The sequence below is a fragment of the Synechococcus sp. JA-3-3Ab genome, assembly GCF_000013205.1.
GTDB lineage: Bacteria > Cyanobacteriota > Cyanobacteriia > Thermostichales > Thermostichaceae > Thermostichus.
In genome coordinates, this window is sequence record NC_007775.1 from 1,389,840 (window position 1) to 1,446,384 (window position 56,545).

A 56,545-nucleotide genomic window follows, 5' to 3' on the forward strand; every position below is an offset into this window, starting at 1 on the left:
AGAACAGAGGGCAGCGCTCCAAGGGGATCCCGCAGCGTCGCCATGGGAGGTGAGTGAAGAAGGGAAAAGTTCCAAGGCGGAGGTTGAGTTGTTAAGTTCTGTATCGCTCCTTAGTCTAGCCCACCCCATGTCTCTGCTCTAGGGATGTTCCTAGCTGGTGCCCGGCTGGATCAGCAGCCGTACCAGCCAGGGGACGACCACGATGACGCTGATCAGGCGGGCCAGGTGCATGACCACCACCGTGCTGGCTTGCGCCCCCATGTCCAGGGCTATCAGGCTCATGTCCGAAATGCCTCCCGGAGCGGTGCCCAAGATGGCGGTCAGGCGCTCGATCCCCAGCCAACGGGAGATCAAGTACCCCGACAAAACTCCCGTGCCCACCGCAATCACCGTACAGAGCAGGGCCGGTCGCCACAGATCTTTCAAGGCCAACAGCGTATCGGCGGTGAGCTTGCTGCCCAAAAGAATGCCCAGCACCACCTGCATGACAAAGCGGATCCCGGCTGGGGGAGTGGGGATCGGGATCGCTCCCCAAACATTGACCAAACCCACTGCTACCATCGAACCCACCAAAGCTCCTGCCGGCAGCCTCAGCTTGACTGCAATCAGGGCGCCCGCCAATCCGATCAACAGCGTCCAGAGATAGTTCATCATTGCGGTTTGGCCTCAAGGCAAGAGGATCGCTGTGAGCCAGGGTTGGAGCTGCTCTCCCCACGGCATTCGGCGCAGATGCCGTAGAAGTCAAGCACATGGTACTCGATGACAAATTGGTAGCGGCTGGCAAGCTGCTCCTCCAGGTCTCCCACTGGGCAATCCGGCAGAGGCACCACCCGCCGACATTCGGTGCAAATGAGGTGATGGCGGTTGTGGCCGTTGCTGGGCAAAACCTGATAGTAGGTCTGCTGATCTCCCAAGTTGACCGCTTGCAGCTTGCCCTCGTTGCGCAGAGCCTCCAAAGCCCGGTAGACCGTGGCCAAGCCAACGCTATGGTTGGCATTGCGCAACTCCAGGAAGATCTCTTGGGCCGAGAGGGGCCGCAAGCTCTGCTTCAAGACTTCCAGGATCAGTTTTTGGCTGCGGGTCTGGCGGGAGGAGGACATGATCCCTTTTCGTTCTGAGGGGTCACCAGCAAGGTTAGCGCTCGGCGTCGGCCTCGGCTTTCATGCGCTCTAGGGTTTGGTGCATTTGGTCGAACATTTGGCTGAGGGTGAGCCCAAACCCCCCAAGCTGGGTTTGCAGTTGTTTGATGGTCATCTGAGCCATAAAGTCGTCGGAGAGCTCCAGCCGCTTCATGAAAATGCGCTGCCGCTCCAGCAATTCTTCCATTCGCTCGATGAAGATTTTTTTGCCTTCCCGGTCGAATTGGCCGTAGCGCTCGCCAAGTCGCATCAGGTTTTGGAAGTCCTGAAACAGCTGCTTGGCTTCTTCTTGAACGATCTCCGAGTCGAAGAAGCTCATGGCCTTTCGTCTGCCCTAAATAAACTGCATTGGGTATACCCATCCTATCCGATCGGGTTGGGGGGTCGCAGTCCCTGCCGTTTTCCGGCCAGTACGGGATCCCGTCCTTCGCTTGGGTGGAGAATGGAGTTTTGACCTGTCTGCCCCGCTTATGTTCCCCTTTCCTGGTGTGAAGGCTTATACGCAGCCGTCTTTGGCCCAGCAGTGGTGCCAACGGGTGCAGGGATCCCGACCGCTGTTTTTGGCCTGCCTGGGGTTTACGGAAACGGCCCTTATTCCCGGCATCTCGGCTGCCGGCGCCACGCCCTCCTTGCGGCGCTACACGGCCCTTGCCGATGGAGAGGTGTTGCTGGGGGACTATTCTCACCGCCTGCCCACCTCTCCCGATGGCTATCCTTCACCGGTGGTGATCAGCCGCGCCGTCCTGAGGGAGTTGGGGATCCCCTGTCGCGTGTTCGACTGTGGTTTGCCGGAGCCTCTGCCGGGGGCAGAAACGGTCAGCGCCAGGGGAATAGCCCGCTGCTTGAGCACAGGGCAGGCTCTGTCTTTGGAGCAGGTGGGATCCCTGTGGCAGGAGGGGTATGAGCGGGGATCCCGGCTGGAGTCGAGCTACTGCGTCATCGGAGAATGTGTGGCGGGAGGCACCACCACGGCGCTGGCAGTGTTGTTGGGGCTGGGCTGGCAAGCAGAGGGCATGGTCAACAGCAGCCACCCGGTCTGTAACCACGCCCAAAAGCTGGCCTTGGCCCGGCAGGGATTGGCCAGACTTCCCGCCAGGGCTACCGCCCCAGAGGTGGTGGCCGCTGTGGGGGATCCGATGCAGCCTTTTGTAGCCGGGCTGGCGATGGCGGCAGCCCAGCGGGGGCCGGTGCTGCTGGCGGGCGGCACCCAAATGCTGGCGGTGCTGGCCCTGATGCGGCGCTGGGGGGAAGAGCAAGGGATCCCCTGGCCCCCGGAGAATGTAGCCATAGGTACCACCCGCTGGGTGGCCGAGGATCCCTCGGGCAATACGGTGGGTTTGGCGGAGCTGCTGGGCGAGGTTCCCCTTTTGGCCACCCAACTCAGCTTTGCCCAAAGCCGCTATGCCCCCCTCCGGGCCTACGAGCGGGGCTATGTCAAGGAAGGGGTGGGGGCGGGTGGGCTGGCCATTGTCAGCAGCCTCTATGCCGGCTGGGGCCAGGCAGAGCTACTGGCCGCCGTTGAGCGCAGCTACGAGCAGCTCGTGCTTCAGGCCGGCTCCAGGGGGGCCATCGTCAGGCCCTCCCGCAGCAACTGTTGATGGTAGAGCTCTGCTTGCTCTTGCGGGCCGACCCAAACCACCGCCTGCCCTTCGGCATCCACCTGCACGGTCAGTTGCCGTGCCAGGGGCAGGGTCATGCCGGGGATGTACTTGAGCAAGCATTCGGTAACATGCTGAAAGGTGTTGAAATCGTCATCCAAGACGATCACCTTGAAGTGGGGGTAGGGCTGGCGAACCCGGGTTCTCGACGGAGACGACTGCTGAGCAGGTCGAGTGGGAGCTTCCGTGGTCATAGCAGCAGAACTCAGGACAACATCTGGATACCTAGGTCACATTCAACTTTCTCAACAGCCAAAAATCGGTCGCTGTTGATTCTGAGTCCATTCTAGTTCCTAGTCTCCAGTGGACGCATGGGGTCTGCCGGCAGCCCGTATTTGCCTTTGGATCCCTTGCCGGTGCAAGAGATGGGAAAGAGGTGCGGATCCCCGATCCGCTCTCACAACATCAGCTCTTGCCGCAGGGAGCGACGGGGCTTTTTGCCACCGAAGTGGCGCTCAAAATAGAGGGCGGTGGCTTGCGACAGGATCCCGGCTTCGACAAGCGCCTGGCAGAGGGATCCCCCAGGGGGTAGGTGCTCTTGGATCTGCTGGATTTGCGCGGCGCTGACCAGCCCCGAAGCCTTAAGGTAGTCGGCCACGTGCCGTCCGCCTGCCAGGTAGACAGAGTAGCCGTCTTCGCTGAAAAACTTGACTGTCTCCGGCTTGAGGCCGCTGTGGTGGGTCAGCACGTCTGTGAAAGTGCCGCCCTCTGTTTCCCAGGCGTGGAGGACGGTTTCGATGCCGGCGTTGTCGAGGAGACCGGCTGCGCGCAACTGGGTCAAGATCCGCCGCACCCAAGGGTTGGCCCGCTGCAGCGCTTCCAGATCTTCTTCTCCCAAATACTCCTGAGGCGGCAGCTCGGCATCTGCGGTCGATTCGGCCACGCTCGCAGTTTGGGTAGCCGGGGCAGGCGACGGCGTCCGGTTGGCCTGCACTTGGGCCTGGAGCTGGCGCACCTGCTCTCGGGCCTGTTGAAGCTGGGCTTCGGTGGACTGCAGATGGCTTTGGGTGGCTTGCAGTTGGGCTTGGACTTCCTGCAGGCGTTCTTGAGTTACCTGGAGTTGGGTCTGGGCTTCCTGAAGTTCCCCCCGCAGCCGGTGGATGGTCTGGCTGGCTTCTTGGCGGGCGTGGGCCAGGTCGGCAATGAGGCGGGCCTTCGTCGATTGGGCCACTTGAAGCTGGTGCTGCTGCTCCTGCAGCGATTGGCTGAGAGCGGCCAATTCGGCTTCCTTGTGCTCAAGAGCCTGGCGCAGTTGAGCCTCAGCTTGCTGATGCTGCTGCAGCCGGGATCCCAACTCTTGCAGCTTGAGCTTGGCCTGAGATTGCCATTCCGTCAGCTCGTGGCAGTGGCGCCGCAGGGTCTCCAGCTCGGCCTGGGCAGCTTGCAACTGCTCGGCCAGTGCCTGGACTTGCGCGGATCCCCGATCTTGCTGCGCTCGGAGCTGCTCCTCCAACTCCTGAATGCGCTGCTGGGCAGCCCTGTGTTGCTCGGATCCCTGCTGGATTTGAGCCGCCAGTTGGGCTTCCAACTCGGCAATGCGCTGTTGCTGCTGCTGCTGGCGGGATTGAGACTCAACGAGCTGCTGTCGCTCCCGCTCCAGTTGCGCTTCTAGGGCGGCAACCTGCTCTTGGTAGTGCTCCAGTCGGGCTTGGTATTGCGCGGTAGCTTTGTGAACTTGCTGCGCCACCTGCAGCGGCGAAGCGTAGAGGGGGGGCTGATCCGGAATGGTGGACCACTGCTCCAGCATCACTTCCCAACTGTTGGCAGCTCCTCGCCGTCGCCGGAGCTGCTGCTGCTTGTCGAGGGCCCACTCCAACCAGTGGGGCTGCACCCAGCCCTGCTGCACCAAGATCTCCCCCAGCTTGCGCTCCGGGTGCTGCCGCTGCTGAATCAGGGCCTGATGGATGTGCTCCAGCTCCAGATACCCATGCAGCACCAAGATCTCGCCGATGCGCACCAATTCGACCGGAATCAATGGGTAGAGATCTCGGGGGGCAACCCAGCCGTGCTGCATACACAGCTCCCCCAACATCAAGGGGTTGTCGGCCTTTTCCCACATGGCCTGAGCCAGTTGGGCGGGGGTGAGCAGTCCTGCTCGGTTGAGGGCTTCTCCCAAGCGGATCTCAAACTTTTCCTGCTCGATGGCGGTTGGGGTGGGGCTGGTCGGCGGATTCATTGGGCCTCTCGGACGGGAAGAGTAAGCTCTGCTACAACTATCGTAGTGGAAAATCCTTAGAGAAGTAGCATTCTGCAACCGAAACGCATTTTGTCAAGCCGAGGATCCACGGATTTTGCCGGAAGGTCGCTTTTTAAGTCCTAAGAGGGGCGCTGTTCTTGGCTTTGGGCAAACTGTTGCAACTGCCTCAGGAGCAGCAACTGCCCCAGTCCAAGGGGCAGGAGGGAGACGGCCTCAACCCGGAGCTGTACCCAGCCGTTGCCCCACATCCAGTCGCAGTAGCCATCGGCTCCGCCCCACATTAGTAGGCGTAGCCGTTTCGGCAGCAGGGTTTCCACCTGGTGCGTGATCGAGACGGGGCCCCACTGGACGGCAAAGGTGCTGCCCAGCTCCAGCCTAGCGGGCAGGGATCCCTGCAACTGCTGCGGCCAGAGCCACTGCTGCAACAGCCCCACCTCGGTCAAGCAGCGCTGCAAGGTCGAGGAACTGGCCTCGACCTCGATGCGGATGGTGGAAGATTGGAATGTCCCGAGCATACTTATCCGGCTGAGGCGACCCCAGAACCGAAGCGGCAGCCGGGGCGACAACTTCTAACTCCATTCTGGCCAATTGTTCGAGAGTTGCCTTTGAAAACAGCTCGTCCTCACGTGGTTGCCATCCTGGCCCAGAGTCTGGACGGCAGGATCGCCACCCACCGCGGGCAAAGGCCCCACTTCGCCAGCGCCGAAGACCACCAGCACCTGGAAACCCAAGCTGCCCGGCAACAGGCTTTGATCATGGGGGCGGCCACGCTGCGGGCCTACGGCACCAGCCTGCGCATCCGGGATCCCGAGCTCATCCAACGCCGACTCCAGCAGGGCCTCTCCCCTCAGCCCCTGACGATCATCTGCTCCGGCAGCGGGGAGATTCCTGAGGATTTGCCGTTTTTTCGCCAGCCCCTCACCCGCTGGCTGTGGACAACTCCCCAGGGATCCCGGCTTTGGCAGAACCGAACCGGCTTTGAAGAGATCTGGGTGGCTGCCGATTGGGATCTGCCGGCACGGCTGGCGCGCCTGCGCAGTTTGGGCATCGAACGGGTGGGGTTGCTGGGCGGGGGCCGGCTTTTGGGGGCGTTTTTGCAGGCAGGGGCCTTGGATGAGCTGTGGGTGACCCTGGCGCCGGTGCTGCTGAGTGGGTATGCCGATGCGCCCGCCAGCATCGAGGGCTGGCAGCTGCAGGGATCCCCGCCCCAACTGGAGCTGCTGGAGTGCCACCGTGGCTCTAAGGAGCTGTTTTTGCGCTACCGGGTCGAGTGGCCCTGAGGGGGCTCGCGAGAAAAATTTTTGGACAAATTTAGATTTCTCAGAAATCCACAGGTTTTCCCCAGACTTTCCACAGAGAGGAGGCCTGTTTTCCACAGGCCTGTGACCTCAGGAAACGGCAGCGAGGGTTTTTGTGGAAAAGTCCAAACTGGAAAGTTCAGACGGATACACCTTGAGAAACGCAACGGGATCGCGCCGTTTTTGCCGATGGCATCAAAGCCGGCGGCGGGCTTGAACAAACTTGGAGCCGCTGCCCAGGATTGACACCCCCCATGGGGCAGAGGGCAGAATAGCCGCACCTGAGGTGAGGGGGAGATTTTCCTGGCAGCTCTCCTCAGAGGCAAAGAACCCTTTGCCCAAAAACTCTATCCCTTCTCCTGCCTGAGACAAGGCCAAGGGGCAGTTTGGTATCCTCTGGCCGCTGCCGGACGGGCTAGGGGCAAACTTCTACACACTGTCTTGCTTTTGGCGGGACCGATGCGGCCCCCGGCGTACCCAAGTTAGAGAGCTGGGTTGGCTTGTTTTTTCCCTTCTGGGCAGGCCCGGTTTTGGCCGGCTCCTTAGGTTTTCTTGGTTTCCCTGTTAACCCCGAGTAGGTGGTTGGGCTATGGATTCTCCCACCGTCAGCATTTTGAGCGAAATTCCCGAGGAGCTACACGACACCCTCAAAAACTACCTCTCTCGTCACCCCGATTGGGATCAAGATCGGGTCGTAACGGCAGCGCTCTCGTTATTCCTGCTCCAGAGCGGAGACACGGATCGGCGCGCTGCCCGTATTTACTTAGACAGCCTGTTTCGCCGCAACTGAGCCCTCGCAAGGCAAGCGCCGAGGATGGCCCGATTCAGGAGCGGGGGGGTAGGAACGCTCTGTCAAGAACGTCCTATTCACCTGAACTGTTAACCTGAGTAGGGAGATGTCCCGCTGTTGCTGAATACCGGCGGGAAGGGCAAAAAAGGGATCCACCAAGGGAAAAACCGTGCCACAGGGCTTTGGGCGAGGAAAGGGCGACCGGCAGACGGCTGGGCCAAAAGGCCTAGGAAGAGGCTCCGGTCTATCCCCCTTCCCTTCCCCAGAGGCGACCCTGGCGCTGGCCGAGCGCCACCGACAAGCAGGGGATCTGGAGACAGCACTGCACCTCTGCCGGCAGCTTACCCGGGCCCATCCCCACCTGTTCGCCGCCCAGGCGTTGCTGGGATCCCTCTATCTGCAGATGGGGGATCCCCGCCAAGCTTTGACCCCTTTGCAACTGGCGCTGCACCTACGGAGAGATTGGGTGCCGGCCTGGCAGGAGCTGGGCGATGCCTGGATGCTGCTGGGCAACCCGGAGGAGGCGGCGCGCGCCTACAAGCAGGGGCTGGCCTTTGCCCCTAACGACGGGCAACTGCTCTTCCGGTTGGGCAGTTGTTGGCTGGCTTTGGGGAAACGGGAGCAGGCGATTGCAGTGCTGCGACAGGCGGCAGCGGCCCAACCTCCTCAGGCTTATGCGCTGGCAGCTCTGGGCAATGCCCTCCTATTCGACAACCAGCTTGCAGAAGCCGAAGCCTGGTTTCGCCGCGCTCTTGTCCTGGCGCCGCAGGAGGGGCGGATCCTCGTCAACCTCGGCCACTGCCTACACCTGCAAGATCGCCTGGAGGAGGCCGCCGACTGTCTGCTACGGGCCATCCCGCTGCTGCCAGGGGAGGCGCAGCCCCACAACAACCTGGGCACCGTCCTGCAAGAGCAAAACCGACTCGAGGCCGCTATCGAGGCCTATCGGCGCGGCCTGCAGTTGGCCCCCGACTGGCCGGAGATCCACTACAACCTGGGCACGGCCCTGCTCACCCTGGGCCGCTACGAGGAGGGGTGGCAGGAGTACGAGTGGCGGCTGCAGCGCCAGGGAGCGGCCTACCCCTGCTTCCCTTTGCCCCTGTGGACGGGATCCCCCTTGGGCCGGCAGACGCTGCTTGTCTACGCCGAACAAGGGCTGGGAGACACAATTCAGTTCGCGCGCTACCTGCCCCTTTTGGCCGCCGCCCATCCGCAGGCCTCCCTCTATTTCCGCTGCCCTCACTCCCTAGTCGAGTTGCTGCGAGCCTCCTTTCCTCAAGTCCAGGTCATTTCCGATACGGATCCCCTGCCCCCCTTCGACTGGCACCTGCCCTTGCTTAGCCTGCCCCATCGCCTGGGCACCACGCTGGAGACAATTCCCGACCGCATCCCCTATCTGGTTTGTCCCGATGGGAGCTCCGCCTGGCCGGAAGATTGGCCAGAGCTTCCCCAGAGGGGGATAAAGGTGGGGCTGGTGTGGGCCAGTGGCCGCCGCGACGACCTCGCCCTCAGCCGGGTGCAGAGGTTAAAAAGCTGTTCTCTTAACCTCTTCCTCGAGTACCTTAATCTGCCCCAGGTGCAGTGGGTTAGCCTGCAGGTGGGTGAAGATCTAAGCCAGGTAGAACCCCTTCTCAAGCAGCACCAGGTGGTGGAGCTGGGATCCCGTTTCCGGAATTTTGTTGATACTGCTAGGGCAGTTGCCCAGTTGGATCTGGTAATTAGCGTCGATACTGCCGTTGCCCACCTGGCTGGGGCGCTGGGCAAGCCGGTGTGGGTGCTGCTGCCCTTTGCCGCTGATTGGCGCTGGCTACTGCAGCGGCAAGACAGCCCCTGGTACCCCAGGGTGATGCGCCTATTCCGCCAAGAAGCCCGCGGCAACTGGGTTGGTGTGCTGCAACAGGTGCGGGCAGCCCTGGAAGAGCTACTAAGGGGGATCCCGTCCTACTCCTCGCCTTTTGGAACGATGCGCTGAAACAGATAGCCGGTACCGCGGGCTGTCAGGATAAGCTCAGGGTTGCTCGGGTCATCCTCCAACTTGGCCCGCAGCCGCGAGATGTGGACATCCACCACCCGCGTATCCACGTGGCGCTCCGGCGTGTAGCCCCACACCTCTTGCAAAATCTCGGCGCGGGAAAACGGCTCCCCCGACCGGCTGACCAGCAGCTCCAGCAAACTAAACTCCATCCCCGTCAGGCGGATGCGCTCGTCCCGCTTGTAAACCTGCCGCTTGTTGGTATCGATGCGAAGATCCCCCACCTGAATTACCCCTGAGCTGGGGATCCCTTCATGGGACGACCGCGCCACCCGCCTCAGCACCGAACGAATGCGGGCCTCCAGTTCTTTGGGCGAAAACGGCTTAACCACGTAGTCGTCTGCCCCCAGTTCCAAGCCAGTAATGCGGTCGGCCACGTCCCCCAACGCCGTGAGCATGATGATCGGGATGTCGGATTCTTTGCGCAACTCCTGGCAGACCCCGTAGCCATCCAGCTTCGGCATCATCACATCCAGCACCACCAGGTCAGGATCCTGCTTGCGAAAAACCTCCAGCGCCTCCTCTCCGTCGGCAGCAGTAACCACGTCGTACCCGATCATCGAGAGGCGGGTCTCCAAAATGCGGCGGATGCTGGCCTCATCATCGACCACGAGAATCCGTTCTTTGCGCTGGGCTTCCACGGTGCTGCAACTCCTAAACTTCTAAATGAAAAGGATTGGAAAAAATTGAGGTGAGCGCGAACTCGAGGTGGTCAGATGCAGCCTCCTCAGGGGCTCCTCCTGGAGGGGTGGACTCACCCCGGGAGCTGCAACGCTGCCAAACCCTTGTTTGTCGGCAACGGAAACCGCAACCCAAGGATGGAGCTTCAGAAAACAAACACCGAAGGCTCGCCCGGCAGTCGATTCAATCTTGTTAAAAGCGCCAACTTCAACTTCACTTGCCCCTGCTCGGTAGCACAGGTGTGGCACTCCTCCCCAAACGCTACCCCGGTCGACCGCCGCCAAACCTGAGAGGCCTTCGTAAGAAGTTACTAAGAGGTTACTTTCTACCACCCAATTTATCATCCAGAAGCGGCTGCTAACCCGCCTTAACCCTTTATTGTGCAGCTATTTTGCTCGACTTGATACATACCTTCACAACTTCTTCAGGTTGCTGCCAAGCGTTTCGGAATCCTCCTCAGAAAAAGCTGCTGCCGCCACTGGGGATCCCTGGCCACTGGGGGTAGGAGGGAGGGTTTCGGCAACAGGGACAGAGTAGCAACTGGCCAGCAGGCCAGCGGAACGGATTGCGCGGTCGGCATGCAGCTCCAAAACCCGCCGCAACAGACGTTCTGCCGCCAGCCAACTCGCCAGAGGCAGCGCACGCTCGGCCAGCGAGGGCAAGGTCGGGTTGGGCAGGGATCCTAAGGCCTGCAGGACAGAACTGGAGACCCAGGCAACTGGGCTGAGCCGCTGCGCCAGCCGACAAGGATCGCAGACCAGGCCACCCGCGTGGGGAGAGAAGAAAGCCTCACCTGCTAACTCCTCCCCACAGGAGTAGCAGGCTTGTACTGAGGGGGCAACCCCCCCCACCACTAAAAGGTGGTAGAGCCCATGGACAAGGAGCGGCAAAACGGCCTCTGTCGCAGGGGCCTGCTCGATGCGCTCCAGATGCTCCACCAGCAGCACAAACAGCTCTTCCTGGGGCTGGTTGGGCAGGGCCAAAAGCAGGGCCACCTCTGCCAAGTACTGCGCCGCCGTCAGATGGGCCAGGCTGCGGCCAAGACGGGGAAAACTCTGCAGGGTTTCTGCCTGGGCGATGCGCTGGAGACACTGCGAGGGATCCGTTTGGGCCGACCAACGCCCCCGCGCCACCAGCAGATCGTTGACAACAAAGGGCTCCATCCGCCCTCCCCACTTGGAAAGCTGCTTACGGGATCCCTTGGCCACCGCCCGAATCAAGCCCTGCTCGCGGGTCAAAATAGTAATGATCCGATCCGCCTCCCCCAGCGGCATCGCTTTGAGGTTAATACCCGTCACCCGGTAGGTGACCCCGCTCATGGGCCGCCGGCTCCTCTAGCCTCCAGCTCTCGCATCAGCTCCAGCCCCCAGGAGGTGCCGATGCGGCTCGCCCCCGCGGCGATCATCGCCTCCGCCTGCGCCACGGTGCGGATGCCGCCGGAAGCTTTGACTCCCACCCTGCCGCGGCTAAGCTGCCACAGCAGTTGCACATCGGCCGGTGTCGCCCCTCCCATCCAGCCGGTGGAGGTCATCAAGAAGGCAACTCCCGCGTCCATGCAGATCTCGGCGGCCAGCTTTTTTTCCTCGTCAGTGAGCTGGGCAGTTTCCAAAATGGCCTTGACGCAAACCCCCGTTTCTTCCACCAGTTGGGCAATCTCGGCATGGAGGCGATCCAGCTCCCCCGCCTTGAGCCAGGCCAAGTTGATGCGGACATCCAGCTCCCGGCACCCCTGCTCCACCGCCAGTTGAGCTTCGTAGAGCTTGACCTCCGCCGTGTTGGTGCCCAGGGGAAACCCCACCACTGTGCTCACCCGTACTGGCGACCCGTGCAGCCGCTCAACCACCCGCGGCACGTAGCACGGAGGCACACAAAAGGTGGGGAAGCCATAGCGCAGAGCAATTTCACACCCCTGGTCAATCTCCTCTGGGGTCACCATCGGCAGCAGCAGGGTATGGTCGATGTACTCCGCCAAGTTGATCGGGCCGTCTGCCAGGCCCTTGGGCTCCAGAGAGAGCATCAGTTGCCAGATCCCACAGCACTACCTCTACTTTAGCCCCAAGGATCCCGGAGAGCAGCCGCAGCAGCCAATCCCCCCTACCCCTGAGATTTCAGCCAATTCGACGCCTCCACGGCAAAGCACAGCATCATTTGATAGTCTGGTTTGGGGGCCACCTGTATCCCCCCTCAACCCTGGCAAGGCATGGCGGAAAACCGGACTGGCGCGTTTGTCGGCGGGCTGCTGTTGGGAACGGCGGTGGGCACGGTCATCGGTCTGCTTTTGGCTCCCCGCAGCGGACGGGAGACGCGGCGACTGCTGAAAAAATCGGCAGAGGCCCTGCCGGAAGTGGCAGAAGACGTGACCACCAGCCTGCAATACCAATCGGAAAAGCTGCTCGACTCCGCCCAAAAAAGTCTGGATGAGGCCCTGCTGCGGCTGCAGCAGGCAGTGGCGGTGGGCAGGGAAGCCATGTTGCAGAAACGGCAAGAGCTGATGCAAGCCCAAAACCTGCGTCCCCTCGCCCGGGAGGAAGCCGACTCAGAAGCCCAAGGTCGGGAGGAGGCGGCGCGATGACCGAGCCGGTATTTTGGTTGGGCCTCTCGGTAGGTCTGGTGGCAGTGGCCATTTTGGCGGTGATCCTGACCCTGTTGCCCGCCGTCATTCAATTGGGTCGAGCCGCCCAGAGCGTGGAACGCTTTTTCGACACGCTGCTGCGGGAGTTACCGCCCACGCTGGAGGCTCTGCGTCTGACCAGCTTGGAAGTGAGCGAGATCGCCGACAGCCTCGACGAAGGGGTCAAGGGGGCCGGACAGGTGGTGAAGCAGGTGAACCGCTCCCTGGAAGGGGCCCGCAAGCAAGCCCGCGGCGCTCAGGTCAATGTCCGCAGCTTTTGGGCAGGGGTACGGGCGGCCTGGCAGGCGCTGTCCAGCGAGACTCCCCCCACCGCCATGGGTAACTCTCAGCTGCGCTCGGGCCAGGCTGGCCGTTCTTTCTCTGCTGCTGTGCCAAGCATTTCCTTGGGAGATATGGGTCTTTCCGCCGGCAAGGCAACACCAGAGGGATCCCAGCCTTCCCAACCCGATGCCGCCAATTCTTAGGAGCTACTTGAGTATTCTCTGGAAGACGGGCACAGGAGGTTGGGGCTCTTGCCCAGGCGGAAGCCGGCCCCAACGGGCATCGGGATCCCAGCGCAGTTGTGCGACATCCTGCAAAGGAAACCCCATCTGCTGCAGGATCTTGAGGCTGAGGTTGGGAATGATGGGCGAAAGGGCCACGGCCACCCAGCGCACGCTTTCCAAAACGGCGTAGAGGATCTGGGCCACCTGCTCGCTTTGCCCTTGTTTGTGCAACGTCCAGGGGGCCTGCTCGTCGAGGTATTTGTTGCTGGCCTGGGCCAAGCTGAGAGCTTTGCGGGCGGCAGAGCTGGGATCCAGCCGCTCGTAGGCGTCGGCCACTGTCGGGGCCAGGCGCTCGGCCAGGGTTTTGAGGGGGTGATCCGCAGGGATCTCGACGGCGGGGATGCGGTAGTCGGGCTGGTATTTTTTGAGCATATTGAGGGTGCGGTTGAGCAGGTTCCCCAGGTCGTTGGCTAGGTCAGCGTTGAGAACCTCGATGAAGCGGCCCTCACTAAAGTCTCCATCCTTGCCCAGCTCAATTTCAGTCAAGAAATAGTAGCGCACGGCATCGGCACCGTAGCGCTGCACCAGCTCAAAGGGATCCAGCGTGTTGCCCAGGCTTTTGCCCATCTTGAGGCCATCTTTGGTGAGAAAGCCGTGGCCAAAGATCTGTCTGGGCAGCGGCAGCCCTGCCGACATGAGCATGGCCGGCCAGTAGATGGCGTGGAAGCGGACAATGTCTTTGCCCACTAGGTGCACATCGGCGGGCCAGTAGCGGCGCAAGGCGTTTTCCAGCGTCGGCTCGTCCTCGGGATCCACGGCGGCGCTGAGGTAGTTGATGAGGGCATCAAACCAGACGTAAAGGGTTTGGCTGGGATCCGCCGGGAAGGGGATCCCCCAGGAGACGCTGGGGCGAGAGATGGAGAAGTCCCGCAGGCCCTGCTTGACAAAGTTGATCACCTCATTGCGGCGGCTTTCTGGTTGAATGAACTCCGGGTGCTCCGCATAGAGGGCTTCCAGTTTTTCCTGGTAGCGAGAGAGGCGAAAAAAGTAGTTTTCTTCGTCTTTCCACTCCACTTTTTTGTTGGGGTGAAGCGGGCAAAATCCGCCTTCTAAGAGCTCTGACTCGTCCTTGAACTCCTCGCAGGCAACACAGTACCAGCCCTGCTGCCGGCCAACGAAAATATCCCCCCGATCCCACACTCGCTGGAAAAACTCCCGCACAATGGCTTTGTGGCGAGGGTCGGTGGTGCGGATAAAGCGGTCGTAGCGGATGTCCAGCAACTGCCAAAGCTGGGCAAACTGGGCCGCGATCTCGTCGCAGTGCTGCTGCGGGGGAAGGCCGCGCTCTTCGGCGGTGCGCTGGATCTTCTGGCCGTGCTCGTCGGTTCCCGTTACCATCAGCACATCCTTGCCCCGCAGGCGATGGTAACGGGCGATGGCATCCGCCGCCAGGGTGGTGTAGGCGCTGCCGATGTGGGGGGCAGCGTTGACGTAGTAGATCGGCGTGGTGATGACGAAGGTGGAATTCGGCATGAGCACTCGCAGCGCTTTCCCCCATGATAAAAGTTGCCGGAAAGTCCGACAGGCCCAGTTACGGGGCGGAGGTGGGATGAAACTTCTGTTCAACCTCAAGGGATGGGGCGGCGGCCTTGTGGGGGCCGGGATCCTGGGCGCCGGGGCGGCTCTGGCCCAGCCCTTGTCGGAAACCCGCATCCCCTGTGAGATCTTCATCGCCGGGGGCGGGCTGGGGGGGGTGGCAGCGGCCTACGAGGCTCTGCAACTGGGCCGACAGGTGTGCATGACCGAGATCACCGACTGGATTGGCGGCCAGGTGAGCGCCCAGGGGGTCTCGGCTTTGGATGAGCGGCCCTTGCAGCGGGAAAACGAGATCTTTCCCCAGGGCTATAGAGAGTTTCGCCGCCGGGTGCGGGAAAAGTACGGCGGTGATCCCAATCCCGGCAAGTGCTGGGTGAGTGTGCTCTGCTTCTCGCCCCAGGTGGGCCACCAGGTCCTGCGGGAGATGGTGGATCCCTATCTGCAGTCGGGGCAGTTGCGGCTGTTTACCGAGACGGTGGTCAAGGACTTGCAGATCGAGGATTACCAAATCCGCAGCGTGCAGGCCATCCGCAACATCCCCAAACACGCCGGCGTCCAGCCGGAGAATCGGGGGGATCTCTCCAGCTACTTTCTGGATTTTTACCGCCTAGAGCCCACCGAGGATTGGGACAAAGAGATCCTGCGCTTTGAGCCGCCGCCAGAACGCCAAGGCAAAACCCTGCCCTGGGTGGTTATCGATGCTACCGAAACCGGCGAGCTGCTGCCGCTGGCGCGGGTGCCCTACCGCCTCGGCACGGATGGGGAAAGCCGCTGGGAGCCCAGCTCCAAGCCCTACAGGGATCCCTACTGCACCCAGGGGTTTACCTACACCTTTGTTATGGAGCGCTCTGCTGTGCCGCAGGTGCCCATCAAGCCCAAGTTCTACAACGACCCGCTGCACGGCCCCTACTACAGCTTTGAACATCCACGCTTTAACTTTGGGATGGTCTTTACCTACCGCCGCATCCGCGGCCAGGTGTTTGGCTTTGGGGAAGAGGCCATCCGGGTGGGGGATCAATCCATGCAAAACTGGACCTGGGGCAACGACTGGCGCATCACCGGGCCGGAGATGAACCTGATTCTCACCCACGAGCAACTGCAAGCCTCAGGCCAACTGGATCCCGGCGGCTGGATGGGGGGCTTGCGGGTGGAGGCGCTGCGGCGGGCCGAGCAGCATGCCAAGGGCTTTTTCTACTGGCTGGTGGCGGGGCGGACGGATTTTCTGTTGCAGCAGGCGGATCCCGACTTTCAAAAAGACTTCTACCTGCGCTATGCCTACCTGCGGGGGCCCGATAGCCCCATGGGAACTGCCAGCGGCCTTTCCAAGTACCCCTACATTCGCGAGTCGCGGCGCATCATCGGTCGGCCCAGCCCTGCCTACCCGCAGGGATTTACCATCTACGAGTCGGATATCACCACGCGAGAATCGGAGCTCAATCGCGGGCGGCCCTTTATTTTCTACGACTCGGTGGGGGTGGGCCAGTACCCCATCGACTTTCACGATTGTCTATTGCCGGATTTTTCCCTGCCCCCCAGCCACAACCAGGATGCACAGGCCCCCAGCTACCCCTACCAGATCCCACTGCGGGCTTTGATCCCCCAGCGCATCGACAACCTCTTGGCCGGCAACAAGAACATTGCCACCAGCCGCATTGCCAGCGCCTCCTATCGGGTGCACCCGGTGGAATGGGCCATCGGCACAGCCGCCGGCCACACGGCCCACTTTGCCCTGGAGCGGGATCTGATCCCGGCGGAGATCCTGCGCGAGCCGCTGCTGGACTTGCGGCTGTTGCCGGCTCTCCAGGCCCAGATCCAGAGCCTGGGCAATCCCATCCAATTTCCCGGCACCACCATCACCGCCACTGAGTGGGCCCAATCTCGCTAGCCTAGAAAGGCAAGGTTGGGAGCTGGCCGATGGATGCTATGGGGGTTGAACTGGGGGGACTGGAGGCGATCCGCCCTTCGTTGTGGGCGGCCACAGCCCTGTGGAGTCTGGGGCTGATGTGGGGCTTGTCGCCGCTGCACCGCCGCCTGCAGGAGGGTTGGGAAAAACAGTTGGCCTGGGATCCCAGCGGAGCTCTGGCCTCTTTGCTCAGCGTCCTTCCTTTCTTGCTGGCAGCAGCGGTGGTGGTGGCCCTCACCGAACTCTCTTTGGGCAACAGCTGGGCCGTCTCCTGGGGTCTGATTGCCTGCGTTGGCGGTGGCCTCTACGAGCTGGGCCGGCGGGACAATGCCCGCTAAGCGCTCTGGACCGGCCCTCACCCCCAGCCCCTTTGACAACGCCAAGTTAGAGCGACTTGAAGCGATGACCCCCCTCGAAGAAGCGGCGGAAGCGGCGGCTAAGCTGCTGGTGTTTCGGGAAATCTGCGCCCACCCCTTGGCCCTGACCTGGCAGGAGCTCACCCAGGAGTTGATGAGCGGGGATCCCTTGCCCTGCTGGAGAGCCTACGGACGCTGGTTTGAGCTTTTGGCCCAGGAGGGCTTGAGCTGGCGGGAGTGGCTAATCCGAGAGATCCGCTGGGCCGATAACCCTTTCTCGCGGGCGGCGCTTCGACCCCAAGGGATCCCAGCCCCCCTTGTGCAAGCGGCCCGCCACGATCTCCGCTGCCTGCAGATCCTGGCCGATAGCCAGGAGACCATTGCCGAGCAGATGCGGGCGCTGGGCCTGGGGATCCCTTGGCCGGATGGGGAAGGGGAGAGCCCTGGCTGGGATCCGCGCTCTTTTGCCGACTGGGGCCTGAGCCTGGAGGCGCTGATCGCCCACTACCGCCGAGCGGGGGTGGGGCTCTGTGGCCGCTATTGGGCCTTTCGCTGGGGGCCGGCAGGGCTAGAGGGGATCCCCACTCCCGACTTGCCCGACTGGGAAGAGATCTACGGCTATGAACGGCAGAAACGGCAGTTGGCTGCCAACACCGAAGCCCTGCTGCGGGGGGATCCGGCGTTGCATGTGCTGCTCTATGGGGCGCGGGGCACCGGCAAGTCTTCGCTGGTGAAGGCGTTGCTGCGCCGCTACGGTTCCCAGGGGCTGCGCCTTTTGGAGCTGAGACGGGGAGATTTGGGTCAATTGCCTCAGATCTTGGCAGATCTGGGAGGGTGGGGGCTGCCCTTTGTCCTGTTTGTGGACGATCTCTCCTTTGAGGCCGACGAAACTGAGTTTAAGCAGCTCAAGGTGCTCCTGGAAGGAGATCTTGTTCCACCACCGCCCAACGTCCGTCTCTACGCCACCAGCAACCGCCGCCACCTTATCCGCGAGTTTTTTGGCGATCGTCCCAGTCCCCAAGATCAAGAGGTCCACGCCTGGGATACGGTGCAGGAAAAGCTGTCGCTGCGGGATCGCTTCGGCCTTACCCTTACCTTCACCCCTTTTAGCCAAGCTGACTACCTGGCCACGGTAGAACACCTGGCGCAACGGCTGGGCCTCCCGCACCCTTTAGATACCTTGCGCCGCCAAGCCCTCCTCTGGGCGCAACAGCAGAACGGCTTTTCCGGTCGCACCGCCCGCCAGTTCCTGCATGCCTTGCAGGCCGGCCTGGTGGAAGTTGGATAGCCGCAGGCCGGCTGAGGTCTGGAGTTTTCGTCATAGGGACGAACCTGTCGGTTGCTGCAATTGCAAACTCCCCTTCAGGGAAGAGCCGGGGGCGAGGAAGACTACAGCAGCCACTCGGAGGCGCGCTCTCCCACCCCTTGCAAATTCAAAGGAATGGCCACCGCCTTGCCTATGCGGGGTTTCTGACGGGTAGCCTCAATTTCTCGCTGCACCGCTTCCCACACGCCCCACGCCTGCAAATGGGCCATGACAGACTCCAGGCGAGCCAGATACTCGGCCTCGCTCAAGGGGAAAGAGGGCTGCTCCAGGTAGCGCCACATCACCAACAGAACCACCCTGCCCCCCATGCGGCGCAGTTGCACGTCGTAGGAATAGCCCCACTTCTCCCGCAGCAAAGCTTGAAAGTCGGATCCCGTCATGGTCTGGCTCGGATTGGGTTGGGACTGAGCTGGGCCGCAGCAGAAAAACCGCCGCCTCTTCCCTTGCACTTCCTTTAGCTTTGCATTTCTTAATGATATTAGCCAAGGAGCTCGGTTAGGATGATGTCATTTGTCAACGAACATTAAAACTTCTCAGGTTTGTACTGGCCATTATGACGGAAGCGGTTAGCAACTTCGAGGCACCCCCCATGAGCCGGCGGGTTTTTCTGAATGCCCTCCTCAGCAGCTCGGTGGGGGTGGTGGTGGTGGGCACCCTCTACCCGGTGGTGAAGTATTTTATTCCGCCCTCTTCCGGTGGGGCAGGAGAAGGTGTGATAGCTCAAGATGCTCTCGGCAAGCCCATCAGCGTCAGTGAGCTGTTGGCCACTCACGCCGCCACGGATCGCGTGCTGGCCCAAGGCTTGAAGGGGGATCCCACCTACATTGTGATCGACAACGGGGCGGTGGCCAACTACGGCCTCAACGCGGTTTGCACCCACCTCGGCTGTGTGGTGCCCTGGAACGCGGGGGAAAACCTGTTCAAGTGCCCCTGCCACGGATCCCAGTACGCGGCCAACGGCAAGGTCATCCGGGGGCCGGCTCCCCGCTCCCTGGAGCTGGTGAGCGCCACGGTGGACGGCGACAACGTTCGCTTCAGCCCCTGGCAAGGCCCCGATTTCCGCGAGGCCTGAGGCGTTACGATAGGCTCCAGAGAGACCCCTGTAAGGGGCCACAGCCGGGTCAGAAGTGGGGGAAAAGGCCAGAGAGGTTGCTGCGCTAGTCCTGGCTAGAGCATGAGTTGTGAGCTTTGAGGAGCATGACTCTAGTCAATAATAAGCTCAACTATACTGAAAATAATGTATAATATGTTCATTACGGATTACTACCAGTTGATCTTTCTGTTTACTTTCGAGTCTGCCAACATGGTAGCCAAAGCAAAGCAGAAAATTGGTAGTAAGACGACACGGAAACTGCGCTTTGGGTATTCTACTCAAAGCTTTGCGGGATACCGCCATTCTGTTTGGACTCCGTCCCGCTAACGCGAATGGAAACAAGCAGAATGCTATCGCTGCATAGTTGAACAGTGATGTTCAGCAGTGTTCAGCGTAAATGTATCAGATTGCCCCAAAGGGCTTGCGAGAATTTTGATTGAGATTCTGAGCTAACTTATGAAGCGAATTTACTTGGCCTTGTGTGCGCTGCTGCTGTTGCTGGGGACGGGATCCCGTCCGGCAGCAGCCTATCCGTACTACGCCCAGATGGCCTACGACAACCCGCGCGAGGCCACCGGGAAAATCGTCTGTGCCAACTGCCACCTGAACGCCATGCCTGCCCGTGCCGAAGTGCCGCAGGCAGTTACCCCGGGCCAGGTGTTCACCATCAAGGTCGGGATCCCCTATGACTTGAGCAAGCAACAGGTGTTGGCGGATGGCAGCAAGGGCGGCTTGAACGTTGGCGCTGTGGTGGTGTTGCCAGAAGGCTTCCGCCTGGCCACCGAGGAGGAGATGACGGAGGAGCAGCGCCAGGAAACCGCTGAGACCTACATCACTCCCTACAGCGACGAGAAGCCCAACATTCTCCTGGTGGGTCCCCTGCCCGGCGAGCAGCACCAGGAAATCGTCTTCCCGGTGGTCGCCCCTGACCCGAAGGAGGATCCCTCCGTGGCCTTCATGAAATATCGGGTTTACATTGGCGCCAACCGCGGTCGTGGCCAGATCAACCCCGATGGCAGCCTCAGCAACAACAACGTCTTCCGCGCTCCTGCCACGGGTCGTCTGACAAGCATCGCCACCATCGAATCTGACCTCAGCGATCTGCCGCCTGAGCTGGCCGCCCTGGTGCCGCCCGAATACGAGTTGCCGGGCACGCGGGTGCTCAGCTTCGAGACTGAAGGCGGACTGAAGCACTTGGTGGTGCCGCCGGGGCCGGAGTTGGTGGTTAACATTGGCGACAGCGTCCAAGAAGGGGATCCGGTTACCAACAACCCCAACGTGGGCGGCTTTGGCCAAGTGGAGCGGGATCTGGTGCTGCAGAACCCGGAACGGGTGAAGTGGTTGGTGGCCTTCCTGGCAGCGGTGGCCATCACCCAGCTTCTGCTAGTGCTCAAGAAAAAGCAAGTGGAGCTCATCCAGGCGGCAGAACTTTTGGGCTAGCTTGCGCACTTATTCTTCGCGAGAGTCTTCCCAGCACCTCGGAGCCAGCCGGGGTGTTTTTTTAGGGAATCCTCAGCTCTCCCGCTATCACCAGCACCGCCTGCCCGGCAATCTCCACCCGAGTGCCGAGATCGCGACACCACAGCTCGCCTCCCCGCGCCGAGAGCTGGCGGGCTTTGAGCTCAGTCCGGCCCAGGCGCTGCGACCAATAGGGTGTCAACAGGCACTGGGCAGACCCGGTCACCGGATCCTCCGGGATCCCCAACTGGGGGGCAAAAACACGACAGACAAAATCTGGCTGGTCTTCTAGATCCCCTCCCGAGGCAGTGACGATCAACCCAGAAACAGGCAGTGCCTGAACCCGCTCCCAATCCGGCTGCAGCTGCTGCACCTGCTGGGCCGAAGTCAGCACCGCTACCCCCATGCTGCCGCGGTACAACTCCAGAGGAGGGATCCCCAATGCCGCAGCCACCTGCTCTTGGCCTTCCGGCCAGGGTTGCGGGAACTGGGCGGGAAAATCCATCGCCAGCCGCTCCCCCTGCCGCCGCACCTGCAGCCGGCCACTGCGGGTGGAAAAGGCCACCCCCTGAGCTTCCGGGTGAATCTCGGTCAAGAGCACATAGGCGCTGCCCAACGTGGCATGGCCACAGAGTTCTACCTCCGTGGTGGGAGTAAACCAGCGCAGCCCATAGTGGGGAACCTCGCCTTCGGATCCCTGGGGCAGCAAAAAAGCCGTTTCCGACAGATTGTTCTCCGCCGCAATTGCTCGCATCAAAGCTGCCGGCAGCTCCTGAGGCAGCAAACACACCGCTGCCGGATTGCCCTTAAAAGGCACTGCCGTAAACGCATCCACTTGAAACAACGGGATCCGCACCTGCTTGCCCAACCTACCTCAGGCCATGATCCCACAACAGGCCCAGAAGTAGGGGGATCCGCACCCAACCGTACCCGACAAAAAGGGAGATCCCGCCAAAAGGGGCTATTGTCAGGCTGGAAAGCCGGCTGATAGACTAGCACTCGTAAGCTGAGAGTGCTAAAACCTCGACTACGCAAGCTTAGGTTTGCGCTCGATACAACCCTTCAGCCTCGCGTTTTAGGCATCACGGAGGATATTTGTCATGGCTGCAGTAACTCTCAACGTCTCTACGCTGAAGCCGCTAGGCGACCGCGTGCTGGTCAAGATTGCCCAGCAGGACGAGAAGACGGCGGGTGGCATCTTTTTGCCCGATACCGCCAAAGAAAAACCCCAAGTGGGGGAGGTGGTCGCAGTTGGGCCTGGCAAGCGCAATGACGAGGGCAAGCTGATCCCGATGGAACTGAAAGCCGGCGACAGAGTGCTCTACTCCAAGTACGCCGGCACGGAAGTGAAGCTGGGCAGCGATGAGTACGTGCTGCTGGCCGAGCGGGATATTCTCGCTATCGTTCAGTAATTTTCAGTCCTTCAGCGATCGATCCTCTACATCGCCCTTAGTTCATTCACGTCTGAGAGGTTGAGTATGGCCAAGTCGATCATTTTTAGCGAAGAAGCCCGTCGTGCCCTTGAACACGGCATGGACATTTTGGCGGAAGCTGTAGCCGTTACTCTCGGCCCCAAAGGGCGCAACGTCGTCCTGGAGAAGAAGTTTGGCGCACCCCAAATTGTTAACGATGGGGTAACCATCGCCAAAGAGATCGAGCTGGAAGACCACATTGAAAACACTGGCGTCTCCTTGATCCGTCAGGCGGCTTCCAAGACCAATGACACGGCTGGGGACGGCACCACCACCGCCACCGTCCTGGCCCACGCCATGGTTAAAGAAGGGCTGAAAAACGTGGCCGCCGGCGCCAACCCGATTGCCCTCAAGCGCGGCATCGACAAAGCCGTGAAGTTCCTGGTGGACAAGATCGCCGAACATGCCCGCCCGGTGGAAGACTCCAAAGCCATTGCCCAGGTGGCGGCCATTTCCGCCGGCAACGATGAGGAAGTGGGCCGCATGATCGCCGAGGCCATGGACAAAGTGGGCCGCGAAGGGGTGATCTCCTTGGAAGAAGGCAAGTCCATGACCACTGAGCTGGAAGTGACGGAGGGGATGCGCTTTGACAAAGGCTACATCTCCCCCTACTTCGTCACCGACACGGAGCGGATGGAGGCGGTTCTGGAAAACCCCTACATCCTGATTACCGATAAGAAAATCACCCTGGTACAAGACCTGGTGCCGGTGCTGGAGCAAGTGGCCCGCGCCGGTCGTCCGCTGCTGATCATCGCCGAAGACATCGAGAAAGAAGCCCTGGCCACTCTGGTGGTGAACAAGCTGCGGGGCGTGCTGAGCGTGGTGGCGGTGAAAGCGCCTGGCTTTGGGGATCGCCGTAAGGCCATGCTGGAAGACATCGCCATCCTCACTGGCGGTGAGGTCATCAGCGAAGAGCGCGGCCTGAAGCTGGAGAACGCCCGTCTCGACTCCTTCGGCTCGGCCCGTCGCGTCACGGTAACCAAAGACCACACCACCATCGTGGCCGAAGGCAACGAAGCGGCTGTCAAAGCCCGCTGTGAGCAAATCCGTCGCCAAATTGAAGAAACCGACTCCACCTACGACAAAGAAAAACTGCAAGAGCGCCTGGCCAAGCTCTCCGGCGGTGTGGCGGTGATCAAAGTGGGCGCGGCCACCGAAACTGAGATGAAGGATCGCAAGCTGCGCCTGGAGGACGCCATCAACGCCACCAAGGCGGCGGTGGAAGAGGGGATCGTCCCCGGCGGCGGCACTACCCTGGCGCACCTGATGCCGGCGGTAACGGAGTGGGCGCAGGCCAACTTGTCCGGCGATGAGCTGGTAGGGGCCATGCTGGTTGCCCGCGCGCTGGGCGCTCCGCTGCGCCGCATTGCCGAGAATGCCGGCCAGAACGGCTCGATCGTGCTGGAGCGGGTGAAAGAGAAACCCTTCACGGTGGGTTACGACGCCCAGAACGACGCCTATGTGGATATGTTTGAGGCGGGCATCGTTGACCCGGCCAAAGTCACCCGCTCTGCCCTGCAAAACGCTGCCTCGATTGCCAGCATGGTGCTCACCACCGAGGCCATCGTGGTAGACAAGCCGGAGCCCAAGAGCAACAAGCCCGCTGGCGGTGGCGGCGGCGTGGATGACTACGACTACTAATCTTCGGGCAGGAAGAGGCAGAGGCTTCGCCAGCTAGCGGAAAGTCTGCTGCCTTGTCAGAGCAGCCATCTTCCGGGATCCCGGCTGGGATCCCTTTATTCTTGGGCATTTCCCTCTCCCAGGCGTCCGGGGGGTGAGGGCGAGCCATCCTACTAACGGAAGGAGAAGGCGGCGTGGCACGGTTAATCTGCATTGGCCTAGACCTGGCCTGGTCGGCCCGCAACCCCTCTGGCGTGGCAACGCTGGAGGTTGAGAGCGGGGATCCCCAAGCCCCGAACCTGACGGGCCACCTGCGGGACAACCGCCTCTTGCAAACCGACCAGGAGATTGTGGACTACATCCAAGCCCAAGCGGGAGGGGATCCCTGCCTGGTGGCGGTGGATGCCCCCCTGCGCGTCCCCAACCCCAGCGGCCAGCGGCGGGCGGAAGCCGAGCTGAACCGGGTGTTTCGCGCCTATGCCGCTGGCGCCCACCCGGCCAACCGCCGCCTCTTGGCCAAAAACGGCCAGGTGCGAGGGGAGGCCCTGGTGCAAGCTCTCTCCCGTTATGGCTTTCGCGAGCAGGCCAGCATCGAGCAGGGATCCCTGGCCCGGCAGATCACCGAAGTCTTCCCCCACAGCGCCATGGTGAGCCTGTTTGGCCTCAGCCGCAGCCTCCCCTACAAAGCGCGTCCCCGCCGCACCTGGCTGCAACGAGAACAGGCGTGGCGGCTGTACCAGCAACATCTGCGCGCCTTGGCCAGCGCCGATCCGTCTCTGCAAGGCCACGAGCCCCTGCTCCAAGTGGAGGTGGGATCCCTTAGGGGCCGCCAACTCAAAAACTACGAAGACCAAGTCGATGCCTTAATGTGCGCCTACATCGCCCTCTACGGCTTCCGCTGGGGATCCGAGCGCTGCCACAGCTTCGGCAACCTGCAAGAAGGCCACATTTTCACTCCCCTGCCCCCCTCATTGCAAGGGAAGAGCCCTGTTTCCTCGCCGGAAACTCCACAAGGGCTTTAACTCGGGCGAGGGTATGGCTTCTGCCAGACCGGCCAGACTTCCGTTGAGGCAGAGACAAGCGAAGCTAAACCGGAGGGAAAACCCGGCTCTTGCTAGTCTCAAATCACACGTTGGCGGCATGATAGGAAGAAGGGATCCTGTCAGAGGGGAGGGAAATGAACCCACAACTGGGGCGCAATCGGCAGGCAAGACGCGCTTACGGGCTGGATGAGATCGCGCTGGTGCCGGGCAGGCGAACCCTGGATCCCAGCTTGGTGGACACCCACTTCACCCTGGGAGGGATCCAACGGCAAATCCCCATCATCGCCAGCGCTATGGATGGCGTGGTGGATGTGCGAATGGCCATTTTGCTCTCGGAGCTGGGGGCCTTCGGGGTGTTGAACCTGGATGGCATCCAAACCCGCTACGCCGATCCCGATGAGGTGTTGGATCAGATTGCGTCGGTGGGCAAAGACGAGTTTGTGCCCCTAATGCAGCGCCTCTACAGCGAACCTGTAAAGCCGGATCTGATTCAAGAGCGCATCCGCCAAATCAAGGCCGGTGGCGCCATTGCAGCAGCCAGCAGTGTGCCCGCCCACGCCGCCCAATACGGCCCCCTGGTGGCTGAAGCCGGGGGGGATCTGTTCTTCGTCCAGGCCACCGTGGTTTCCGTCCACCACAAGGTGCCTGAAGGCATGCAAAAGCTGGATCTGGCCGCCTTCTGCCGCTCCATGCCCATTCCCGTGGTGGTCGGCAACTGCGTCACCTATGATGTCGCCCTGGAGCTGATGCAAGCGGGAGCCGCAGGAGTCCTGGTGGGCATCGGCCCCGGCGCTGCCTGCACCTCCCGCGGCGTGCTGGGGGTGGGAGTACCTCAGGCTACCGCCATCGCCGACTGTGCAGCCGCCCGCGACCAGTTCTTGACGGAAAGTGGCACCTACGTTCCCATCATTGCCGACGGCGGCTTGGTAACCGGCGGGGATATTTGCAAGGCCATCGCCTGCGGAGCCGACGCCGTGATGATCGGATCCCCCTTGGCCCGCGCCTATGAGGCCCCCGGTCGCGGCTTTCATTGGGGCATGGCCACCCCCAGCCCCATCTTGCCCCGCGGCACCCGCATCCGCGTGGGATCCACCGGCACCCTAGAAGAAATCTTGCGCGGCCCCGCCCGCCTCGATGACGGCACCCACAACCTCTGGGGCGCCCTGCGCACCAGCATGGCCACCCTGGGCGCCGCCAACCTCAAAGAAATGCACCAGGTGGAGATCTGCATTGCCCCCTCCCTTTTGACCGAGGGAAAGGTCTACCAAAAGGCGCAGAGCCTGGGCATGGGGAAATAGCCTCCCGGCAATGCTAGACTCGGTGAGCTGGGATCCCCCAGGGCGGTTAGCTCAGCGGTAGAGCGCCTGCCTTACAAGCAGGATGTCACTGGTTCGAGTCCGGTACCGCCCATTTCCACCAGAGTTTGTGGCTTAGGAGCTCTGTCTTGGTTTGGGATACACCCGCTAGCCAGAGCCGGATCCCTGAGGTAGAGTAGTGGATATCGAGCCTCGATCATCTACCGCAGTTGGGTCTCGCATTGAGTCTTGCCCAGAAAGTGTGTAAAGTGGTAGACGATGTGGACTTCGGCTGTATCATGTCTTCCCAGAGTCCGCGATTGCCAGGCTCGTTGTTGAGGTAGGCAGTTTGTCGCTTCTATGAGGACATCCCTACAGCCAAAAAGGTGTGAGGAAAAGAACAAGGAGAGAAACATGCCCGCGAAACACGCGAACTACTGGAAAACGCTGCTGGCCGGCACCCTGGGTGCAGCAGCGATTCTGACCCCTGGAGTGGCTTATGCCCAAGCTACTGGGCCGGTCACCTCCATCTCTGAGCTTTCGGATGTGCGGCCCACCGACTGGGCCTTCCAAGCCCTGCAATCCTTGGTGGAGCGCTACGGTTGTATTGCCGGCTACCCTGACCGCACCTTCCGCGGCAACCGGGCTATGACTCGCTTTGAGTTTGCCGCCGGTATGAACGCCTGCTTGGATCGCATCAATGAGTTGATTGCAGCCGGTTTGGCCGACAAAGTCTCCAAGGAAGACTTGGCCACTCTGCAGCGCTTGCAAGAGGAATTTGCTGCTGAGCTGGCAGCCCTGCGCGGGCGGGTGGATGCGGCAGAGGCTGATATTAACGATCTGAAAGGGAAGATCTTCAACCCAGTTACCAAGCTTAACGCTCAGGTCATTACCGCAATTCTTGGTAGCGCTCTTACAGAAGACCGGGTCGTACAAGGAAGAGTGGTAGCCGAGCAAAATCAGGCAAACATGACTCTTCCCTATCGGGTACGCTTGAACTTCGATGCTTCTTTTGTGGGTCGCGATCGCCTGCGCATTCGTCTCCAAGCTCGCGATGCGGTAACCACCTTCTTTGAGGGTGACCCAGGCGTTGGCTTCCAAGGAGGTGCGGGCGGTACCTTTACTCTTGCCCAGCTGGTTTATCAATTTCCTGCTTTCGACCGCGCTGCTACCATCTACACAGGTATTACAGGTACAGGGGTGTCTAGCGTTCTGCAGTACAGCACGCCCTTTGATGCTCTGTCGGACTTTGCCGATGCTCCCAACTCTACGGCAGATGTGCCCAGCGGAACCCTATTTGGTTTTCGCTACCGTTTGAGCGACCAGTTTCGTTTAGCCTACGCCTACAGCACCAGAAGAGGTCAAGCTCTGGGGAGAGGCTTTGGCGACAGTGGCTTGACAGGTGATGATAGCGCTCACACCGTCGAGCTGGGCTTCTTGCCAACCAAGGGCTTGGAGTTTTACCTTCAGTTTGCTTCCACCTACCTGCAGCAAGCAAATGACGGTCCTACCTTCCTGGCCACGGGTAAAAGTCTCTTCCGCGGGCCGGTAAGAAGAACGCAGGTCAATGTCTCTGCACGGGTGAATGCTTTTACGTTCGCAGCCAACTGGGAGATCAGCCCTCGCATTACCTTGTCTGGCTGGTTTACGGCTGGCAATGTGGATTACAACCTGCCCAATGTGGTACCGGCTGGTACTGTGGATCCGGGAGAGGAAGACTTTAACGGTTTCCTCCTTGGCTTTGTTTTCCCCGACCTCTTCGTGGAGGGTGCCAAAGGCGGGATTGTATTTGGGCAGCCAATCGTGACCACAGACAACGACGGAGTGTGGGATACTCGCCCCTTCGTTGTGGACGTCTACTACAGCTTCCCGGTCAATGAGTACATTACTCTAACGCCTGCTGCCTACTTTGTGAGCAACCCCAATGGCGGCAGACCTGGAGACAACGACCCAACCATTGGCGTGGGGGCTTTGCGAGCTGTGTTTACTTTCTAGTTCCTAGCTCCTCACGCTTACAGCCAAATTGCCAGGCAGAGATCCACTACGGTGGATCTCTTCATTGAATAAGAATAATCAACTCCTCTGTGGGGATAAGGATGCTGGCATTAAAGAGCTTGAGGTTGAGCTTAAGACGAGGCCATGGGCTACAAAAAGCGCACTGCGTGAGATCTGCCCAGGTCTTTGCTACAGGCTCGGTGTAGGTGTGAGAATGGCGGGAACAGATACCCATGTCTTGGCCACAGATGTGGGGACACCGCATTAACTGTAGGGCAGGCCGGACAGCAAGAGGATGTGGACTTCGGCTGTATCATAATCTCCACATCATGTCTTCACCGAAGTCCGCAGTTGCCAGACTTGTTCTTGAGTTAGGCAATTGGTTACCTCTAGAAGACATCCCTACAGCCAAAAAGGTGTGAGGAAAAGAACAAGGAGAGAAACATGCCCGCGAAACACGCGAACTACTGGAAAACGCTGCTGGCCGGCACTCTGGGTGCAGCAGCGATCCTGACCCCTGGAGTGGCTTATGCCCAAGCTACCGGGCCGGTCACCTCCATCTCTGAGCTTTCGGATGTGCAGCCCACCGACTGGGCCTTCCAAGCCCTGCAATCCTTGGTGGAGCGCTACGGTTGTATTGCCGGCTACCCTGACCGCACCTTCCGCGGCAACCGGGCTATGACTCGCTTTGAGTTTGCCGCCGGTATGAACGCCTGCTTGGATCGCATCAATGAGTTGATTGCAGCCGGTTTGGCCGACAAAGTCTCCAAGGAAGACTTGGCCACTCTGCAGCGCTTGCAAGAGGAATTTGCTGCTGAGCTGGCAGCCCTGCGCGGGCGGGTGGATGCCCTGGAAGCCGATGTTACTGATTTGAAAGGGAAGGTCTTCAACCCGGTTACCAAGTTGAATGCCCAAGTCATCGCCGCTGTTGTAGGCAGCGCTCTCACGGAAGACAGAGTTGTTGATGGGAAGGTAGTAGCAGAGCAAAACCAAGCCAACATGACTCTTCCCTATCGGGTACGCTTGAACTTCGATGCTTCTTTTGTGGGTCGCGATCGCCTGCGCATTCGTCTCCAAGCTCGCGATGCTGTGACTGAGTTCTTTGATGGGGATCCCGGCCTTGAGTTTGGCGGCCGTGGCGGCGGCACTTTCACCCTGGCCAAGCTGATCTACCAATTCCCAGCTTTCAACCAAGCAGCTACCATCTACACGGGTATCGTTGGCTCAGATGTGTCCGATGTATTCAACTACAGCACACCCTTCGAAGCTCTCTCCGACTTCGCCGACGCTCCCAACTCCACGGCGGATGTGCCAGGTGGAGCTCTGTTTGGCTTCCGCTACCGCCTCTCCGATCAACTGCGCTTGGCCTACAGCTACAGCACCAGGAACGCTCAAGCCTTGGGCAACGGCTTCGGCGACAGCGGTATAACCGGTAGCGACAGTGCCCACGCGGTAGAGCTGGGCTTCCTGCCGAATGAAAATCTAGAGATTTACCTCCAGTTTGCCAGTACCTATCTGCAGACGGCAAACGATGGCCCTGAGTTCTTGGCCAACGGTACAGCTCTTTTCCGTGGCCCTCTGAGAGTAACCAATGTGTCCACCTCTGCACGGGTGAACGCCTTTTCTGTGGCTGCCAACTGGGAGATTACCCCGCGGATTATTGCGTCTGGCTGGTTTACGGCGGGCAACGTTGACTATAACCTGCCCAACGTGGTACCGGCGGGCACCATCGATCCGGGCGACGAAGACTTCAACGGCTGGCTGTTTGGCTTTGCCTTCCCAGATCTGTTCATTGAGGGTGCTCAAGGGGGTGTGGTTTTTGGCCAGCCAATTGTGACCACCAAAAATGAAGGAGTTTGGGATACCCGCCCGTTCATTGTGGATGTTTACTACAGCTTCCCGGTGAACGAGTACCTCACCCTTACCCCGGCGGCCTACTTTGTGAGCAACCCCAATGGTGGCAAGCCGGGAGACAACGACCCAACCATTGGTGTAGGTGCTCTGCGGGCTGTGTTCAACTTCTGATGAGTTGACCTCTTTTGCAGGTTCATAGCTGGTTAGGGGATCCACTGCAGTGGATCCCTTTTTTATGGCAAGTCTCCCAAGCCTTGCCCTTGCACCGAAATACATCGAGTTGGAGCTGGCGCCGGGATCCTTCTCAAGACAAGTTAGGGGTTACAAAAGGCGCACTGAGCCGGATCTGCCCAGGTCTCTGCCACAGGCTCGGTGTGGGTGTGGGAACAGCGGGCACAGCCATACACCCACGCCTTGGTTACAGGGGTGGGGGCACCACACTGGCCGCAGGGCAGCCCAGAGACCGAACGGATGCGCCAGTAGCCAGGGATCCCGCAGGCCGGGCAGAGGCTTTGGGCTTTGGCGATGAGGTTTTGGGTGGCTGCCGCGATCACCTGTAGGCGGGTTGGGTTGTACAGGGCCCGCATATCGGTTTCCAGGTGCAGCCCTCCCTGGCGGGCCAGCAGCTCTTCTACCACCTGCTTCAGGGTAGCTTCGTCTTGGATCCCTTTGTGGATAACTTGGGGGTTTTCCGGTTGATCGAGGGCGATTAGACCGTGCTGCGGGAAACCTACTTTTTGGGCAAAGTCGAGCGCTTCTGCCCAGCTCTGCACCCAGCGATGGCTGAAGTTGGTTTGGGTGCTTTCTGCGTAGCCCACCAGCTCCAAGGGATCCGCGCCCGGTTCAAAAACCTTGAGCATGACCCATTCCTGGTTCAAAGGAATCCAAGGGATCTGAGGGTGGGGGCCAAAGGATCCCTCGCTGGCCAAAACCAAAGAGGCGGGATGAGCTTGGCGGGCTCTCTCAATTTTCAGGCGTAGGGTGTGGATGGGATCCCCTGGCCGAGGCCGCTCCCGCGAGAAGGTGCCCAGTTGGTCGGTGTCCAGAGGTATCACTTGCACCTGGATCCCCAGGTGGTGGGCCAAGAGAGGGCCGATCACCTGCTCTTTGCGATGCAGGGTTGCCAAGTAGGCAACCCGACCTTTCCAGTGCATAGATCCAGAACTGACCCCGATCCGGCAAACGAAGTCTGCAGCTTTCTTGTTGGGCTCATCGGAGGGCTCAAACCAGGGGGCTGGGTTCTAGCGGCAAGCCCAACTGGGCGACGGCCTCGGCCAAAGCGGCCTCCCGGCTCTCCACAAATCGCTCTGCCGGCAAGGGCAGATGCAGGCTTTCCAAGCGCTGCCGGATCCGACCCTTGGCCCCGACGATCCACACCTGTTTGCGTTGATCTAGAGCTTCGCGGATGGCATTTTCCAAGGACAGCGTCGCCGAAACGCCTAGCATCGGCACATCGGACAAATCCAAGACCAAAGCCTGGCAGGAGGCCACCGCCTGGTGTTGGCGGGAAATGGCCTGGGAAACCCCGAAGATCATGGGCCCGCTCAGGTAAAATAGCAACACCTGACCGCGGCCCTGGCGCAGCAATTCCTTTTCCCGCGGGGTGAGATCTACGGCATCGTCCGCATCGGTAATGGCTTTCACCTCTTCCGCTTGCAGCTCGCTCAGACGCTGAATGGTGAGCAAATTGGCCACAAATACCCCTACCCCCACGGCGGCGATGAGATCCACGAACACCGTCATGAACATCACCCCGTACATAATGGCTGCCCCTTTGAGGGAGAGGCGGTGGGCCCGCTTCAGGAAGCTCCAGTCGAGGATATCCACCCCCACCTTAAAGGCGATCCCCGCCAGCACCGCCATCGGGATCCCTTGGGTGAGGGGAGCGGCAAACAGCACCACCATCAAGAGGATGAGGGCGCGGGTGATGCCCGCCAAGGGCGTACGTCCCCCTGACTGGATATTCACCACCGTGCCCATGGTCGCCCCCGCCCCCGGCAAGCCCCCCAGGAAGCCGGAGACCAGGTTGGCGATCCCCTGCCCGATCAGCTCTTGGTCGGAGTCGTGGCGGGTGCGGGTGAGGTTGTCGGCAATCACCGCCGTCAAGAGGGTGTCGATACAGCCCAGCATGCCCAGCACCACCCCGTCCAACACCAAGCTGGCCAGGGAAGCAAAGGGCAACTGCGGCCATTGCACCTGGGGCAAGCCGGTGGGGATGGGCCCGATGCGCCGCAAATCCCAGTCAGCCATGAACAAGTTGGCCACCAGCGTTCCCAGCACCAGGGCCACCAACTGGGGCGGCACCACTCTTCGCCAAGGCTTGGGATAGCCAAAGAGGATCGCAAGGGTCAGCAGCCCCAACCCCAGTTCCGGGAACTTGAGATTGAGCAGGTAGGTCGGCAGGTTCTGCACCGCCCCGATCACTCCCCCCTGGCTGGCGTGGCCCAAAAGGGGCGGGATCTGCAGCAAAATCATGATCCAGCCGATTCCCGACATAAAGCCGGAGATGACGCTGTAGGGCATAAGGGTGATGTATTTGCCCAGCTTCAGGGATCCAAACAGCACCTGAAACAGGCCCCCCACCATCACCACCGTGAAGGCCGGCCCCAGTCCCTGGTTCGGATAGCTGGCGGTAACCTTGGCAATGACTGCCGTCATCATCACCGTCATCGGCCCGGTGGGCTCGGAGATGAGGGTGGGAGTGCCGCCGAACAGGGCAGCAAAAAAGCCCACACACACCGCCCCATACAAGCCCGCCACCGGCCCGGCACCAGAAGCCACCCCAAAGGCCAGGGCCATCGGCAGCGAGACAATAGCCGTCGTCAGGCCACCGAAGAGATCCCCACGCCAGTTTTCTAGGCTCAGACGCCGACGCCAAGCCAGCACTCCCCCACCTTGCCCCGTCACTTGGCCCAACATGCCCCACTGCCCTCAATGCTATAGGCAGCCTATCATTGAGCGTTACCATAACGCCCCGATTAGAGGATAGATTTTTATCTATAAATGTCTTCAGGGATCCCCTTGGGACAGGGGGCGGCTCCGGGCAACTCCCTCTGCCCCGGCAAAAGGCAATGGTAGACTAGACGCAGGCGCACTTTATTTTAGTTTCCTGGGTTGCCGACCGTTGGCCGGCAATGGCGATTGCTGCTGCGACAGCTTTGTAACCTCGAACCGTGCCCGCGCCCAAGCCGACCGGGATCCCTCACCTCTACCCCCACCCATGAGCGACAACGAATTGACCGCGCGCATCATCTCCACCGACCTGCAGCGGGAGATGGCGCAGTCCTACCTGGAATACGCCATGAGCGTGATTGTCGGGAGGGCTCTGCCGGATGCCCGCGACGGCCTCAAGCCGGTGCATCGCCGCATCCTCTACGCCATGCACGAGCTGGGCCTGACGGCGGATCGCCCTTTTCGCAAGTGCGCCCGCGTCGTGGGGGATGTGATCGGGAAATACCATCCCCACGGGGATCAGGCGGTTTACGAAGCCCTGGTGCGCATGGCCCAGGACTTCTCCATGCGGGAGCGCCTGGTGGACGGGCACGGCAACTTCGGCTCCATCGACAACGACCCGCCGGCGGCCATGCGCTACACCGAGTGCCGCCTCACCGCTTTTGCCCAGGAAGCCCTGCTGCAGGATATCGACGCCAACACCGTCGACTTCATCGACAACTACGACGGATCCCAGCAGGAGCCGCTGGTGCTGCCGGCGCGGATCCCGCAGTTGCTGTTGAACGGTTCTTCTGGCATTGCCGTGGGCATGGCCACCAACATCCCGCCCCACAACCTGGGAGAGCTGGTGGACGGCCTGATCGCCCTCATCCACAACCCCAACCTGACCAGCCTGGAGCTGATGCAGTGGATCCCGGCCCCCGATTTCCCCACCGGCGGGCTGATCATGGGCCAGGAAGGCATCCGCGAAGCCTATACTACCGGGCGCGGCTCCATCACCTTGCGGGGGGTGGCCACGGTGGAGACCATCGAGCAGCGGGGCCGACCGACGCGGGAGGCCATCATCATCACCGAGCTGCCCTACCAAACCAACAAGGCAGCCATGATTGAAAAAATTGCCGAGCTGGTCAACGAGAAAAAACTGGAGGGCATTGCCGACATCCGCGACGAAAGCGACCGCGAGGGCATGCGGGTGGTGATCGAGCTGAAGCGGGATGCTCAGCCTCAGGTGGTGCTCAACAACCTCTACAAGCAAACCCCCCTGCAGAGCAACTTCGGGGTCAACATGCTGGCCATCCTCAACGGCGAGCCGCGCACCCTGACGCTGCGGGACGCACTGCAGGCTTTCTTGGATTTTCGGGCAGAGGTGATCGAGCGGCGCACCCGCTACGAGCTGCAGAAAGCCGAAGAGCGGGATCACCTGTTGCAGGGCTACCTTTTGGCTTTGGGGCAGTTGGATCGGGTGATCGCCCTCATCCGCGGAGCCGCCGATGCCACCACAGCCCGAGCTGAGTTGCAGGCAACGTTGGGCCTGAGCGAAGCGCAAGCCGATGGCATTTTACAGATGCAACTGCGCCGCCTCACCGCCCTAGAAGCGGAGAAAATCCAGGCCGAACACGAAGACTTGGTGAGGCAAATTGCCGATTTGCGGGATATTTTGGCCCGCCGGGAGCGGGTGATGCAGATCATCAGCGAAGAGCTGCAGCAGCTCAAGAGCCGCTTTGCCAGCCCGCGCCGCTCCCGCCTCTGCCTGGAAGACTGTGAGCTCAAGGTTGCCGATCTGATCGAGAACCGCGAGACGGTCATCTTCCTCACCGAGCAGGGCTACATCAAGCGCATGGACCTTGAAGAGTTCCAGGTGCAGGGGCGGGCCACCCGCGGCAAGGCCGGCGCCCGCATCAAAGACGACGATGCCATCGAGCAGTTTTTTGCCTGTCGCAGCCACGACACTATCCTCTTTTTCACGGATCGGGGGATGGTCTATACCCTGCCCGCCTACGAGATCCCGCAGGGGAGCCGCACCGCCCGCGGCAGCGCCATCGTCCAGTTGCTGCCCATCACTCGGGAAGAGCGGGTTACCTCGATGGTGCCCGTGAGCGAGTTCAGCGACGACGAATACTTGGTGATGCTCACCCGAGCGGGCTACATCAAAAAAACGGCCCTCAGCGCCTTTGCCAATGTGCGTTCCAACGGCCTGATTGCCATCTCTCTGGAGGAAAACGATGAGCTGCGCTGGGTGCGCCGCGCCCGCTCCAGCGACGATGTGGTTATGGCGACCCGCCAGGGCATGTGCATCCGCTTCCGGGCAGATGACGAGCAACTGCGCCCCCTGGGGCGAGCCACCCGCGGCGTGCGGGCCATCACCCTCAACCCCGGCGACGACATCGTCAGCATGGACATCATCTTTGCCGAGTCGGTGATGGCCGCTGAGCGAGAGGGGGAGAGGCTGGCCAACCCCTGGGTGCTGGTGATTACCAAAGAAGGGCGGGGCAAGCGCTCGGCCATCGACCACTTCCGCCGGCAAAACCGGGGCGGCAAGGGGGTGATCGCCACTAAGTTCCGCCAGGAGTCGGATGAGCTGGCTGCCCTGCGCATCGTCAATGCCGAGGACGAGATCCTGTTGGTAACTGCCAGAGGCATTGTCATGCGCCAGTTGGCCAAGGCCATCCCCACTCAGTCTCGCGAGGCGACAGGGGTGCTGGTGCAGCGCTTGGATCCGGAGGACAGCATTGTAGGAGTGACGGTGGTGCCCGCTTCGTTTATCAGGGATCCGGCGGAAGCTGAAGAGGAGCCGGCAGAGGGGATCCCCGAGGCCGACGGTTGATCTCCGAGGCGGCGCCTCCCGAGGTACGGCATTTGCCGCCTCAAAGGGGTGGGATCCCGTACCGAAGGCGGCGAGGCTCGGGTGTTAGGTTTGACATAGCCCAATTGGCGGAGCTGCGAAGGCCTAAGGAATGGGGCCAACAGCTCCGAGTTGGGCTAGATTTGCTGTGTTTGGGGAGCTTGGTGACTCCATGTCGAGCCCGATCAATTTCATTCCTGGTTTTGAGGCCGCGCAAACGCCCAGCCCCAACAACCGGCTCTGGCAATATCTGCAGTCTCAGGACCCCAGCGTTTTTCAAGACATCGCCCGCAACTCGTCGCCGGAGGTGCTGGAGATCTTGGGCCACAACATTCGCAGCTTGGTGGGCAGTTTGCCGCCAGACCAATTTGGCGTTCAAATCATCACCAACCGCGAGAGCTTGGCAAAAATGCTCTCCGGGGCGATGATGGGTGGCTACTTTCTGCGGGTGATGGAGCAGCGTCTGGCCCTGGAGCAGTCTTTGGGTAACTCATCCGCCGCCGTCCCCTCTCCCCAACCTTCAACACCGGATCAACCTCCAACAGCGGAGGGGGGCAGTGCCCAATAGCTCCGGGCTCAGCCTTGCGGGCCCGCAGCCAAGTTCAATCCATCCTCTCTGTTGCCGCCGAGGACGTTTTAGGGCTGATGCTGGGTATGGGTTCACCAGACCAGGGATCTGAGTTCAGCCGCCCACCTCGGCGGGTTTTGATCTGCCCGGATAGCTTCAAAGGATCCCTGACAGCCAAGGCAGCAGCGGAGAGCATCTCCCGGGGCATCCGCCAGGTCTTGCCGAAGGCCAAGGTGGAGCTACTCCCCCTGGCCGATGGGGGCGAGGGCACGCTGGAGACCTTGTTGCCGGCGCTGGGGGGAGAGAAACGAGGGCTGTGGGTCACTGGCCCGCTGGGGGATCCCGTCTGGGCCGAGTACGGGGTGGCAGGCGAGCGGGCGCTGCTGGAAGTAGCCCAGGTGGCCGGCCTGACCTTGGTGCCCCCTGAGCAGCGGGATCCCACCCGCACCACCACCTATGGCCTGGGGGAGCTGTTGCGGGCCGTCTGCCGGGATCCCATCGCCGAGATTTGGATAGCGCTGGGCGGATCCGCCACCGTCGATGCGGGTGCGGGGATGGCGCAGGCCTTGGGCTATCGCCTCTTGGATGGGGCCGGGGATCCCATCGGCTGGGGGGGAGGGGAGCTGGCCCGCCTGGCGCGCATCGAGCCACCTAAACAGCGCATTTGGCAAGGCAAGCGCATCCGCGGCCTCTGCGATGTGCAGAACGCCCTCACTGGCCCGTTGGGGGCGGCTGCCGTCTTTGCCCCCCAGAAGGGCGCCACTCCCCAGCAAGTGCGGCAATTGGAGCAGGCACTGCAGCAGTGGGCCAGGGTGGTGGAGCGGGATCTGGGCCGGGCCGTGGAGGGGATCCCAGGGGCCGGCGCCGCCGGCGGGCTGGGGGCAGGATTGGTGGCTTTTTTGGGCGCCACCCTGGAGTCCGGGATCCAGCTCTTGGCCCAGCACTTGGCCCTGCCGGAGCGTCTCCGCCGCTGCGATCTGGTGGTAACTGGCGAGGGCCGCCTTGACGAACAGAGCAGCATGGGCAAGGTAGTGGGGGCGGTGCTGGAGCAGGCCATGGTGGCCCAGAAGCCCCTGCTGATTCTCTGTGGCCAGGCCACCCCGGCAGCCCGGGCCGACTTGGCCGCCCGACCCCTTCCCATTAGAGTTGCTGCCCTCTGTGACCGGATCCCGGATGTGGCCGAGGCGCAGCGCCAGGCCGGTTACCACCTGGAGCAGATGGCCGCTTGGGAGTTGAAAAAGTTTCTGGCCGGGGATCCGATCCCCACCTAGCAAATGGCTGGGAAACAGCTTATCCATCGATCTCCAGCTCCCCTCTCCCCTTGGGAGAGGGGCTGGGGGTGAGGGCCGCTAGGGGCGGGGATCGCTTGGGTCAGCGACAAAGTGTCTTAATCATCGTGTTTGGAACAACTATAATGACTTGAATGAGTTTTTTTAAAAATTATGGCCACTATTGAGTTTTCTCCCGGTATTCCAGAAGTGCCAACGCAGGTGCGGTTGCTGAAATCCAAAACCGGCAAGCGGGGATCCGCCATTTTTCGCTTTGAGGAGCTGAAGTCCGACACGCAAAGCATCCTTGGCATGCGGATGATCGACGAGGAAGGGGAGCTGACCACCCGCAACATCAAAGCCAAGTTCTTGAACGGGGAATTCAAGGCCTTGGAAGTGATCTACGACATGGAAACAGAAGCAGAATGGGAGCGCTTCCTGCGCTTCATGGAGCGCTTCTCGGCAGCCAACCAGATGGGCATGGCCTAGTGGGCTCAGCTTTTGGATTTTTTGCTCCCCTTGGTGGACTTGCTCTTGGCTTTGGGCTGTTGAGCGGTTCCCTGGGCCTGCTCAAGGGGGGGCTGTCCCAGGGGAGGTCGCCGCTTGTGCCAGTCGGTGCTCTGCTCATAGGCATAGGCCACCCGCAGCACCTTGCTCTCCTGCAAGACGTTGCCTATGATCTGCAGGCCAATGGGCAGACCGTTGGCAAAGCCACAGGGCAGGCTCAGCCCCGGCAGGCCCGCCAAATTGACCGGGATCGTCATCAGGTCGCACAGGTACATACTCAAGGGATCCTCCCGCTCCCCCGCCTTGAAGGCCGGCGTGGGGGTGGTGGGGCTGACCAGCACATCCACCTTCTCGAAGGCCCTGAGGAAATCCTGCTTGATCAGGGTGCGCACCTTCTGGGCTTTGAGGTAGTAGGCGTCGTAGTAGCCGGCAGAGAGGGCATAGGTGCCGATCATGATGCGCCGCTTCACCTCCGGCCCAAAGCCGCGGGCGCGCGTTTTGCCGTACATAGCCAAGAGCGAGTCGGCGGGTTCCCGCAGGCCGTACTTGACGCCGTCGTAGCGGGCCAGATTGGAAGAAGCTTCCGAAGGGGCAATGATGTAATAGGTGGCCAGGCCATAGCGAAAGCTAGGACAGTCGATCTCCAGGATCTCTGCCCCCAGCTCCTCTAGGTGTTGGATGGCCGCTTGCACGGCAGCGCGGGTCTCTTCCCCACACCCTTCTCCCAGCAGGTCGCGGATGACTCCAATCTTGAAGCCTTTGATCTCGGGGATCAAAGCCTGGCTGTAGTCCGGGATCTCCACCTTGAGGCTGGTGGAATCCAGGGGGTCATGGCCGGCAATCCCCTGCAGCAGCAGGGCCACGTCCTCCACCGTGCGCCCAAAGGGCCCCACTTGATCCAAAGAGGAGGCAAAAGCCACCAGCCCATAGCGGGAGACCAGCCCATAGGTGGGCTTGAGGCCGACCACGCCACAGAAGGCCGCCGGCTGGCGGATCGATCCCCCCGTATCCGATCCCAGGGCCACCACCGCCTGGTCTGCCGCCACCGCCGCCGCCGACCCGCCTGAGGATCCCCCCGGCACCCGCGTCAGGTCCCAGGGGTTGGCGGTGCGCTGAAAGGCCGAGTTTTCCGTAGAACTGCCCATGGCAAACTCGTCCAGGTTGGTCTTGCCCACCGTCACCATGCCGGCAGCCGCCAGCCGCGCCGTCACCGTCGACTCGTAGGGCGGGATGAACCCCTCCAGCATCCGGGAAGCGCAGGTGGTGCGGATCCCTTGGGTACAGAGGTTGTCTTTGACAGCTAACGGGATCCCGGCCAAAGGGCCAATCTCTTCCCCGGCCCGAATGCGGGCGTCCACCGCCTTGGCCTGTTGCAGAGCCAGTTCTTCGGTTACAGTAATAAAGCTTTTAAGCTGCGGCTCCAGTTGGGCCAGGCGCTCCAGGTACTCGCGGGCGATCTCTTCGGCAGAGCGCTCTTTGGTTACCAACTGCCTGTGGAGGGCACGGATGACAGACATAGGCAAACTCGTGGGGAAGGGCAAATGCCAGTGAAGCCAGACAAAGTTCCTCTAGATTAATCTAGGTGGGATCCCTTCCCAACCCTAACTCCCTAAAGATCTCGTGGATCCCCCTCTCTTGCTAGGAGAGGATCTAGGGATGATCACATCAGCAGCGCCGAGCGCCTGGGCTGTTGGCAGTCAACGCCGTTCCAAAAAATCGCGGCGCAGATCCCGAATCTCCTGCCGCATCTCCCGCATCTCTTGGGCCATCTCGTCAGTGCGCCGTTCCAAAGCCTCGGTGCGCCGTTCCAAAGCCTCGGTGCGCCGTTCCAAAGCCTCGGTGCGCCGTTCAATGGCTCGGGTGCGCTCGTCAAAGCGATCCAGCGCCTCCCGGAAAAACTGTGCCAGCATCGCCTGCCCTTCCCGCAGCTCTTGGATCAAAACCTGCTGGTTCTGCTGGGCAGCTTGCAACTCCTGGACGGCCCGAATCAGCCACTGCTCTTGCTCAGGTGTCATGGTTACCAAGGCGCTACAGAACAAGGAAATCCTACCACCCTAAATCTCCTCCTGGGAGAAGGATCCGGGGATGGTTACACTAGCAACGCAGAGCGCTTGGGCCCAAGTTACCGCCGTTCCAAAAAGTCGCGGCGCAGATCCCGAATCTCTTGCCGCATCTCCCGCATCTCTCGGGCCATCTCGTCAGTGCGCCGTTCCAGGGCTTCCGTGCGCCGTTCAATGGCTCGGGTGCGCTCGTCAAAGCGATCCAGTGCCTCGCGGAAAAACTGTGCCAGCATCGCCTGTCCCTCCCGCAGCTCTTGGATCAAAACCTGCTGGTTTTGCTGGACAAGACGCAGCTCCTGCTGGGCAGCTTGCAATTCTTTTTGGGAGGCTTGCAGCTCTCTTTGGGAGGCTTGCAACTCTTGGATGGCTTGAATCAGCCACTGTTCTTGCTCGGGCGTCATGGTTACTGAAACACTACAGAATAAGGAAATCCTACCACCCCTCTCCTGCTGGGAGAGGGGCCAGGGGTGAGGGCGATGGAGAGTAGGGAACTCGAATCCCTGACCTCTGCGGTGCGATCGCAGCGCTCTACCAACTGAGCTAACTCCCCGTAGCTCTACCAGGATAACCTGAATCGGCAGCCAAGATCTCCCCCACCTGCAACTCTAGCCCCACAAAAACCTGCGAAGGTACCCCCTCGGATCCCTTCAGCTCCAGCAGGTCGTACCAGCCCTCGTGCAACAGCAGCAGGCTCACCTTCTCTTCCAAAGGATCCACAATCCAATACTCGCCGATGCCCAAAACGCAGTATTCCGCCCGTTTGGCCCGGTAGTCCGCCGCCCGGCTGGATTCGCTCACCACCTCCACCACCAATAGCGGCGGCGGATCCTCCAAGCGAATCAAAGCCTCTCGGGATCCCATCTCCTGCCACTGCTCCAAAGGCAGCACCACCACATCCGGGATCCGCACCGTTTCCCAGCGGTTGCCCCGCGGCGACTGGATCCCCAGGCCGCCCTGGATTGTTGTCCAAGGCAACTGCCGTCTGGCGATCTCCGCCTCAAAAACCTGGCTGAGAAACTTTTGGATCTGGACATGCCGTCCGGTTGGAAGGGCCATGGGCACCAACTCCCCCGCCACCAACTCATAGCGGGTATCGCCGCCATCGGAATACTTGAGGTACTCTGCCAAACTCAGGCGAGCCGTTGTCGATCCAGAAGCAGAAACGGATCCGATCGTCAAAGCCACAGCCACCTCCAAAGGCTGCTCTGCTGCCATCCTAACCCCCCTCTCCCTCAGGGAGAGGGGCTGGGGGTGAGGGCCGGCGCGGAGCACTTGAGGCTGCTACCGCCGTTCCAAAAAATCGCGGCGCAGATCCCTCATCTCCGCTGCCATCTCATCAGTGCGGCGCTCTAGGGCTTCCGTGCGCCGTTCCAAGGCTTCTGTGCGCCGTTCCAGGGCTTCGGTGCGGCGTTCAATAGCGCGGGTGCGCTCGTCAAAGCGATCTAGCGCCTCGCGGAAAAACTGCGCCAGCATCGCCTGCCCCTCGCGCACTTCCTGAATCAGAACCTGTTGATTTTGCTGGCCCGCTTGCAGCTCTCGAATCAAAACCTCCTGGTTTTGCTGGACAAGGCGCAGCTCCTGCTGGGCAGCTTGCAGCTCTTTTTGGGCAGCCTGCAGCTCCTGGACAGCTCGGATTAACCACTCTTCTTGTTCTGGGGTCATCGTCAAAAAGTTCTACAGAGGATAAAAAAATCCTACTCCCCTCTCCCTCAGGGAGAGGGGCTGGGGGTGGTCGCGTTAGCGGCGCGGAGCGCTTGGGCTGGGAGAGGGGCTGGGGGTGAGGGCCGCCGGCGGCGCACAGCGCTTGAGGCTGCCGGAAAGAACCACCCAAAACAAAAACCCCTCTCCCCATGGGAGAGGGGCCAGGGGTGAGGGATCGGAGGTGAGGGCTCAGTACAGCGCTTCTTCTTGGTGGGTGATGATGGTGCAGTCGGAGGTAGGGTAAGCCACACAGGTCAGCACATAGCCCTGCTCGATCTGATCATCGTCCAGGAAGGACTGATCGCTTTGATCCACTGTGCCGCTCACCAGCTTGCCAGCACAGGTCGAGCAGGCTCCGGCGCGGCAGGAGTAGGGCAGGTCGATCCCTTGTTCCTCCGCCACGTCCAGAATGTACTCGTCGTCCGGCACATCGATGGTGACGTCCAGGCCCCGCTCTTCGTTGATCAACCGAACTTTGTAGACAGCCATCCTGCTTGGGTCTCCAGAAAAAACGTCTACTCCTCATCCTGCCACCCTTCTGCCCCGGATCAAGCATCCTTTTGTGAGGAAATAGGCAAATCTTCCGGTTTTTTGCAGGTGGATCCGGGAAAGCTTGCCGGGTAAGGGTTCTGGCTGCTCAAGAGGGCTGTTAGCCCGCAGCGTCTGCATGAAGGGTGAACCTCGGCTCCGATGGCAGAACTGCCGCAGATCCCACCGGTCATTCTTCCGCAATCCTCTCTGTTCAACTTGGACTTGGCAGGGATCCCTGTAGCTCCTGGGTTGCACCTGGAAAAAAAATGGCAAGACTTGCCAAGTTGGGCAGATCTGACGGTATGATTTACGGAGTAGCTAGAGCAAGCGCCGAACAGGCGTGTATGCGTCTCCCACCCGACCGTCGAGCCTGAGGCCTTGAGTTGCTTCAGGTCAGGTGATCGGGTAAGGTAAGGGAAGTGTTCAGCCGAACCCTACTTTTTTGGTTAAGAGGAGAAAAATGAACGGAACAATGCAGAGGTGGCTGCTGAAGTCACTTGGTTCTCTGACCTTGGCGTCTGCCGTGGTGCTCTTGCCCGTGATTCTAACGGGCTGCGGTGAAAGCAGTACTAGCCCAACTGTGCCGGTGCCTCCGCCACCGCCGCCCCCGCCTCCCCCAGCACCAACTCCTACGCCGACTCCCACGCCAACCCCGCCAGCAGGAACAGTTAGAGTTACGCCCGAAACCGACATTAACCGGATTATCGCCACTTCTGATCGCACCCAGCCTCTCACGATTGTCCTGGGGCCAGGCGTCTATCGCCAGAACATCGTGATCGACCGCAGCAACGTTACGGTGCGCGGTGCCACTGGCTTGGTGGGCGATGCTATTGTGGTGGGTGCAGAGAAGGACGCTCCTGTTCAGGTCACTAGCAATGCCAGTGGCGTTGTTCTGGAGAACTTCAGCATTCTCAACACCCGCTCCCTGGCACCGATTGAGTACGGCATTGACGCTGAGGGGGCCACAGAAGTTACTGTTACGGGCGTTGACATCGTTCTCTTCCCCACAGTAACCACTCCAGCTTCCCGTGGGGTAGCCATTAGCTTTGGCTCAGCTGCTGCTGGCGCCACCTCTAAGAACCTGACAGTAACCCGCTCCAACCTCTTTGTGGCTGGCGCAGCTGACTCAGCGGGTATTCGCATTGCCGGCGACAACGCAGGCATCAACCTGCGGGTGGAGGCCAACAACATCTTCTTGGGCTACGCCGCACCTCCCGCTCGCGTGCAAACTCAGTTGATTAACTTGGTGCCGCAGGATGTGGGTGAGGGCTCGGCGGCTATTTTCATTGAGCCTGCCGTTACAGGGCTGAGCTTGGTGGCCGTTGATGACAACATCATTGATCCCATAACCCCAACGGCTAACGTCTACGCCATTCGCGACGAGCGAGGCAGCGGCCTCAATGCCGTGGAGCGCCGTGACATCGTTGCTAGAGGCACGAGCTTGGCGTTTAACAGCAACACCAGCAACATTTACCTCTCCATTACCCGCGCCATTGCTGAGGCAGCAGGTCCTAACCAGACAGTAACGGCTGGTCCTGGATCCTTTGAGGATGAGGGCGAGATTGTTCTGCCTGCCGACAGGCCTGGCTTGACCTTGAACTCCGTTGATGGCACGAGCACAGTGCAGTCAGTCAAGATCCTGGCCGCTGATGCCACGTTGGGCGGAACGGAGGGCAACGGCTTCCGGATTACTGGCATTTCCCCAGATCCGGACGCTATTGGGCCGGCTGCACCTTACCAAGTAGCCATTGGCGAGTGTGACCTAGCCAACCTCACCACCCGCAACGTAAAAGTCTCCTTCAACGATTTCACGCGGCCTCCTACGCAGGTGGGTCCCTACGTCTCTGTGCAAGTCTGCGACTTCTCGCAGGCGGAGGTTTACGGAAACCTGCTGCGCGGCTTCACCGTTGCTGGCGTACATGTGGTGTCGGCTGAGCCAAACGCGGTAACCATTCGCGAGAACCTCTTTGAGCCTGCGATTGACAGCCCGGTCTTCATTGCTGCTATTGTGGATCGCCAGACTCTGGAACCGGGAACGCTGGCTCCTTTCGCCACGGCTTCGGTGAGGGGCAACATCTTCCGCCTGCCGCCCCAAGGCACTTTGGCCGTCTACGCTCGTCCTGAGCTTAACCTCACGCCAACCTCGGCGGAGGCGCTGGGCGGAGAAGGCACCATTCTCAAGGCTTTCTTCAACAACACCATCACGCCCACGCCCATTCCTGGCTTTGCCGTGTGCGGTCGCCAAGAAAGCTTGGCGGGAGCCCCGGGCAACCTTCTGAACTTCTTGGATGTCACGCCAAGAGATAGCACGCCAAGAGTCACTCCTTTCACCTCTACTGTCTTTGGCAGGGTGTCGGATGCCCTCTGCTCGGCAGTGGGCTTCGGCCCAGGGGCCGGTCTGCAGTTCCAGCCTGGAGGCGCGCCACCGGCAACGCCTACTCCCACGCCTACGCCCACGCCTCAGCCTGCCGGTGTGAGGATCACTATCCCAGGCCTGCCTGCCAACGCGGTGGTGACGGTGACGGGGCCAGGCGGTAATCCGGTCATCGCCAGGTCCACCTCGGTGGCTGAAGACTTGGCTATCTTCCAAGAACAATCCATCACCATCCCCTTTGGTGGCCAGATTCGGGTAACTCCCGCCATTCCTTCACCTAGGCCGATTACGGTTGGCGGTACTGCCATCAACACCTTTGACAACGAAACTAACCCTGGCAGCACCACCTACTTCAACTTCGGGCCTGCCATTACCGTGACCGCGAACTAGCTCTTGTCTAGTCTGGCAACGGCGGCCTGCTGCTATTGGGCTGACGGAGTTGCTTGGTGGTGGCAGGTCGCTTTTTCCATCTCGCTTGGCTTGCGCATCTCTTCGTTCGATTGGTTTCCCTGTTGTACTTTTTGGCTTCTGCATGGGTATACTACTAGCAGCTAGGCCTTTGTGGGTTTCCCTGTAGTGAGTTGAGCTGCGCTTGCCAAGGCTTCAACCAGTTGTAGAGCCTTTCTTCTTGGAGATTGATGATGTCTAACCGTAACCTCAAGCACAGCTTGCGTTCCACGCTGGCCTCCTTGGCGCTGGCTTCTTCTCTAACCGGGGTGGTAGCGGCCTGCTCTGCCGACACGCCTACCGTTACGCAGGTTCCTTCCACCATCTCGGCTCAAGTTCCCGAAACCGCTGCTCCCGTTGCCGAGGGCCTCTCCTTCTACTACGACGGGGTGAAAACCTCGGTTAGCAGCAAGGATGCGGCAGTGCTTTTTGCCGCCTGCAGCCTCAACACCGGCGACGCTGCCAAGATCGTCAGCTTCGTCAACAACACGCTTAAAGCAGGGCCGATTACGCCCAGCGATGTCACCGGGCTAGGTGACCCGCTGCAGCCCGCTATCTCCGACTTCAACGGCAACGGAGTTGTCAACTGCGAGGATGCCGCCATTTTGTTTGCCGTGTCCACTGTGGGTGTGGACGCGACCAAGGTCAACAACTTTGTGTCCAGCACTCTGAAGATTTCGGGGGTAAGCGTTACTCAAACTCAGTTGGATACCTTCTTCAAGACTCCAGCAACACCGACCCCGACGCCCACGCCCACGCCCACGCCGACGAGCAATGCACTCAAGGTCACCCCTGACGATTTGAAGCTGCCGAGCGGCTCCAGCCAAAGCGTGACGGTGTCGTTGCCCAGTGCGCCACCAGGGAATGTGACGGTAACGGTGACGCCTTCTAGCGGCATTACAGCTACCCCAACGACCCTGCCTTTTACTCCCACTGTTTTCAGCGGCACGGTGACGGTGAGCAGCACGGCGACCCCAGGCACGACTGGCACCGTCAAGTTCTCTGCTCCGGGCTATGCGGATGGAGTGGTCAATGTTACGGTTGACCAATCGACCAACCTTGTGGTGGATCCTGCCAGCCTGGAAATTCCTGCCAATGGGGCAAAGTCGTTTACGGTCAAGCTGGCCAACGCCCCGACAGCGCCGGTGACGGTAACGGTGACGACTTCTACGCCTGACCTGACCGCCACTCCGGCTTCCCTGACCTTTACGTCGACCAACTTCAACTTCGACCGGACGGTTTTGGTGAGGGCTGAACTGGGGGCCGCTCCAGGAGCGCAATCGGTTCTCTTGGATGCGGGGCCGTTGGGTCAGTTCAAGCTGCCGGTAACCATTACCCCCTTCTCGAGGACGACTTTCTTCGTCGATCCTACGCCTGGGGGGGCTGGGAACGACGACTTCCCGGGCACAGCGGCCCAGCCTTGGAGGACTGTTTGGAAGGTTTTGGACAGTGGCCAAAGTATAGCTTCGCGAGTGGCGGAGGTGGCCGGCGCGGGCAATAACGTGGTGGTTACTATTTTGGGTGGAGCCAATACTGACAATGTTCCTACTTCTACTAACATTAGCACACCGACTTTGTTGGCCGGCTCGGTAACGGTGCTGCAAGCTCCATTCCCGAAGACGTTTACGTTGAATATGGGGGGTAATAAACTGACCCTGAACAAGGGCTACAAGCTGCAGGATATCAACATTACCTCCACCGTCAGTGCTGGTTCAGGAGAGACAGCAGTACTAATCACGCATCCAACGGCTGGGCTAGCCAGTGTGGATGTCAAGTGTAGTGTGACGGCAAACAACACTGCTGTTAAATGCGTGCAGGTTCAGGGAGCTGGCTCCCATATCCTTAGGGATGTGAGGGTTGATGTGGCGGATGCTATTGGGACGTCTGGTACACCTAGCATTGGCATTCTGAATGATCCCAATGTCAACCTCAGCATTATCGGTGGCAGAGTTCGGCCTATCGCCGCTGGTTCCGGTGTCACCCGAGGAGCTGTCACTTTGATCGATTCCCAGGGGGTTCTGACTGTTACGGGCTTGACGGTGGATATGACTAACGAGGGGCACTCGCAAGACAGTACAGGTATCCTTCTCAATGCTCCCGGATCCTCGGTTACCGGCTCCACCATCAAGGTGAGTTATAGCGCGAATGCCAGAGGTATCAAAGTCCTAGATGGGGCGAGAAAATCCACTGTTGAAGGTAACACCTTTACTGCCTCCGGTAAGGGAATTGGAGTTGACGGTGACAATAACCTCTTCTCTAGTGCTCTTCGCAATAACAACTTTGAGGGATCCTTTACAAGAGAAGTTCAATAACAACTTTTTGGGAACCTTTACAGCAAAAGTTCTTCCGTAACTGGCGCTGGAAGCTGTTTCCCCCCCTGCCCCCCAGGGGGGCTTTTTTGTAGGCCCCGGTGCTCTGCATTCCCTTGCCCCTTTCCGGGAAGTCGGGCTGCAACGGCGGGAGAGGAATTGTGGTAGGCTAGCACCAGCTTGCAGGAAAAGGTGAGTATGGCCAAAAGGATTGTCTGGCTGTTGGGGGTAGGACTGGCGCTGGCAGCCTGTTCCGGCAGGGCGCGGGGCCCTTCTCTATGTGTCAATGCCCGCCAGGTAACGGCGGAGGAGGTATTGGCGGCCAAGGGCAAGAATCTCTCCGGCTGCCAGTTGATTGGGGTGGTGCTCGCTAACGCCAAGCTGGCCGGCGCTGATCTGGGCGAGGCGCTGGTGCAGGGGGGAGTCTTCCTGCAGGCGGATCTGTCGGGGGCCAATTTGGCGGGGGCCTATGTGGAAAACACCGCTTTCAACGGGGCCAAGTTGCGGCGGGCCAACTTGCAGAAAGCCAGGTTTCCCGACTCCAGCCTGGCTGAGGCCGACTTGACAGGGGCCAATTTGCAGGAGGCGGATCTGCGGCGGGCCAACCTCAGGGGGGCAATTCTCAAAGGGGCCAAGCTGGAGGGGGCGCTGACGGACGGGGAGACCATCTGCCCCGATGGGGAGCGCGGCCCCTGCCGCTGGTAGGCCAGGGATCCGGCTAGAATGGGATCCTAAGCCGGTGTAGGGAACCCCATGTCGGAGCGGTTGGAGCGGGTGGAGGCCATCTTGGAAGTCCTGGCCCAGCAGACCCTGGCCACTGCCCAGGCCACTGCCCGGAATACAGAAGCCATCGAGCGTCTTTTTGCAGCCACCGCCCAGAACACAGAGGCCATTGGGCAAGTTTTTGCAGCCATTGGTCAGAACGCAGAGGCCATTGGGCGTGTTTCCACAGTTACTGTCCAGAACACAGAGGCCATCGAGCGTCTTTTTGCAGCCACCGCCCAGAACACAGAGGCCATTGGGCAAGCCTTTGCAGCCATTGGTCAGAACGCAGAGGCCATTGGGCGTGTTTCCACAGTTACTGTCCAGAACACAGAGGCCATCGAGCGTCTTTTTGCAGCCACCGCCCAAAACACAGAGGCCATTGGGCAAGTTTTCGCAGCCATTGCCCAAACTAGGGAGTCCATCGCTGAGCTGCGGGCCAGCATTGCCGAGCTGCGCCAGGTGGTTGAGCAGCAAAACCGCGCCATTACCTACCTTATGAGCCAAGACTAGGCCCAGAGCCGTGGATCCCCTTCCTTCTCGGCCAGGGTTGGGGAATAATACCCGTTAGTTCCCCTGAGCTGGCCGGCGCCGAACCAAGACTGCAACCGCTACCCCAATTCTTGCTGATCCTTCGCTGGAGATTTGAGAATGTCTGACCGCAACTTCCCAACCAATTGGCGTGTTTCCCTTGTTTCCTCAGTGTTGGCCGCCGCTCTGGCCGGGCTAGTGGTGGCCTGTGGCTCTTCCTCAAGGGATCCTCTCACGGTTGCCACGCCCACGCCCACTCCGACCCCCACACCAACACCTGTGCCCACTCCAACCCCTACACCAACTCCAACACCCACCCCCACGCCCACTCCGACCCCCACACCCACGGCAACGCCCACTCCGACACCCACCCCCACGCCCACTCCGACGCCTACGCCCACGCCGACACCTACTCCCACGCCCACTCCAACTCCAACACCCACGCCGACACCTACTCCCACGCCCACTCCAACTCCAACACCTACTCCCACGCCCACTCCTGCTGGCCCGCGGATTACGATCCCGGGCTTGCCGGCAGGGGCCACGGTAACCATTCGACAAGCAGATGGCACAGTAATTGCCACCTCCACCTCGGTGTCTGGGGACGTGGTTATCTTCCCCACTTCCTTTACCATCCCCTTTGGCGGCCAGATCCGGGTGACTCCCGCCATTCCTTCACCTGGGCCGATTACGGTCGGCGGTACTACCCTCAGCACCTTTGACAACACCACCAACCCTGGCAGCACCACCTACTACAACTTTGGGCCGGCCATCTCAGTGAACTAGCTTGGGGCTGGCCCTAGAAGGGCAATCGGTTTCCATTCAGGAGCATGCCTCTAACCCCAAAACCCTGAACTTTGCTGAATTTACTGAGCTTTAGGCGGTTTGGCAAAAGTCATTGAGAGGGATATAGTAGACCAAGTTTCCCCCTGATCCTTGAGTCCACCGCAACGGTTGCCGGGAAGTGAAGGGGGAAAGCGCTCGGGGGGTATTCCTCAGGGCTTTGCGGGATACCGCCTTCCTGTTTGGACTCCGTCCCGCTGACGCGAACAGAGATAGGCAGGATGCGATCGCTTCTTTCCTGAACCATGTTCAGGAGAGTTCAGCGTGAATGTATCAGGTGCTAGATGGCAACCGGTTGTCTTCTTCTTCAGCTTTGGGAAAGGCACCGTCGCTGTGCATTTTTGAGCGCCCTTTGGGTATCCTTGAGAATAGACTCAAGGTTTGCCTTTGAGTTTCCCTGGGGTGAGCTGGGCAGCTCTTGCTAAAGACGTTGACCCTAGCAAGTTTTTGAAGGAGATCTGCCATGGCTTCCCACAACTCAAAATCCCGCTTTCGTCACCCGATAGCTCCCTTGGTTTTGGCTTCCTCCCTCGTAGGAGGAGTGGCTGCTTGTTCCCTTACTTCGGATCCTCCGGCTGTTACTCAGGTTCCCCCGACAATTTCAGCTCAGGCGCCAGAAACAGCAGTGCAGGGCTCTGAGAGCATTGCTTTCTACTACGACGGGGTAAAGACCTCAGTCACCATCAAGGATGCGGCAGTCCTTTTTGCCGCCTGCACCCTCAACACCAACGACTCCGGGAAGATTGTTAACTTTGTCAATAACACGCTCAAGGTGGGGCCGATTACGGCTGCCGACGTGACGGGGTTGGGTGATCCGCTCAAGCCCTCTGTTTCCGACTTTACTGCCGACGGGGTGGTGGACTGCAAGGATGCGGCGGTTTTGTTTGCGGCAATTTCAACAGGTCTTCCGCCGACGGCCAGTAAGATCAATTCCTTCCTTGCCACCACCCTGAAGCTCAGCGGTGTCAGCGTCACGCAGCCGAACTTAGATACCTTCTTCAGCGGGCCCACTCCCACGCCGACTCCGACACCCACGCCGACCCCGACGCCGACTCCGACTCCGACACCAACGCCGACACCCACCCCCACGCCGACACCCACCCCCACGCCGACCCCGACACCGACACCCACGCCAACGCCGACACCTGCTCAGTTCTATGTGCATCCAACCAGAGGCGATGATAATAACCTAGGTACCTCACGTCTCGAGCCGTTCAAAACTGTGGAGCGCGCGCTGGAATCCACTGAAGTTCAGACCGCAGCCAGTCTTGGCGGCGGGACAAATGTGATTGTAAGGATCATTGCCGACGGAACGGAGGAGGTTAGTAGCACCAACATCGAGAGTCTGACTTTGACAGCTGGATCCGTCACGGTGCTTCCTGACAGCGACGTTAATTTCACACTCAAGCTGATGAACGGTAAGCTTTTAACTCTCAACAAAGGCTACAGGCTTCAAGGGTTCAAGATTGAGAGCGGGGATCCCGGTGGTACTAATACAAGAGCCGCCGCCATCACGCTCGCTGCTGCGGGAACGCCCCTGAAAGACATGCTCATTGATTGTACAGGTCTTGGCACTGCTGGTACTGCTACTGCTGGCGTAGGGTCTGGCGACAGATGTATCGAAGTAACTGCTTCTTCTGCCACCGTCACCCTCGACAATGTGGATGTTTTGATTAAAGGCGACAAAGACTACACTGCTGGGATCCGCCACGTGGGGACTAGCACAATCCTCAGAGTAATCAATGGCAGCTCGGTTGTGGCTACTGGGCAAGGGTCGTCGGGGAACCAGGGTGTCGTGGGCATTTTGGAGAATTCAGATCTCGGATCTGTAGAGATTGAAGGCCCGAACACAGAGGTCAACTTGAGCGCGATCCGACCTGTTGCAAGTGGTGCTCGCAACGTTGCTATCCTCCTAAGAGGTAATTCATTCCGTACAAGAAAAGTGATAAACTCCGAGATTAAGGTAAACGAGGCAAATCCAGGTCAAATTGGCGTTTGCGTTGGTAGTACTATTAACGTAACAGTGCAAGGCAGCACCTTTACCAATTCTTCTCCGGGAAGAAACAGCATCGCTATCTGTCAACGAACAACTGGAAGTGTGAGTCCTGATCCCCTTTCTTCGGGCAACAGGTTCAACAACTTCTCCACGTCCCCGGATAAAAGGTTTGTAACTTTCCCCGACTGCTCTTGCCCCTCCTCCTCCTAACCTTTTCCAGCCCTTTCTCTGGCAGGCCCCTGGCGGGGCCTTTTTTTGTTGCAGCTCCACAACGGGTCGGGCTATCCCTGGGCATTTTGCCAAGGACGAGTTGGGGTAGCGGAGGGCCACCACGCCAAGTCTGGAAGGCTATCAGGGAAGAGGATGGATCTCGCCCCCAATTGGGCCAAAAACCGCATCGTTCCCCAGGAAAAGCCCCTCTCCTGGTCGGATGCGTCCCTCTGGCGGCAGGGCATAGGGATCCGCAGCAGACAGGTTGACGCCCGTGAACCCCAAGTCTTGCATGGCTGCAGCCGTAATACGACTAAGAGCAGGGCGTGCAGGTGGCGGTGGCAGCACCGGCGTCATCAGCTCCAACCCTAGGGTTCGCCGCCAGTGACTTTCGGGAGGTGGCTCAACCTCCACCGGCACATTCCCAGATCCGCCCAGGCTGTTGTACTCAGCCGTGGCCTGCCGGCCGGCAAAGCGCGGGTTGGTGGTGCCGCTGTTGAGGAGAAGAGGACGCCAGTTGGGGACGGTGCCAAACCCCAGAGCATGGCCCAGCTCGTGCAGGACAACGTCAAAGAGGGATCTCTGCTCCTCTAGCCGATTCAAATCCGCTGGGTCGATCCCCATCCTGGCATAGGGGATGATGTCGATCCCAGGCCGAAGAGGGCCGCAGGGGCCTGCCTGAGCCAGAACTCTACTCGGGCCATCGCTATCGGGGCCGGAGAGAAGCCGAGCGCCAGTTACCTGAACCAAGAGGTCATCCACAGGCCGGTTGACCAGAGGAGTCGGGGGGAAGCCAGCTCCGCAGAAGCCAGCCTGCAGAGTTAGGGTGACGTCGGGCAAGTCGCCGGTGATGATCTGTTCCCACCGCCGGGCTGCCCGAAGCACAACCTCTCGCTGGGAGGGGCTGAGGCTGTTGTCGATAAACTCAATCTCGATGTTAAACCCACCAGGAGACGGAGATGGCGAGGGGGTTGGCGTTGGTGGAGGAGGTGAGGGCGTTGGCGTTGGTGGAACTGGCAAGGGGGTTGGTGTCGATGGATCTTCCGGTGGGGGGGGTGGTGTCGGCGAAGGGGAGGCCGTTGGAGGACTTGTGGGGGGAACAAATCCTGGCCCTGGCAGTCTGGCTGCCTGTTCAGGCGTCAGGTTGAGGGGAGGTTGCAGCCGCAAAACGGTGTTGACGAAGGTGTTGATGCGGTTGGCGTCGCGGGTCTGCAAAGTGGCAATGGCAAACAAAATAGCCGCATCCCGAATGGTGCCTGGCGTGCCGTCTCCATCAAAGTCAGAAATGGCCACAGGGTTGGGGTTGGCGGTGGTCACCTCGGCCAAAGTGAGGGGGGGCTGTAGCCTCAAGACGTTGTTGACAAAGCTAACAATCTGGCTGGGCTGGGTGATCCCGCTGGCAATGGCAAAGGCAATGGCGGCATCGCGGATGGTTACCGATTGCGGGTTGCCGTCGTAGTAGGCAGCAACGCCTCCTTCTGGGGCGGGCGATGAAGTCTCTGGGCGACTGAGGAGGCTGGGCCCGCTAGCTAGCCCACAAGCAGCCAGAATTCCAAGGAGAAAAGTTGCCATTAACCAAAACAGCCGCTTGCGGGGGCTCATCGAAGGATCCCTCTTCCGCCTTCCTGGCTAGTTACAAAACACCCCACCACTATACCATCCTCAGGCTTTTCTGGATTTGCCTCAGTCTTTTGCTTGCTGTGCAGTACGATAGGGTACGTGCTAAGAGTGTTGGGATACCTAAAAGCAGGGAGATCACCATGGCAAAGACCGCTGTGTCTAACCCCGTCCAGGCGCAGTTTGACGAGTTTCCCTACCCAAATGTGCCAATTGAGCAGACGGTTACCGACAACTTTGCTTTGTTTGCCAACAGCATCACGACGGCCAGGTACCTAAGGGATCGCAAGGTGGTATCCCCGGAAGGCAAGGTGATCCTCAATGCCGGCTGCGGCTCCGGTTGGGAAACCTTAGTTGTGGCAACAGCCAACCCCGGCGCCCGCTATGTGGGAGTAGATATTTCCCCAGAGTCTATCAAGACAGCGGAGCAGCGTTTCAAGTTCCACAAGATCGAGAACGCCCGCTTTTACGTTATGGACATTACCGACATGAGCGCGCTGGGGGAGGAGTTTGATTTTATTGCCTGCAACGACGTTCTCTACCTCCTGGACGACCCAGTTGCCGGTTTGAAAGGCATGCGGCAGGTGCTCAAGCCCGATGGGATCATCCGCACCAATGTTCACAGCCTTTACCAGCGTCAGTTTATCTTCAACATGCAGGAGGCCATGGAGCTGCTGGGGGTGATGGATGAGCCGGCAGCTAAAGCGGTGCCCCTGCTGCGGGAGGTGATGGAAGCGCTCACCGACGCCAGCTTTGTCAAAAGCCACTGGCAAGGAGATGCCATCAAAACCACAGCGGGTATCCTGGCCAATTTCCTGCTGCGCAGCGACAAGGGCTTTACGGTGCCCCAAGTGTTTGAGATGTTGAGGCAGGCCGGTCTTGAGTTTATCAGCATGGTGAATTGGCAGCAGTGGAAGCTGGAGAGGGTCTTGACTAAGCCAGTGCCCTACTCGATGCGGCAACTCAATAAGTTAAGCGAGGAGCAAAAACTTCACTTCATCGAGCTGATTTTCCCCAACATGACCCGCTTGATTGATTTTTGGTGCGGGCACCCCGGCATTCCCAAGCCCGAGCCGTTTACAAACGACGAATGGTGGAACGGCACCGTACAAGCCCACCCCCTTTTGGTGAGGTTGGATGCCAAGCAGGCTTTTCTCAACGCCATTCGCGACAACGGCCCTGTCAACATCAACGGCTGGCCGGGAGCTGAGGGGAACATTACCATCGATCCTTTCTCGGTGCGCTGGCTGGTGGATGTCTTCGGCCCTTTGCCGGTGCCGGTGCAATCGCTGGTTCACAAAACCATGGAGATCATGGACTGGACCCAGGAAGAAGCGTTTAGTCAAGTGTTGGCCAACCTGAAGTTTTTGGAAGAACGCCTGGTCATTCTGCTGGATTCCCCACTTCGCTAGGCAAGTGCAAAGCCAGGACTTACGAAAGCCCCCCTGATTCATACATGGGGGCCTTTTTGGTTGACATACCCCCCGCCCTAAAGGACGGGGATTCTTTCTCAGCCAGCAGAATTGCTGATACATTTACGCTGAACACTGCTGAACATCACTGTTCAACTATGCAGCGATAGCATTCTGTTTGTTTCCATTCGCGTTAGCGGGACGGAGTCCAAACAGAATGGCGGTATCCCGCAAAGCTTTGAGTAGAATACCCAAAGCGCAGTTTCCGTGTCGTCTTACTACCAATTTTCTGCTTTGCTTTGGCTACCATGTTGGCAGACTCGAAAGTAAACAGAAAGATCAACTGGTAGTAATCCGTACTGAGCATATTATACATTATTTTCAGTATAGTTGAGCTTATTATTGACTAGAGTCATGCTCTCTTCCCCCTCTTCTTCCGGCAGCGTATCCCCCACCTTGTAGCAAGCTGATACATTTACGCTGAACACTGCTGAGCATTACTGCTCAACGGTGCAGCGATAGCATTCTGCCCATTACTGAACAGAAAGGCGGTATCCCGCAAAGCCCTGAGCATGACACCCAGGGCGCCTTGCCAGTCCCGTGGTAGCTTGCGTCCGCATCTTGGGCAGACAAACACCTTCGCGCCACCTAACTTGGTGTGGATGTGCCCGCACTTGGTACAGGTTTTGCTGGTGTACCCTTCCGATACTTCCACGACGACCACGTTTTTCTTCTTGGCTTGAAACTTCAGGAACTGCTTGAACCGATAGTGCGCCCAGGTGAGCATCGCCCTTGCTGTCTTGCTACCAAACTTCCTCCCTGCCTTGGCAACCATCTTGGCTGACTCGAAAGTGGGGAGGAATATCAATCGGTAGTTATCCGTTAGGAACGCCGCTACCTTGCGATGGCACTCGTCCACCAAGTTCCTGATTCTCTCCCGCAGACGAAACGCCGCTTGCCGCATTCGCCTACGCTTGAGTCTCGGCGCTTTACTCAGCCTAGATTGCAGATCGTCTAGGTGGTAGCACAGCCGAACGATCCTGCCAAAGTCTCCCTTGGCGATATCTACAAAGCCCGCCCCATCAAACCCTGTAAGGAAGCTTCTTACTCCAGGATCAAGTGCGATCACCCCCTTTGCTAACGAACACTGCTCGTTCACGGGCTCAGGAAAGATGGCATACCATCTGTCTTTCACCCGCATTAGCTCAGTTCCACGTGCCCATTCTCTGGGCATCTCCTCGGATGCACGGAACGCCAAACCTCGGGTGAGTTTCGGATACCACGTCCCATTGCGAAAGTTGCCGGCGTTGAATTGCAGCGTATGCGACCTGTCCCGCACACTGCGAAATCTCGCGTCTTTGCTTCGGCGGAACGCCAACCACGCCTCGACGACCGCGTTCTGCTTGATGTGGCAAGGGACGTCCTTCACCCACTCGGGTAGGTCGGAGCGCAGGATGATGTCCCGCAACTTTCTGGCCGTTTTTGGGGCACCATGCTGACGCTGATAGGCAATCGCTTGGTTGTAGCAGTACCGGCACGCCGCTTGCCACCGCTTCCAAACTTTAGCCAGCGCTGGCTCCGGATAAATCCGTATCTTTCTCGATTGCAGCCCGGTATTTTCTGAGTCCGTAGAGCCGACTGCTGAAGCAGTGCAGGATGGTGAGGATATCCTCAACCAGTTCCTGCTGGGG

At 60.1% G+C, this 56,545-nt stretch carries 53 protein-coding genes and 2 tRNA genes (2 of these 55 only partly in view); 30 read left to right on the forward strand and 25 right to left on the reverse strand.

Annotated features, from left to right (window positions below):
- The 4 genes from CYA_RS06515 to CYA_RS06530 all read right to left on the reverse strand — a co-directional run.
- On the reverse strand, positions 1-75 hold the start of the coding sequence (locus tag CYA_RS06515) for a chorismate pyruvate-lyase family protein (protein WP_228375486.1). Its footprint begins 603 nt before the window's first position; the window shows 75 of its 678 coding nt (coding positions 1-75); its start codon is at positions 73-75; its stop codon lies beyond the left edge, outside the window.
- A 75-nt stretch (positions 76-150) separates the two neighbouring features.
- Positions 151-654, reverse strand: coding sequence for an AbrB family transcriptional regulator (locus CYA_RS06520; RefSeq protein ID WP_228375487.1), 504 nt, complete (start codon positions 652-654; stop codon positions 151-153).
- The gene (locus CYA_RS06525) at positions 651-1,100 is read right to left on the reverse strand and encodes a Fur family transcriptional regulator (RefSeq protein ID WP_011430231.1); all 450 of its coding nucleotides are present in this window, start codon (positions 1,098-1,100) and stop codon (positions 651-653) included. Before CYA_RS06525 ends, CYA_RS06520 begins: the two co-directional genes overlap by 4 nt.
- A gap of 34 nt (positions 1,101-1,134) precedes the next feature.
- The gene (locus CYA_RS06530) at positions 1,135-1,458 is read right to left on the reverse strand and encodes a DUF1825 family protein (protein WP_011430232.1); all 324 of its coding nucleotides are present in this window, start codon (positions 1,456-1,458) and stop codon (positions 1,135-1,137) included.
- 151 nt (positions 1,459-1,609) lie between these two features.
- Between CYA_RS06530 and cobT the strand changes: the two genes are divergently transcribed.
- Entirely contained in the window at positions 1,610-2,737 is a 1,128-nt protein-coding gene (gene cobT / locus CYA_RS06535) for a nicotinate mononucleotide-dependent phosphoribosyltransferase CobT (protein WP_011430233.1), read from the forward strand.
- On the opposite strand, the gene clpS is transcribed toward cobT, so the two are convergent.
- The 3 genes from clpS to CYA_RS06550 all read right to left on the reverse strand — a co-directional run bounded on the left by clpS (position 2,686) and on the right by CYA_RS06550 (position 5,509).
- On the reverse strand, positions 2,686-2,991 hold the full coding sequence (gene clpS, locus CYA_RS06540) for an ATP-dependent Clp protease adapter ClpS (protein ID WP_011430234.1): 306 nt from the start codon (positions 2,989-2,991) through the stop codon (positions 2,686-2,688). The genes cobT and clpS overlap by 52 nt on opposite strands.
- Before the next feature lie 203 nt (positions 2,992-3,194).
- Positions 3,195-4,973, reverse strand: coding sequence for a hypothetical protein (locus tag CYA_RS06545; RefSeq protein WP_228375488.1), 1,779 nt, complete (start codon positions 4,971-4,973; stop codon positions 3,195-3,197).
- A gap of 140 nt (positions 4,974-5,113) precedes the next feature.
- Positions 5,114-5,509: a hypothetical protein gene (locus CYA_RS06550; protein ID WP_011430236.1), complete on the reverse strand. Its 396-nt coding sequence runs from the start codon at positions 5,507-5,509 to the stop codon at positions 5,114-5,116.
- A gap of 90 nt (positions 5,510-5,599) precedes the next feature.
- On the opposite strand from CYA_RS06550, the gene CYA_RS06555 reads away from it, so the two are divergent.
- The 3 genes from CYA_RS06555 (at position 5,600) to CYA_RS06570 (ending at position 9,054) form a co-directional block, all read left to right on the forward strand.
- Entirely contained in the window at positions 5,600-6,274 is a 675-nt protein-coding gene (locus CYA_RS06555; RefSeq protein ID WP_011430237.1) for a RibD family protein, read from the forward strand.
- A 607-nt stretch (positions 6,275-6,881) separates the two neighbouring features.
- Positions 6,882-7,082 carry a DUF2811 domain-containing protein gene (locus CYA_RS06565; RefSeq protein ID WP_011430239.1) on the forward strand — a complete coding sequence of 67 codons (201 nt, stop codon included), beginning with the start codon at positions 6,882-6,884 and terminating at the stop codon, positions 7,080-7,082.
- Between the two features lie 169 nt (positions 7,083-7,251).
- The gene (locus CYA_RS06570; protein ID WP_011430240.1) at positions 7,252-9,054 is read left to right on the forward strand and encodes a tetratricopeptide repeat protein; all 1,803 of its coding nucleotides are present in this window, start codon (positions 7,252-7,254) and stop codon (positions 9,052-9,054) included.
- On the opposite strand, the gene rpaB is transcribed toward CYA_RS06570, so the two are convergent.
- The 3 genes from rpaB to deoC form a co-directional block, all read right to left on the reverse strand.
- Positions 9,024-9,755, reverse strand: coding sequence for a response regulator transcription factor RpaB (rpaB, locus tag CYA_RS06575; RefSeq protein ID WP_011430241.1), 732 nt, complete (start codon positions 9,753-9,755; stop codon positions 9,024-9,026). The two genes, CYA_RS06570 and rpaB, sit on opposite strands and share 31 nt — an antisense overlap.
- Positions 9,756-10,208: 453 nt before the next feature.
- Positions 10,209-11,114, reverse strand: a complete 906-nt coding sequence (gene recO, locus CYA_RS06580) for a DNA repair protein RecO (protein WP_011430242.1) — start codon at positions 11,112-11,114, stop codon at positions 10,209-10,211.
- The gene (gene deoC, locus CYA_RS06585; RefSeq protein WP_011430243.1) at positions 11,111-11,812 is read right to left on the reverse strand and encodes a deoxyribose-phosphate aldolase; all 702 of its coding nucleotides are present in this window, start codon (positions 11,810-11,812) and stop codon (positions 11,111-11,113) included. Before deoC ends, recO begins: the two co-directional genes overlap by 4 nt.
- Positions 11,813-11,995: 183 nt before the next feature.
- Here deoC and CYA_RS06590 point away from each other — a divergent pair, with 183 nt between their 5' ends.
- Both CYA_RS06590 and CYA_RS06595 read left to right on the forward strand, forming a co-directional pair.
- The gene (locus CYA_RS06590) at positions 11,996-12,367 is read left to right on the forward strand and encodes a YtxH domain-containing protein (protein ID WP_011430244.1); all 372 of its coding nucleotides are present in this window, start codon (positions 11,996-11,998) and stop codon (positions 12,365-12,367) included.
- Positions 12,364-12,891 (forward strand): hypothetical protein, encoded by a 528-nt coding sequence (locus tag CYA_RS06595; protein ID WP_011430245.1) that lies wholly within the window; start codon positions 12,364-12,366, stop codon positions 12,889-12,891. Before CYA_RS06590 ends, CYA_RS06595 begins: the two co-directional genes overlap by 4 nt.
- 3 nt (positions 12,892-12,894) lie before the next feature.
- Here the strand turns inward: CYA_RS06595 and metG are convergent, their stop codons facing one another.
- A complete protein-coding gene (gene metG, locus CYA_RS06600; protein WP_011430246.1) occupies positions 12,895-14,445 on the reverse strand; it encodes a methionine--tRNA ligase in 1,551 nt (516 codons plus the stop codon).
- A 76-nt stretch (positions 14,446-14,521) separates the two neighbouring features.
- On the opposite strand from metG, the gene CYA_RS06605 reads away from it, so the two are divergent.
- The 3 genes from CYA_RS06605 to CYA_RS06615 are packed head-to-tail and all read left to right on the forward strand — an operon-like array spanning position 14,522 to position 18,055.
- Positions 14,522-16,393, forward strand: a complete 1,872-nt coding sequence (locus tag CYA_RS06605; RefSeq protein WP_041438306.1) for an FAD-dependent oxidoreductase — start codon at positions 14,522-14,524, stop codon at positions 16,391-16,393.
- A 38-nt stretch (positions 16,394-16,431) separates the two neighbouring features.
- Entirely contained in the window at positions 16,432-16,749 is a 318-nt protein-coding gene (locus tag CYA_RS06610) for a hypothetical protein (RefSeq protein ID WP_041439036.1), read from the forward strand.
- On the forward strand, positions 16,739-18,055 hold the full coding sequence (locus tag CYA_RS06615; RefSeq protein ID WP_228375489.1) for an ATP-binding protein: 1,317 nt from the start codon (positions 16,739-16,741) through the stop codon (positions 18,053-18,055). The genes CYA_RS06610 and CYA_RS06615 overlap by 11 nt, the downstream gene beginning before the upstream one ends.
- Positions 18,056-18,156: 101 nt before the next feature.
- On the opposite strand, the gene CYA_RS06620 is transcribed toward CYA_RS06615, so the two are convergent.
- Positions 18,157-18,474 carry a DUF3067 family protein gene (locus CYA_RS06620; protein ID WP_041439037.1) on the reverse strand — a complete coding sequence of 106 codons (318 nt, stop codon included), beginning with the start codon at positions 18,472-18,474 and terminating at the stop codon, positions 18,157-18,159.
- 173 nt (positions 18,475-18,647) lie between these two features.
- On the opposite strand from CYA_RS06620, the gene CYA_RS06625 reads away from it, so the two are divergent.
- Positions 18,648-19,166: a cytochrome b6-f complex iron-sulfur subunit gene (locus CYA_RS06625; protein ID WP_011430251.1), complete on the forward strand. Its 519-nt coding sequence runs from the start codon at positions 18,648-18,650 to the stop codon at positions 19,164-19,166.
- Positions 19,167-19,643: 477 nt separating this feature from the next.
- Positions 19,644-20,627 carry an apocytochrome f gene (locus tag CYA_RS06630; RefSeq protein ID WP_011430252.1) on the forward strand — a complete coding sequence of 328 codons (984 nt, stop codon included), beginning with the start codon at positions 19,644-19,646 and terminating at the stop codon, positions 20,625-20,627.
- Between the two features lie 61 nt (positions 20,628-20,688).
- Here CYA_RS06630 and CYA_RS06635 read toward each other — a convergent pair whose 3' ends face one another.
- A complete protein-coding gene (locus CYA_RS06635) occupies positions 20,689-21,501 on the reverse strand; it encodes a PhzF family phenazine biosynthesis protein (protein ID WP_011430253.1) in 813 nt (270 codons plus the stop codon).
- A 244-nt stretch (positions 21,502-21,745) separates the two neighbouring features.
- Here CYA_RS06635 and groES point away from each other — a divergent pair, with 244 nt between their 5' ends.
- The 7 genes from groES (at position 21,746) to CYA_RS06670 (ending at position 30,095) form a co-directional block, all read left to right on the forward strand.
- The gene (gene groES / locus CYA_RS06640; RefSeq protein ID WP_011430254.1) at positions 21,746-22,057 is read left to right on the forward strand and encodes a co-chaperone GroES; all 312 of its coding nucleotides are present in this window, start codon (positions 21,746-21,748) and stop codon (positions 22,055-22,057) included.
- Positions 22,058-22,123: 66 nt separating this feature from the next.
- Positions 22,124-23,758, forward strand: a complete 1,635-nt coding sequence (groL, locus tag CYA_RS06645) for a chaperonin GroEL (RefSeq protein WP_011430255.1) — start codon at positions 22,124-22,126, stop codon at positions 23,756-23,758.
- 173 nt (positions 23,759-23,931) lie between these two features.
- On the forward strand, positions 23,932-24,759 hold the full coding sequence (locus tag CYA_RS06650; RefSeq protein ID WP_011430256.1) for a DUF429 domain-containing protein: 828 nt from the start codon (positions 23,932-23,934) through the stop codon (positions 24,757-24,759).
- Between the two features lie 155 nt (positions 24,760-24,914).
- A complete protein-coding gene (locus CYA_RS06655) occupies positions 24,915-26,078 on the forward strand; it encodes a GuaB3 family IMP dehydrogenase-related protein (RefSeq protein ID WP_011430257.1) in 1,164 nt (387 codons plus the stop codon).
- Between the two features lie 40 nt (positions 26,079-26,118).
- Positions 26,119-26,190 (forward strand) — tRNA-Val (locus tag CYA_RS06660).
- Between the two features lie 299 nt (positions 26,191-26,489).
- Positions 26,490-28,070: an iron uptake porin gene (locus CYA_RS06665; RefSeq protein ID WP_041438310.1), complete on the forward strand. Its 1,581-nt coding sequence runs from the start codon at positions 26,490-26,492 to the stop codon at positions 28,068-28,070.
- A 444-nt stretch (positions 28,071-28,514) separates the two neighbouring features.
- A complete protein-coding gene (locus tag CYA_RS06670) occupies positions 28,515-30,095 on the forward strand; it encodes an iron uptake porin (protein WP_011430259.1) in 1,581 nt (526 codons plus the stop codon).
- Positions 30,096-30,238: 143 nt separating this feature from the next.
- Here the strand turns inward: CYA_RS06670 and CYA_RS06675 are convergent, their stop codons facing one another.
- Positions 30,239-31,078 carry a DUF6671 family protein gene (locus CYA_RS06675; RefSeq protein ID WP_011430260.1) on the reverse strand — a complete coding sequence of 280 codons (840 nt, stop codon included), beginning with the start codon at positions 31,076-31,078 and terminating at the stop codon, positions 30,239-30,241.
- Between the two features lie 67 nt (positions 31,079-31,145).
- Positions 31,146-32,843: a SulP family inorganic anion transporter gene (locus tag CYA_RS06680; protein WP_011430261.1), complete on the reverse strand. Its 1,698-nt coding sequence runs from the start codon at positions 32,841-32,843 to the stop codon at positions 31,146-31,148.
- A gap of 301 nt (positions 32,844-33,144) precedes the next feature.
- On the opposite strand from CYA_RS06680, the gene gyrA reads away from it, so the two are divergent.
- From gyrA to psb28, 4 genes are all read left to right on the forward strand, one after another.
- Positions 33,145-35,700: a DNA gyrase subunit A gene (gene gyrA / locus CYA_RS06685; RefSeq protein ID WP_041438313.1), complete on the forward strand. Its 2,556-nt coding sequence runs from the start codon at positions 33,145-33,147 to the stop codon at positions 35,698-35,700.
- A 190-nt stretch (positions 35,701-35,890) separates the two neighbouring features.
- Positions 35,891-36,286, forward strand: coding sequence for a DUF760 domain-containing protein (locus tag CYA_RS06690; RefSeq protein ID WP_011430263.1), 396 nt, complete (start codon positions 35,891-35,893; stop codon positions 36,284-36,286).
- Positions 36,287-36,372: 86 nt separating this feature from the next.
- Positions 36,373-37,557, forward strand: a complete 1,185-nt coding sequence (locus tag CYA_RS06695; protein ID WP_228375490.1) for a glycerate kinase family protein — start codon at positions 36,373-36,375, stop codon at positions 37,555-37,557.
- A 171-nt stretch (positions 37,558-37,728) separates the two neighbouring features.
- Entirely contained in the window at positions 37,729-38,043 is a 315-nt protein-coding gene (gene psb28 / locus CYA_RS06700) for a photosystem II reaction center protein Psb28 (protein ID WP_011430265.1), read from the forward strand.
- Between the two features lie 5 nt (positions 38,044-38,048).
- Here psb28 and gatA read toward each other — a convergent pair whose 3' ends face one another.
- The 7 genes from gatA to CYA_RS06730 form a co-directional block, all read right to left on the reverse strand.
- Positions 38,049-39,578 carry an Asp-tRNA(Asn)/Glu-tRNA(Gln) amidotransferase subunit GatA gene (gene gatA / locus CYA_RS06705; protein ID WP_011430266.1) on the reverse strand — a complete coding sequence of 510 codons (1,530 nt, stop codon included), beginning with the start codon at positions 39,576-39,578 and terminating at the stop codon, positions 38,049-38,051.
- A 180-nt stretch (positions 39,579-39,758) separates the two neighbouring features.
- The gene (locus CYA_RS06710; RefSeq protein ID WP_011430267.1) at positions 39,759-40,076 is read right to left on the reverse strand and encodes a hypothetical protein; all 318 of its coding nucleotides are present in this window, start codon (positions 40,074-40,076) and stop codon (positions 39,759-39,761) included.
- A 107-nt stretch (positions 40,077-40,183) separates the two neighbouring features.
- Positions 40,184-40,522: a hypothetical protein gene (locus CYA_RS06715; RefSeq protein WP_011430268.1), complete on the reverse strand. Its 339-nt coding sequence runs from the start codon at positions 40,520-40,522 to the stop codon at positions 40,184-40,186.
- A gap of 76 nt (positions 40,523-40,598) precedes the next feature.
- Positions 40,599-40,671: transfer RNA gene (locus CYA_RS06720), tRNA-Ala, on the reverse strand.
- Positions 40,662-41,336: a Uma2 family endonuclease gene (locus tag CYA_RS13760; protein WP_011430269.1), complete on the reverse strand. Its 675-nt coding sequence runs from the start codon at positions 41,334-41,336 to the stop codon at positions 40,662-40,664. The genes CYA_RS06720 and CYA_RS13760 overlap by 10 nt, the downstream gene beginning before the upstream one ends.
- 66 nt (positions 41,337-41,402) lie before the next feature.
- A complete protein-coding gene (locus tag CYA_RS06725; RefSeq protein ID WP_011430270.1) occupies positions 41,403-41,783 on the reverse strand; it encodes a hypothetical protein in 381 nt (126 codons plus the stop codon).
- A gap of 228 nt (positions 41,784-42,011) precedes the next feature.
- On the reverse strand, positions 42,012-42,311 hold the full coding sequence (locus CYA_RS06730) for a ferredoxin (RefSeq protein WP_011430272.1): 300 nt from the start codon (positions 42,309-42,311) through the stop codon (positions 42,012-42,014).
- Between the two features lie 201 nt (positions 42,312-42,512).
- Here CYA_RS06730 and CYA_RS15050 point away from each other — a divergent pair, with 201 nt between their 5' ends.
- The 7 genes from CYA_RS15050 (at position 42,513) to CYA_RS14425 (ending at position 51,825) form a co-directional block, all read left to right on the forward strand.
- A complete protein-coding gene (locus CYA_RS15050) occupies positions 42,513-42,659 on the forward strand; it encodes a hypothetical protein (protein WP_011430273.1) in 147 nt (48 codons plus the stop codon).
- Between the two features lie 154 nt (positions 42,660-42,813).
- The gene (locus CYA_RS15055; RefSeq protein WP_187147170.1) at positions 42,814-45,117 is read left to right on the forward strand and encodes a hypothetical protein; all 2,304 of its coding nucleotides are present in this window, start codon (positions 42,814-42,816) and stop codon (positions 45,115-45,117) included.
- Positions 45,118-45,365: 248 nt separating this feature from the next.
- Positions 45,366-47,486, forward strand: a complete 2,121-nt coding sequence (locus tag CYA_RS13765) for a hypothetical protein (RefSeq protein ID WP_049749749.1) — start codon at positions 45,366-45,368, stop codon at positions 47,484-47,486.
- 195 nt (positions 47,487-47,681) lie between these two features.
- On the forward strand, positions 47,682-48,188 hold the full coding sequence (locus CYA_RS06745) for a pentapeptide repeat-containing protein (RefSeq protein ID WP_011430277.1): 507 nt from the start codon (positions 47,682-47,684) through the stop codon (positions 48,186-48,188).
- A 48-nt stretch (positions 48,189-48,236) separates the two neighbouring features.
- Positions 48,237-48,758 (forward strand): hypothetical protein, encoded by a 522-nt coding sequence (locus CYA_RS06750; protein ID WP_049749750.1) that lies wholly within the window; start codon positions 48,237-48,239, stop codon positions 48,756-48,758.
- 138 nt (positions 48,759-48,896) lie between these two features.
- Entirely contained in the window at positions 48,897-49,562 is a 666-nt protein-coding gene (locus CYA_RS14720) for a hypothetical protein (RefSeq protein WP_011430279.1), read from the forward strand.
- 520 nt (positions 49,563-50,082) lie between these two features.
- Complete coding sequence (locus CYA_RS14425; RefSeq protein ID WP_011430281.1) at positions 50,083-51,825, forward strand: hypothetical protein; 1,743 nt, start codon at positions 50,083-50,085, stop codon at positions 51,823-51,825.
- A gap of 141 nt (positions 51,826-51,966) precedes the next feature.
- On the opposite strand, the gene CYA_RS06775 is transcribed toward CYA_RS14425, so the two are convergent.
- A complete protein-coding gene (locus tag CYA_RS06775) occupies positions 51,967-53,427 on the reverse strand; it encodes a peptidase M8 (RefSeq protein ID WP_011430282.1) in 1,461 nt (486 codons plus the stop codon).
- A 158-nt stretch (positions 53,428-53,585) separates the two neighbouring features.
- Here CYA_RS06775 and CYA_RS06780 point away from each other — a divergent pair, with 158 nt between their 5' ends.
- Positions 53,586-54,854 (forward strand): class I SAM-dependent methyltransferase, encoded by a 1,269-nt coding sequence (locus CYA_RS06780; protein WP_011430283.1) that lies wholly within the window; start codon positions 53,586-53,588, stop codon positions 54,852-54,854.
- Between the two features lie 475 nt (positions 54,855-55,329).
- Here the strand turns inward: CYA_RS06780 and CYA_RS06785 are convergent, their stop codons facing one another.
- Together CYA_RS06785 and CYA_RS14100 are read right to left on the reverse strand one after the other, a co-directional pair.
- Complete coding sequence (locus tag CYA_RS06785) at positions 55,330-56,529, reverse strand: RNA-guided endonuclease InsQ/TnpB family protein (RefSeq protein ID WP_148203188.1); 1,200 nt, start codon at positions 56,527-56,529, stop codon at positions 55,330-55,332.
- Positions 56,417-56,545, reverse strand: the 3' end of a protein-coding gene (locus CYA_RS14100; RefSeq protein WP_011430285.1) for an IS607 family transposase. It continues 465 nt past the right edge of the window; only the last 129 of its 594 coding nucleotides appear in the window; the start codon falls outside the window, past its right edge — the gene reads right to left on this strand; it ends in the stop codon at positions 56,417-56,419. The genes CYA_RS06785 and CYA_RS14100 overlap by 113 nt, the downstream gene beginning before the upstream one ends.

Coding starts and splice junctions, on each gene's coding strand:
- metG (WP_011430246.1), bottom strand. CDS start 14,445: ATGCCGAATTCCACCTTCGTCATCACCACGCCGATCTACTACGTCAAC.
- gyrA (WP_041438313.1), top strand. CDS start 33,145: ATGAGCGACAACGAATTGACCGCGCGCATCATCTCCACCGACCTGCAG.
- CYA_RS06545 (WP_228375488.1), bottom strand. CDS start 4,973: ATGAATCCGCCGACCAGCCCCACCCCAACCGCCATCGAGCAGGAAAAG.
- CYA_RS06655 (WP_011430257.1), top strand. CDS start 24,915: ATGAACCCACAACTGGGGCGCAATCGGCAGGCAAGACGCGCTTACGGG.
- CYA_RS06675 (WP_011430260.1), bottom strand. CDS start 31,078: ATGCACTGGAAAGGTCGGGTTGCCTACTTGGCAACCCTGCATCGCAAA.
- CYA_RS06595 (WP_011430245.1), top strand. CDS start 12,364: ATGACCGAGCCGGTATTTTGGTTGGGCCTCTCGGTAGGTCTGGTGGCA.
- CYA_RS06775 (WP_011430282.1), bottom strand. CDS start 53,427: ATGAGCCCCCGCAAGCGGCTGTTTTGGTTAATGGCAACTTTTCTCCTT.
- CYA_RS06725 (WP_011430270.1), bottom strand. CDS start 41,783: ATGACCCCAGAACAAGAAGAGTGGTTAATCCGAGCTGTCCAGGAGCTG.
- CYA_RS06590 (WP_011430244.1), top strand. CDS start 11,996: ATGGCGGAAAACCGGACTGGCGCGTTTGTCGGCGGGCTGCTGTTGGGA.
- CYA_RS06710 (WP_011430267.1), bottom strand. CDS start 40,076: ATGACACCTGAGCAAGAGCAGTGGCTGATTCGGGCCGTCCAGGAGTTG.
- CYA_RS06730 (WP_011430272.1), bottom strand. CDS start 42,311: ATGGCTGTCTACAAAGTTCGGTTGATCAACGAAGAGCGGGGCCTGGAC.
- CYA_RS13765 (WP_049749749.1), top strand. CDS start 45,366: ATGATGTCTAACCGTAACCTCAAGCACAGCTTGCGTTCCACGCTGGCC.
- CYA_RS06680 (WP_011430261.1), bottom strand. CDS start 32,843: ATGTTGGGCCAAGTGACGGGGCAAGGTGGGGGAGTGCTGGCTTGGCGT.
- recO (WP_011430242.1), bottom strand. CDS start 11,114: ATGAGCGGGGTCACCTACCGGGTGACGGGTATTAACCTCAAAGCGATG.
- CYA_RS06620 (WP_041439037.1), bottom strand. CDS start 18,474: ATGACGGGATCCGACTTTCAAGCTTTGCTGCGGGAGAAGTGGGGCTAT.
- deoC (WP_011430243.1), bottom strand. CDS start 11,812: ATGCTCTCTCTGGAGCCCAAGGGCCTGGCAGACGGCCCGATCAACTTG.
- CYA_RS15055 (WP_187147170.1), top strand. CDS start 42,814: ATGAACGGAACAATGCAGAGGTGGCTGCTGAAGTCACTTGGTTCTCTG.
- CYA_RS06530 (WP_011430232.1), bottom strand. CDS start 1,458: ATGAGCTTCTTCGACTCGGAGATCGTTCAAGAAGAAGCCAAGCAGCTG.
- CYA_RS06520 (WP_228375487.1), bottom strand. CDS start 654: ATGATGAACTATCTCTGGACGCTGTTGATCGGATTGGCGGGCGCCCTG.
- CYA_RS14720 (WP_011430279.1), top strand. CDS start 48,897: ATGTCTGACCGCAACTTCCCAACCAATTGGCGTGTTTCCCTTGTTTCC.
- CYA_RS06665 (WP_041438310.1), top strand. CDS start 26,490: ATGCCCGCGAAACACGCGAACTACTGGAAAACGCTGCTGGCCGGCACC.
- CYA_RS06610 (WP_041439036.1), top strand. CDS start 16,432: ATGGGGGTTGAACTGGGGGGACTGGAGGCGATCCGCCCTTCGTTGTGG.
- CYA_RS06605 (WP_041438306.1), top strand. CDS start 14,522: ATGAAACTTCTGTTCAACCTCAAGGGATGGGGCGGCGGCCTTGTGGGG.
- groL (WP_011430255.1), top strand. CDS start 22,124: ATGGCCAAGTCGATCATTTTTAGCGAAGAAGCCCGTCGTGCCCTTGAA.
- CYA_RS14425 (WP_011430281.1), top strand. CDS start 50,083: ATGGCTTCCCACAACTCAAAATCCCGCTTTCGTCACCCGATAGCTCCC.
- CYA_RS15050 (WP_011430273.1), top strand. CDS start 42,513: ATGGCAGAACTGCCGCAGATCCCACCGGTCATTCTTCCGCAATCCTCT.
- CYA_RS06630 (WP_011430252.1), top strand. CDS start 19,644: ATGAAGCGAATTTACTTGGCCTTGTGTGCGCTGCTGCTGTTGCTGGGG.
- CYA_RS06670 (WP_011430259.1), top strand. CDS start 28,515: ATGCCCGCGAAACACGCGAACTACTGGAAAACGCTGCTGGCCGGCACT.
- psb28 (WP_011430265.1), top strand. CDS start 37,729: ATGGCCACTATTGAGTTTTCTCCCGGTATTCCAGAAGTGCCAACGCAG.
- CYA_RS06695 (WP_228375490.1), top strand. CDS start 36,373: ATGGGTTCACCAGACCAGGGATCTGAGTTCAGCCGCCCACCTCGGCGG.
- groES (WP_011430254.1), top strand. CDS start 21,746: ATGGCTGCAGTAACTCTCAACGTCTCTACGCTGAAGCCGCTAGGCGAC.
- cobT (WP_011430233.1), top strand. CDS start 1,610: ATGTTCCCCTTTCCTGGTGTGAAGGCTTATACGCAGCCGTCTTTGGCC.
- CYA_RS06615 (WP_228375489.1), top strand. CDS start 16,739: ATGCCCGCTAAGCGCTCTGGACCGGCCCTCACCCCCAGCCCCTTTGAC.
- CYA_RS06690 (WP_011430263.1), top strand. CDS start 35,891: ATGTCGAGCCCGATCAATTTCATTCCTGGTTTTGAGGCCGCGCAAACG.
- CYA_RS06625 (WP_011430251.1), top strand. CDS start 18,648: ATGACGGAAGCGGTTAGCAACTTCGAGGCACCCCCCATGAGCCGGCGG.
- CYA_RS13760 (WP_011430269.1), bottom strand. CDS start 41,336: ATGGCAGCAGAGCAGCCTTTGGAGGTGGCTGTGGCTTTGACGATCGGA.
- CYA_RS06715 (WP_011430268.1), bottom strand. CDS start 40,522: ATGACGCCCGAGCAAGAACAGTGGCTGATTCAAGCCATCCAAGAGTTG.
- CYA_RS06525 (WP_011430231.1), bottom strand. CDS start 1,100: ATGTCCTCCTCCCGCCAGACCCGCAGCCAAAAACTGATCCTGGAAGTC.
- CYA_RS06745 (WP_011430277.1), top strand. CDS start 47,682: ATGGCCAAAAGGATTGTCTGGCTGTTGGGGGTAGGACTGGCGCTGGCA.
- clpS (WP_011430234.1), bottom strand. CDS start 2,991: ATGACCACGGAAGCTCCCACTCGACCTGCTCAGCAGTCGTCTCCGTCG.
- CYA_RS06565 (WP_011430239.1), top strand. CDS start 6,882: ATGGATTCTCCCACCGTCAGCATTTTGAGCGAAATTCCCGAGGAGCTA.
- CYA_RS06550 (WP_011430236.1), bottom strand. CDS start 5,509: ATGCTCGGGACATTCCAATCTTCCACCATCCGCATCGAGGTCGAGGCC.
- CYA_RS06750 (WP_049749750.1), top strand. CDS start 48,237: ATGTCGGAGCGGTTGGAGCGGGTGGAGGCCATCTTGGAAGTCCTGGCC.
- gatA (WP_011430266.1), bottom strand. CDS start 39,578: ATGTCTGTCATCCGTGCCCTCCACAGGCAGTTGGTAACCAAAGAGCGC.
- CYA_RS06780 (WP_011430283.1), top strand. CDS start 53,586: ATGGCAAAGACCGCTGTGTCTAACCCCGTCCAGGCGCAGTTTGACGAG.